At 61.2% G+C, this 55,942-nt stretch carries 55 protein-coding genes, 1 tRNA gene and 2 pseudogenes (2 of these 58 cut by a window edge); 26 read left to right on the top strand and 32 right to left on the bottom strand.

The features are described 5' to 3' along the window. A protein-coding gene (locus QMG80_RS13990) for an Nramp family divalent metal transporter (RefSeq protein WP_085773364.1) crosses the window boundary here: on the bottom strand, positions 1–677 show its 5' portion. Its footprint begins 637 nt before the window's first position; only the first 677 of its 1,314 coding nucleotides appear in the window; it begins with the start codon at positions 675–677; its stop codon lies off the left edge, out of view. A 215-nt stretch (positions 678–892) separates the two neighbouring features. Here QMG80_RS13990 and mntR point away from each other — a divergent pair, with 215 nt between their 5' ends. Next, the gene (gene mntR / locus QMG80_RS13995; protein ID WP_085773365.1) at positions 893–1,411 is read left to right on the top strand and encodes a manganese-binding transcriptional regulator MntR; all 519 of its coding nucleotides are present in this window, start codon (positions 893–895) and stop codon (positions 1,409–1,411) included. 40 nt (positions 1,412–1,451) lie between these two features. Here mntR and QMG80_RS14000 read toward each other — a convergent pair whose 3' ends face one another. Next, positions 1,452–1,682, bottom strand: coding sequence for a hypothetical protein (locus QMG80_RS14000; RefSeq protein ID WP_085773366.1), 231 nt, complete (start codon positions 1,680–1,682; stop codon positions 1,452–1,454). A 582-nt stretch (positions 1,683–2,264) separates the two neighbouring features. Between QMG80_RS14000 and QMG80_RS14005 the strand changes: the two genes are divergently transcribed. Beyond that, positions 2,265–4,034 (top strand): PQQ-dependent sugar dehydrogenase, encoded by a 1,770-nt coding sequence (locus QMG80_RS14005; RefSeq protein WP_085773368.1) that lies wholly within the window; start codon positions 2,265–2,267, stop codon positions 4,032–4,034. 57 nt (positions 4,035–4,091) lie between these two features. Here the strand turns inward: QMG80_RS14005 and QMG80_RS14010 are convergent, their stop codons facing one another. From QMG80_RS14010 to QMG80_RS14020, 3 genes are all read right to left on the bottom strand, one after another. Further along, positions 4,092–5,681: a Na+/H+ antiporter gene (locus QMG80_RS14010; RefSeq protein WP_085773895.1), complete on the bottom strand. Its 1,590-nt coding sequence runs from the start codon at positions 5,679–5,681 to the stop codon at positions 4,092–4,094. 139 nt (positions 5,682–5,820) lie between these two features. Next, a complete protein-coding gene (locus QMG80_RS14015) occupies positions 5,821–6,519 on the bottom strand; it encodes a nucleotidyltransferase family protein (RefSeq protein ID WP_085773369.1) in 699 nt (232 codons plus the stop codon). A gap of 12 nt (positions 6,520–6,531) precedes the next feature. Further along, positions 6,532–8,022: a PfkB family carbohydrate kinase gene (locus QMG80_RS14020; protein ID WP_085773370.1), complete on the bottom strand. Its 1,491-nt coding sequence runs from the start codon at positions 8,020–8,022 to the stop codon at positions 6,532–6,534. Between the two features lie 347 nt (positions 8,023–8,369). Here QMG80_RS14020 and QMG80_RS14025 point away from each other — a divergent pair, with 347 nt between their 5' ends. Genes QMG80_RS14025 through QMG80_RS14065 form a run of 9 tightly spaced genes read left to right on the top strand, consistent with a single transcriptional unit; the run spans position 8,370 to position 16,128 of the window. Next, the gene (locus tag QMG80_RS14025; protein ID WP_085773371.1) at positions 8,370–9,308 is read left to right on the top strand and encodes an NAD-dependent epimerase/dehydratase family protein; all 939 of its coding nucleotides are present in this window, start codon (positions 8,370–8,372) and stop codon (positions 9,306–9,308) included. After that, on the top strand, positions 9,305–9,895 hold the full coding sequence (locus tag QMG80_RS14030; RefSeq protein ID WP_085773372.1) for an SIS domain-containing protein: 591 nt from the start codon (positions 9,305–9,307) through the stop codon (positions 9,893–9,895). Before QMG80_RS14025 ends, QMG80_RS14030 begins: the two co-directional genes overlap by 4 nt. 5 nt (positions 9,896–9,900) lie before the next feature. Then, entirely contained in the window at positions 9,901–10,899 is a 999-nt protein-coding gene (locus tag QMG80_RS14035) for a GDP-mannose 4,6-dehydratase (RefSeq protein WP_085773373.1), read from the top strand. 31 nt (positions 10,900–10,930) lie between these two features. Continuing rightward, the gene (locus QMG80_RS14040) at positions 10,931–11,776 is read left to right on the top strand and encodes a transketolase (RefSeq protein ID WP_085773374.1); all 846 of its coding nucleotides are present in this window, start codon (positions 10,931–10,933) and stop codon (positions 11,774–11,776) included. Next, the gene (locus tag QMG80_RS14045) at positions 11,773–12,702 is read left to right on the top strand and encodes a transketolase family protein (protein ID WP_085773375.1); all 930 of its coding nucleotides are present in this window, start codon (positions 11,773–11,775) and stop codon (positions 12,700–12,702) included. Before QMG80_RS14040 ends, QMG80_RS14045 begins: the two co-directional genes overlap by 4 nt. After that, positions 12,699–13,739, top strand: a complete 1,041-nt coding sequence (locus QMG80_RS14050; RefSeq protein WP_085773376.1) for a zinc-binding dehydrogenase — start codon at positions 12,699–12,701, stop codon at positions 13,737–13,739. Before QMG80_RS14045 ends, QMG80_RS14050 begins: the two co-directional genes overlap by 4 nt. 8 nt (positions 13,740–13,747) lie before the next feature. Then, the gene (locus tag QMG80_RS14055; protein ID WP_085773377.1) at positions 13,748–14,368 is read left to right on the top strand and encodes an HAD family hydrolase; all 621 of its coding nucleotides are present in this window, start codon (positions 13,748–13,750) and stop codon (positions 14,366–14,368) included. Next, positions 14,365–15,417 carry an aminoglycoside phosphotransferase/kinase family protein gene (locus QMG80_RS14060; RefSeq protein WP_085773378.1) on the top strand — a complete coding sequence of 351 codons (1,053 nt, stop codon included), beginning with the start codon at positions 14,365–14,367 and terminating at the stop codon, positions 15,415–15,417. The genes QMG80_RS14055 and QMG80_RS14060 overlap by 4 nt, the downstream gene beginning before the upstream one ends. Before the next feature lie 48 nt (positions 15,418–15,465). Further along, entirely contained in the window at positions 15,466–16,128 is a 663-nt protein-coding gene (locus tag QMG80_RS14065; protein WP_085773379.1) for a class I SAM-dependent methyltransferase, read from the top strand. Between the two features lie 219 nt (positions 16,129–16,347). Here the strand turns inward: QMG80_RS14065 and QMG80_RS14070 are convergent, their stop codons facing one another. The 5 genes from QMG80_RS14070 to QMG80_RS14090 form a co-directional block, all read right to left on the bottom strand. Then, positions 16,348–17,598, bottom strand: a complete 1,251-nt coding sequence (locus QMG80_RS14070) for a class I SAM-dependent methyltransferase (protein WP_085773380.1) — start codon at positions 17,596–17,598, stop codon at positions 16,348–16,350. A 60-nt stretch (positions 17,599–17,658) separates the two neighbouring features. Further along, positions 17,659–18,354 carry an SDR family NAD(P)-dependent oxidoreductase gene (locus QMG80_RS14075; RefSeq protein WP_245300008.1) on the bottom strand — a complete coding sequence of 232 codons (696 nt, stop codon included), beginning with the start codon at positions 18,352–18,354 and terminating at the stop codon, positions 17,659–17,661. Between the two features lie 38 nt (positions 18,355–18,392). Next, positions 18,393–18,929: a WbuC family cupin fold metalloprotein gene (locus tag QMG80_RS14080; protein WP_085773382.1), complete on the bottom strand. Its 537-nt coding sequence runs from the start codon at positions 18,927–18,929 to the stop codon at positions 18,393–18,395. Next, positions 18,926–20,161 (bottom strand): class I SAM-dependent methyltransferase, encoded by a 1,236-nt coding sequence (locus QMG80_RS14085; RefSeq protein WP_085773383.1) that lies wholly within the window; start codon positions 20,159–20,161, stop codon positions 18,926–18,928. The genes QMG80_RS14080 and QMG80_RS14085 overlap by 4 nt, the downstream gene beginning before the upstream one ends. A 114-nt stretch (positions 20,162–20,275) precedes the next feature. Further along, positions 20,276–21,406, bottom strand: coding sequence for a class I SAM-dependent methyltransferase (locus QMG80_RS14090; RefSeq protein WP_085773384.1), 1,131 nt, complete (start codon positions 21,404–21,406; stop codon positions 20,276–20,278). Between the two features lie 248 nt (positions 21,407–21,654). On the opposite strand from QMG80_RS14090, the gene QMG80_RS14095 reads away from it, so the two are divergent. The 4 genes from QMG80_RS14095 (at position 21,655) to QMG80_RS14110 (ending at position 26,607) form a co-directional block, all read left to right on the top strand. Beyond that, on the top strand, positions 21,655–22,839 hold the full coding sequence (locus tag QMG80_RS14095; protein ID WP_085773385.1) for a glycosyltransferase family 2 protein: 1,185 nt from the start codon (positions 21,655–21,657) through the stop codon (positions 22,837–22,839). Between the two features lie 54 nt (positions 22,840–22,893). Then, positions 22,894–24,021 (top strand): acyltransferase family protein, encoded by a 1,128-nt coding sequence (locus QMG80_RS14100; protein ID WP_085773386.1) that lies wholly within the window; start codon positions 22,894–22,896, stop codon positions 24,019–24,021. Between the two features lie 97 nt (positions 24,022–24,118). Next, on the top strand, positions 24,119–25,285 hold the full coding sequence (locus QMG80_RS14105) for a glycosyltransferase (protein WP_085773387.1): 1,167 nt from the start codon (positions 24,119–24,121) through the stop codon (positions 25,283–25,285). Between the two features lie 47 nt (positions 25,286–25,332). Next, complete coding sequence (locus QMG80_RS14110) at positions 25,333–26,607, top strand: acyltransferase family protein (protein ID WP_085773388.1); 1,275 nt, start codon at positions 25,333–25,335, stop codon at positions 26,605–26,607. Here the strand turns inward: QMG80_RS14110 and QMG80_RS21745 are convergent. The 3 genes and pseudogenes from QMG80_RS21745 to QMG80_RS14120 all read right to left on the bottom strand — a co-directional run. Further along, positions 26,588–26,773: pseudogene (locus tag QMG80_RS21745) on the bottom strand (hypothetical protein); the annotation flags it as partial. The gene QMG80_RS14110 and the pseudogene QMG80_RS21745 overlap by 20 nt on opposite strands. Positions 26,774–26,825: 52 nt before the next feature. Next, the gene (locus tag QMG80_RS14115) at positions 26,826–28,403 is read right to left on the bottom strand and encodes an SGNH/GDSL hydrolase family protein (protein ID WP_085773389.1); all 1,578 of its coding nucleotides are present in this window, start codon (positions 28,401–28,403) and stop codon (positions 26,826–26,828) included. Between the two features lie 183 nt (positions 28,404–28,586). Next, a complete protein-coding gene (locus QMG80_RS14120) occupies positions 28,587–29,690 on the bottom strand; it encodes an NAD(P)/FAD-dependent oxidoreductase (RefSeq protein WP_245300009.1) in 1,104 nt (367 codons plus the stop codon). A 295-nt stretch (positions 29,691–29,985) separates the two neighbouring features. Here QMG80_RS14120 and QMG80_RS14125 point away from each other — a divergent pair, with 295 nt between their 5' ends. Then, the gene (locus QMG80_RS14125; RefSeq protein WP_158658909.1) at positions 29,986–30,261 is read left to right on the top strand and encodes a hypothetical protein; all 276 of its coding nucleotides are present in this window, start codon (positions 29,986–29,988) and stop codon (positions 30,259–30,261) included. A 44-nt stretch (positions 30,262–30,305) separates the two neighbouring features. Here QMG80_RS14125 and QMG80_RS14130 read toward each other — a convergent pair whose 3' ends face one another. Genes QMG80_RS14130 through coxB form a run of 4 tightly spaced genes read right to left on the bottom strand, consistent with a single transcriptional unit; the run spans position 30,306 to position 33,902 of the window. Further along, positions 30,306–30,659, bottom strand: a complete 354-nt coding sequence (locus QMG80_RS14130) for a cytochrome C oxidase subunit IV family protein (protein ID WP_085773392.1) — start codon at positions 30,657–30,659, stop codon at positions 30,306–30,308. Then, complete coding sequence (locus QMG80_RS14135; protein WP_085773393.1) at positions 30,656–31,288, bottom strand: cytochrome c oxidase subunit 3; 633 nt, start codon at positions 31,286–31,288, stop codon at positions 30,656–30,658. The genes QMG80_RS14130 and QMG80_RS14135 overlap by 4 nt, the downstream gene beginning before the upstream one ends. Then, on the bottom strand, positions 31,285–32,967 hold the full coding sequence (gene ctaD / locus QMG80_RS14140; RefSeq protein ID WP_085773394.1) for a cytochrome c oxidase subunit I: 1,683 nt from the start codon (positions 32,965–32,967) through the stop codon (positions 31,285–31,287). Before ctaD ends, QMG80_RS14135 begins: the two co-directional genes overlap by 4 nt. Then, complete coding sequence (gene coxB / locus QMG80_RS14145) at positions 32,964–33,902, bottom strand: cytochrome c oxidase subunit II (RefSeq protein WP_085773395.1); 939 nt, start codon at positions 33,900–33,902, stop codon at positions 32,964–32,966. The genes ctaD and coxB overlap by 4 nt, the downstream gene beginning before the upstream one ends. A 376-nt stretch (positions 33,903–34,278) precedes the next feature. Between coxB and QMG80_RS14150 the strand changes: the two genes are divergently transcribed. From QMG80_RS14150 to QMG80_RS14175, 6 genes are read left to right on the top strand one after another with little or no spacing between them, the layout of a single operon-like run. Next, a complete protein-coding gene (locus tag QMG80_RS14150) occupies positions 34,279–37,107 on the top strand; it encodes a 4Fe-4S dicluster domain-containing protein (protein WP_085773396.1) in 2,829 nt (942 codons plus the stop codon). Further along, positions 37,104–38,477, top strand: coding sequence for an NrfD/PsrC family molybdoenzyme membrane anchor subunit (gene nrfD / locus QMG80_RS14155; protein ID WP_085773397.1), 1,374 nt, complete (start codon positions 37,104–37,106; stop codon positions 38,475–38,477). Before QMG80_RS14150 ends, nrfD begins: the two co-directional genes overlap by 4 nt. Then, the gene (locus tag QMG80_RS14160) at positions 38,474–38,998 is read left to right on the top strand and encodes a DUF3341 domain-containing protein (protein ID WP_085773398.1); all 525 of its coding nucleotides are present in this window, start codon (positions 38,474–38,476) and stop codon (positions 38,996–38,998) included. The genes nrfD and QMG80_RS14160 overlap by 4 nt, the downstream gene beginning before the upstream one ends. A 59-nt stretch (positions 38,999–39,057) precedes the next feature. Continuing rightward, positions 39,058–39,504: a c-type cytochrome gene (locus tag QMG80_RS14165; RefSeq protein WP_432806971.1), complete on the top strand. Its 447-nt coding sequence runs from the start codon at positions 39,058–39,060 to the stop codon at positions 39,502–39,504. A gap of 14 nt (positions 39,505–39,518) precedes the next feature. Next, entirely contained in the window at positions 39,519–40,616 is a 1,098-nt protein-coding gene (locus QMG80_RS14170) for a hypothetical protein (protein ID WP_085769759.1), read from the top strand. Then, positions 40,606–41,019, top strand: coding sequence for a hypothetical protein (locus QMG80_RS14175; protein ID WP_085769760.1), 414 nt, complete (start codon positions 40,606–40,608; stop codon positions 41,017–41,019). Before QMG80_RS14170 ends, QMG80_RS14175 begins: the two co-directional genes overlap by 11 nt. 50 nt (positions 41,020–41,069) lie before the next feature. Here the strand turns inward: QMG80_RS14175 and QMG80_RS14180 are convergent, their stop codons facing one another. Beyond that, positions 41,070–41,726: a cytochrome c3 family protein gene (locus QMG80_RS14180; protein WP_085769761.1), complete on the bottom strand. Its 657-nt coding sequence runs from the start codon at positions 41,724–41,726 to the stop codon at positions 41,070–41,072. Between the two features lie 213 nt (positions 41,727–41,939). Between QMG80_RS14180 and QMG80_RS14185 the strand changes: the two are divergent. After that, positions 41,940–42,338: pseudogene (locus QMG80_RS14185) on the top strand (FdhF/YdeP family oxidoreductase); the annotation flags it as partial. Between the two features lie 68 nt (positions 42,339–42,406). Then, positions 42,407–42,706, top strand: a complete 300-nt coding sequence (locus tag QMG80_RS14190) for a hypothetical protein (protein ID WP_085769762.1) — start codon at positions 42,407–42,409, stop codon at positions 42,704–42,706. 60 nt (positions 42,707–42,766) lie between these two features. Here QMG80_RS14190 and QMG80_RS14195 read toward each other — a convergent pair whose 3' ends face one another. The 5 genes from QMG80_RS14195 to sppA form a co-directional block, all read right to left on the bottom strand. Further along, complete coding sequence (locus tag QMG80_RS14195; protein WP_085769763.1) at positions 42,767–42,970, bottom strand: hypothetical protein; 204 nt, start codon at positions 42,968–42,970, stop codon at positions 42,767–42,769. Between the two features lie 124 nt (positions 42,971–43,094). Continuing rightward, positions 43,095–43,170, bottom strand: a tRNA-Thr gene (locus tag QMG80_RS14200). Positions 43,171–43,277: 107 nt separating this feature from the next. After that, complete coding sequence (locus QMG80_RS14205) at positions 43,278–43,610, bottom strand: LapA family protein (RefSeq protein WP_085773399.1); 333 nt, start codon at positions 43,608–43,610, stop codon at positions 43,278–43,280. A 59-nt stretch (positions 43,611–43,669) separates the two neighbouring features. Next, a complete protein-coding gene (ihfB, locus tag QMG80_RS14210) occupies positions 43,670–43,990 on the bottom strand; it encodes an integration host factor subunit beta (RefSeq protein WP_085769764.1) in 321 nt (106 codons plus the stop codon). Between the two features lie 37 nt (positions 43,991–44,027). Then, entirely contained in the window at positions 44,028–44,993 is a 966-nt protein-coding gene (gene sppA, locus QMG80_RS14215) for a signal peptide peptidase SppA (protein ID WP_085769765.1), read from the bottom strand. 294 nt (positions 44,994–45,287) lie between these two features. Between sppA and QMG80_RS14220 the strand changes: the two genes are divergently transcribed. Both QMG80_RS14220 and QMG80_RS14225 read left to right on the top strand, forming a co-directional pair. After that, a complete protein-coding gene (locus tag QMG80_RS14220; RefSeq protein ID WP_085769766.1) occupies positions 45,288–46,331 on the top strand; it encodes an HpcH/HpaI aldolase/citrate lyase family protein in 1,044 nt (347 codons plus the stop codon). Between the two features lie 93 nt (positions 46,332–46,424). Beyond that, complete coding sequence (locus QMG80_RS14225; protein ID WP_210190835.1) at positions 46,425–46,925, top strand: BP74-related protein; 501 nt, start codon at positions 46,425–46,427, stop codon at positions 46,923–46,925. On the opposite strand, the gene QMG80_RS14230 is transcribed toward QMG80_RS14225, so the two are convergent. From QMG80_RS14230 to QMG80_RS14270, 9 genes are all read right to left on the bottom strand, one after another. Next, positions 46,900–48,024: an anhydro-N-acetylmuramic acid kinase gene (locus QMG80_RS14230; protein ID WP_085769768.1), complete on the bottom strand. Its 1,125-nt coding sequence runs from the start codon at positions 48,022–48,024 to the stop codon at positions 46,900–46,902. The genes QMG80_RS14225 and QMG80_RS14230 overlap by 26 nt on opposite strands. Positions 48,025–48,375: 351 nt before the next feature. Continuing rightward, positions 48,376–49,698 carry a peptidoglycan DD-metalloendopeptidase family protein gene (locus QMG80_RS14235; RefSeq protein WP_085769769.1) on the bottom strand — a complete coding sequence of 441 codons (1,323 nt, stop codon included), beginning with the start codon at positions 49,696–49,698 and terminating at the stop codon, positions 48,376–48,378. A gap of 144 nt (positions 49,699–49,842) precedes the next feature. Continuing rightward, positions 49,843–50,502, bottom strand: a complete 660-nt coding sequence (locus QMG80_RS14240; protein ID WP_085769770.1) for a protein-L-isoaspartate O-methyltransferase family protein — start codon at positions 50,500–50,502, stop codon at positions 49,843–49,845. Further along, positions 50,499–51,269, bottom strand: coding sequence for a 5'/3'-nucleotidase SurE (surE, locus tag QMG80_RS14245; protein WP_085769771.1), 771 nt, complete (start codon positions 51,267–51,269; stop codon positions 50,499–50,501). The genes QMG80_RS14240 and surE overlap by 4 nt, the downstream gene beginning before the upstream one ends. 345 nt (positions 51,270–51,614) lie before the next feature. Next, a complete protein-coding gene (gene serS, locus QMG80_RS14250) occupies positions 51,615–52,940 on the bottom strand; it encodes a serine--tRNA ligase (RefSeq protein WP_085769772.1) in 1,326 nt (441 codons plus the stop codon). Positions 52,941–53,138: 198 nt separating this feature from the next. Further along, entirely contained in the window at positions 53,139–53,753 is a 615-nt protein-coding gene (locus tag QMG80_RS14255) for a GNAT family N-acetyltransferase (RefSeq protein ID WP_085769773.1), read from the bottom strand. Between the two features lie 2 nt (positions 53,754–53,755). After that, complete coding sequence (gene thrC / locus QMG80_RS14260; RefSeq protein WP_085769774.1) at positions 53,756–55,171, bottom strand: threonine synthase; 1,416 nt, start codon at positions 55,169–55,171, stop codon at positions 53,756–53,758. 196 nt (positions 55,172–55,367) lie between these two features. Continuing rightward, positions 55,368–55,511, bottom strand: a complete 144-nt coding sequence (locus QMG80_RS14265) for a cytochrome c oxidase system small membrane protein (protein WP_199769009.1) — start codon at positions 55,509–55,511, stop codon at positions 55,368–55,370. Beyond that, positions 55,508–55,942, bottom strand: partial view of a heme o synthase gene (locus tag QMG80_RS14270; protein WP_085773400.1) — the 3' end only. It continues 507 nt past the right edge of the window; only the last 435 of its 942 coding nucleotides appear in the window; the start codon falls outside the window, past its right edge; it ends in the stop codon at positions 55,508–55,510. Before QMG80_RS14270 ends, QMG80_RS14265 begins: the two co-directional genes overlap by 4 nt.

Genomic DNA, 55,942 nt, shown 5'->3' on the forward strand with positions numbered 1-55,942 from the left:
GGCATCACGGTCGCGCCGACGACGCCGACGGCGATGAGCAGCGCGCCCGTATCAGCGATCCGCGGCGTCACCGCATGCGACGCCGCTTGAACCCAATCGACGGGAACGGTGAAGAGCTCGACGAGGTAGCAAAGCCCGATCAGCCCGACGAAAGCGCCGATCGCCAGCTCAAGCGGGCGAAACCCCAGCTTTTCGAACATCAATATGCCGTACGAAACGCCGGCCGTCGCCGTCATGCCGACGAGCAGCGGAACATGCAGAAACAGCGATAATCCGATCGCCCCGCCGAGCAGCTCGGCGAGATCGGTGGCCATGGCGGCGATTTCGCTGACGACCCACATCGACCAGACGACCGGAGGCGAAAACTGATCGCGGCAAACCTCCGCCAGGTTTTTCCCGGTCGCAATGCCCAGCTTGGCGGAGAGCGCCTGAAAGAGCATGGCGATGAGATTGGCGAGCAGCACGACCCAGAGAAGCCCGTAACCATATTTCGCGCCGGCTTGGATGTTGGTCGCGAAATTACCCGGATCCATGTAGGCGACCGAAGCCATCACGGCAGGGCCGGCGAAAACGAAGGAGACGCGCAGACCGCCGCTCTTGCCAGAGAGCGCGCGCTGCGCCGCGACAACGGTTTGAGCAGTCAGCGACGGAGGTTTCAAAACGGCTTCGGCGCGCATGGGCGGGTCAATCTCTGTAGCTTCGGCTACAAAAGAAGTAGTGAGCTTGAAATTGTTGGCAAGGCGGATATTCTGCTTCGAGCGAATTATGGCTCGAAGGTTTCCGCTTGAGCGGAAGGCGCGCTGGGCGTCGGCGCGCTAAATATGGGTTTGAGCGCGTGAGCCCGGCCGCGACAAACGCGCGGCGTGGGGACGCCGGGGTTCGTCGGATTAAGATGGCGAAGCAAGTCAAGAAGCATCGGGACCCAGCAGGCGGCGCCGCGCTTGCGCTTCCCGCCGAGCAGGTCCATGCGCGCCGCTTCACCAAGACGAGGGCGGCGCAGTCGGGCGCGCTGCACGAGGACTATGTCGAGCTTATCGCCGACTTGCTGGCGACGGCGGGCGAAGCCCGCCCCACCGACATTTCCCGTCGGCTAGGCGTCTCGCACGCGACCGCCATCAAAACCATCGCTCGATTGAAGCGCGAAGGACTCGCGACTGGCCTGCCCTATCGCGGGATCTTTCTGACCAAGGAAGGCCGTGAGCTGGCCGAACGCATCAAGGCGCGCCACAGGCTCGTCGTCGACATCCTCCTTGCGCTGGGCGTCCCGCGGGAGGCCGCCGAAGCCGACGCCGAAGGCATGGAGCATTTCGTCTCCGAGCCGACTCGAATGGCTTTTCTCGAATTTCTGAAATCGCAGCGCTCTCGTCCAGGCGCTGGCTCTGGAGAGGATCGTAGCGGCGACGTCGCGTGACGAATAGTGCCGGCGCAGCCTTCAACCCGGTCGCGCGCCCTCACCGTTGCGGCGCGACTCGCTCCTGCTCTCCGCTCGACCGGTAAATCCCCTCGATCCGGATGCGCGGAGCAAGAACGCGCAGGGGATAGGCGTGAGTTCCCGCCGCCCGATAGGCTTGCCAACCAAGGCCCGCGCCGAAAGGGGTCTCCAGGTTGATCGCGACGGCCGCAGCCGGCATGGTCAGCGCCAGGACGAAGGCTATGCTGGCCGCGAAGCGGATGGAGGTCATGCTCTTCCTCGAAGGCCAATCTTGCTCGAAGGCCAATCTTGCAGCATTAACTGGCGCGCGCGCCGGGGAGATCAAGTTTAAGTGGAATTATACAACTCATTGTCGAGACTATGCTGTTATCAGCACAATTAATACATAAGGGCTCACCCTAAGTAATACATAAGGGCTCACCCTAAGGCCCGGCCTGGCTTGAAAGGCTCGACGTGCTGACTTAATTGCCCGTGACACCGACGATGGCTTCGGCTGTCGCTAGAGCGCGATGCGAAAAAGTGGAAACCGGTTTTTCGCACAAATCGCGCTCTAAGCTTTTAGAATCGATCACGTTTTCTGCTTTCAGGCGATTCCGCCTGGAAGCCGCGTGATCCAGGAGCGCCCCGACCGCGGATGGACCGGCGGGGCGTTCTTCCTTGCGCGGCGAGGCCGCCAATGTGACTTTGGCGAGCTTGAAGTTCGCTCTAGGTCAATAAATGGCGGAAGGGGCGTCGCATTTGCTCGCTCTTCAAGCGGCTCCTCCCGCTTCAAGGGGCCCCTCCCGCGGCTTGACTCCTATCGTTTCGCGCGTTCGTCCTGATCGGAGGCTGCATGAAGAAGCTATTTTACGCCGGCCGCGTCCTATTGGGCTTGGCCACGGCGGTCGCGCTCTTCGCCCCAGGCGCGAAAGCTGCGAGCAAGGCTCCTGCTTGCGACAGCGATAACGGCGGACTTTCTCTCTCCCCGGGGTTTTGCGCGACGGTGTTCGCCGATAATCTCGGCCACGTCCGCCACATGGTCGTCGCCCCTGACAACACGCTCTACGCCAACAGTTGGAGTGGGCGATATTTTCCGCACGCCCCTCCTCCGCCCGGCGGCTTCCTGCTGGCTTTGAAGGATACGAAGGGCGCCGGCCGCGCAGACGTTGTCTCGAGGTTTGGCGTGACCGTCCAAGAGGGAGGAACCGGAGGCAGCGGGATTGCGCTGTTCAACGGCGCTCTCTACGCCGAAGAAAACGGCAGAATATTAAGATATCGCCTCGAGGAAGGCGCCTTGCCGCCGAAGGCGCCGCCGCAGGTCGTCGTTTCCGGCCTTCCCCTCACCGGCGACCATCCGATGCACCCCTTCGTCATCGACCGAGACGGCTCGCTTTTCGTTGACTTGGGATCGGCGACGAACGCCTGCCAGAGAGCGAACCGCATTCCGCTTTCCCCTGGCTTGACCCCTTGCGTCGAGAAGGAAACCCGCGCCGGCACATGGCGGTTTGACGCCAACAAGACCGATCAGGCTTTTTCGCCCGCCGAGCGCTATGCGAGCGGCAATCGCAACGGCGAGGGTTTCGCGTTTGACGAGCAGGGTCGTCTGTTCGTGACGCAGCATGGTCGCGATCAACTGTTCCAGAACTGGCCGGGTCTCTATACGCCGCAGCAGAGCGCGGAGCTTCCCGCCGAGGAGCTTCTCCTTCTCGAGAAAGGCGCCGACTATGGATGGCCCGAATGCTATTTCGATCAACAGCAAGGCAAGCTCGTGCTCGCGCCGGAATATGGGGGCGACGGCGGCAATAAAGTCGGCGACTGCGCGAACCGAACGCCGCCCGTCGCCGCGTTCCCCGGGCACTGGGCGCCGAATGATTTGTTGATCTACCGCGGGACGGCCTTCCCGGACGGGTATCGCGGCGGAGCCTTCATCGCCTTTCACGGCTCCTGGAACCGCGCCCCGCTGCCGCAGCAGGGCTACAACGTCGTGTTCCAGCCCCTTGCGGACGGGAAGCCGTCGGGCGCCTATGTGGTCTTCGCGGATGGCTTCGCCGGCGCGACCAAGGAGCCGGAAAAGGCGGCCTTCAGGCCAACGGGCTTAGCCGAAGGGCCTGATGGGGCGCTCTATATCGCCGACGACGTGCATGGCCGGATCTGGCGTATCGTCCATGTCGGCGGCGCCGCCGACCGCGTCGCCTCGGCGCCTCCGGTCCGCGCAGCGTCAACCTCCAGCTCCGCCCAGCCGCCGGAGGGCGTCGACCCCGAGGCGGGTCGGGCTCCGCCCTCACTCCCCGTCCCTCCTGGATCGAACGCCGATCTCATAGCTTTGGGAGACCGAGTGTTCCACGGTCAGGCGGCTGAGGGCTCCTGCAGCGGCTGTCACGGCTCCGACGGCGGCGGCACGCCCCAAGGACCGTCTTTGACGAAAGGGCGATGGCTTTGGAGCGACGGAAGCCTTGCGGGAATCGAAGCGACGATCGAGAAGGGCGTGCCCCATCCCAAGATATCTCTGGGCGTGATGCCGCCGCTCGGCGGCGCGCCGCTGACGAAGCGGGATCTCAAGGCGGTGTCGTCCTATGTCTGGGCGATCAGCCGAGCGGGCCAACAAAATCGGGATCAGAGATGATGGGGGTTTGTGGGGGCCTGCAAGCGAAGTAGGCGATCCGTCTGAACGCCGCGTGATCTAACGAAAAAGACGAGCTTCACGCATGTCGAGTTCTCGCTCGATGCGGCGTCGCGCCTCGTCATGCAACTCGCCGACGCGGTAAAGCGCGTTGATGCGCTCGCGCTCGGCCGCGATCAGCAGGCGCTCGACTTCATCGTGAAGCTCCGCAGGATGCGGCGCCGCCTGCGCGGCCTCCCCGTGCTCGTCAATGCGCTTCAATCGGTCCTGGTGCAGGAGACGAATGATGTCGAGCGCATCCGGCGAAGGATCGCGTTGGGTCGCTAGCTCTTCCAACGCGCTGACCGCCGCCCGCACCGCCTCGGCCCGCGCCCGGCGCTCCTCGACTCTCTCGGAGTCGCGTTCCTTACGCCCCGCATGGGCGAGGCCCAGCCTGCGGATGAGCCATGGCAGCATGAGGCCTTGGCCCACGAGGGTTATGAGGATCAACGCAAAAGTGAGAAGCAGAATCAGGTCGCGATAGGGGAACGGCAGCCCGGCGGCGGTCGCGATCGGAATGGAGAGCGCCGCAGCCAGCGAGACCATCCCGCGAACGCCGGTAAAGGCCAAAATGAAGGTCCATTGCCAGGGCGGCGAAGGGTCCCGCCGCCGGATCGCGGGAAACAGCCATCGCGGCAGATAGACGGCGGGAAACACCCAAATGAATCGCGCGAGGATCGTTACCGCCGCGATGACGGCAATCGAGAGGCCGAGCTGTGATAGCTGGAACTCGCCGATGCGGCTCGCGATGGCCCGCGCTTGCAAGCCGGTGATGAGGAAAACCATGCCTTCGATGACGTAGATGAATGACTGCCAGAAAAAAACGCCCTGCAGCCGCGTCGCGGCGCTGATCAGCCTCGGACCGTTCCAACTCGTGTAGAGGCCAGCCGCCACGGTCGCGAGCACGCCCGACCCGCCGAGCTGCGCTGGCGGCCAGAATGCAAAGAAGGGCGTCAAAGTCGATAAGACGATTTCGATCCGCGGCTCGTTCGCCCACCTCCTCAGCCTCAGCATCAGCCAGGCGACGCCGATCCCCCAGGTGATCTCGCCAGCGACAATGCCGGCGAATGCGCCGACGGCCTCGCCGAGGGAGAAGACGCCGACGCTGATGGCGGCAACTGCGAATCGGTAAAGGATCAGCGCAACGGCGTCATTGGCTAGGCCCTCGCCTTCGAGCACCACGAGGATCCGCCGCGGAATTTCCATTTTTCGCGCCACAGCGAGAGGCGCGACGGCGTCCGGAGGCGAAACGATGGCGCCGAGCAGCAGAGCGGCCGCCCAGTCCATGTGGAGAAGCCAATACACCGCGACCGCGACCGCGAAAGTGTTGAACAAGACGCCGCCGACGGACAGAAGCGCGATGGGGCGCAGATTGAAGCGGAACTCGCGCCAGCTCATGTTGAAGGCGGCGCTGTAAAGCACAGGCGGCAGGACGAGCAGCAAAACGACCTCCGGAGCGAGCTCCAAAGGGGGCAGACCGCCCAAGAACGAGAGCAGCAGCCCAATCAACACCAAGAGAATCGCCGACGGAACTTTCAGCCGCTCCGCAAGCATGGTCGCAGCCGCCAAGACGGCAAGCAGCAGGATGAGCATGCGGATGTTTTCGATCATTGAGAGGCCCCACTCCGGCTCGCCTCGGACGAGCGCAAGCCGGTCCGCCAATATATGGCCTCACCGATCCCAGCTATGCGTCGCCAATCCTGCGGCGCGTCGGGGGCGCTTTCTTCGGTTTTTCGAAGCGCGTTGGACTTCAGAAAGGAAAGTCCAGCTGCGCCTTCGCCAGCGCTTGCGGCGTCCCGATGTCCCTGTGATAGCGAGCGATGTCGAGCGCCTGGATGCGCCCCATCAGCAGCGGAATCACTTCCGTTGAAAAGTCTATGCTCTCTCGCCCGAAGCCCGCCATGAGCTCCATGACCTCCGGCTCAACCATGTAGACGGCGGCGTTAGCGAGATTTCCCGGGGGATTGGCGACCTTCTCATGAAAGGCCTGAACCAGTCCGGCCTCATTGACCTCCAATATGCCGCAGGAGCGCGGGTCGTCGGTGCGAAACGCGAGCATCGAGAGAAGGACGCCCGACGGTCGGCGCGCATGGCGCTCGAGAAAATCGCGCATGGGGAAGCTGGTCAAATTATCCGCATGGGCGACGAACAGCGGCTTGTGGCCTGCCCAGTGGCGATTGGCCAGGATCGTTCCGCCCGTGCCGAGCAGAATCTCCTCGTGAACGAGATCAACAGAATCTCGAAAGCGCGAATGCGCGACATGCGCCCTCACTTTTTCAGCAAGATGATGAGTGTTGATGAGAACGCGTTCGGCGCCCGCGGCGAACAGCGCATCAAACCAATAATCCAGGAGCGGGCGCCCCTTCACGTCGACGAGGCACTTGGGAGTGTTATCCGTCAGCGGCCGCAGCCTCGTTCCGAGGCCCGCCGCGAGAAGAAGCGCGCGCATGATCAGGCCTTCTCATTCCAGAGCAAAAATTTCGGCTTCCACATCCGCCAGCGTGAGCGGCGTGTTGCCAACCCGCGTCGTCTGGCAGGCGGAGGCGATCGACCCCAAATAGGCGGCGCGCCAAATGTCCGCGCCAGCGCATAGTGCAAGCGAGGAGCAAGCGAACAAAGAGTCTCCTGCGCCAGCCACATCCTTGGGAGCGGAGTTGAAAGCGGGCAACCGATCCGCAAGCTCTTCTCCCTCTTTCACGCCTCGAACGAACAATCCTTCCGCCCCGAGCGTGACAATGACGTTCTCGGCTCGCGACACGTTTCGGAGCCGCTCTGCGACATAGGCGAGGCCGCTGTCGAAATCGTGAAGAGCGAGACGCGCCTCACGCTCCGTCGGCGTGATCAGCGCCATGTCCTTGAATCGGGAGATGTCGGAAAATTGCGAGGAGGCCTGGCTGTCGGCCGCGACCATGACGTTCCTGCCCCGCGCGAGAGCGCAAATCGCGTCGACCAAGGACTGCGGCAGACAGCCGTAGTTGAAGTCAGACAGGACGAGAAGGTCTGTCCCTTCTATGCCCTGGCGCACCAGGTCCATGATCTGAGCGCAGATGCTCGGTGAAACCGCATGCTGCCTCAGATGGTTGACGCGCAAAAGCGTTTTTCCGTGCGCACGAAAGCGTTGCTTCAAGGTAGTCGGACGCGTGTCGTCGGTGATGAGCTCAGCCTGAACGGCGAAGCTGTCCAATCGCTCCCGCGCAAAGCCGGCGTCTGCGTCGGCGCCAACGACAGAGACGAATTGCACGAAGGCGCCAAGCCCGCGGGCGTGCGCCGCGACAATACCGGCGCCACCAAGAAATTTAGTGCTTTCAATCGGCGTGATGACGATCGTCGGATCTTCCTGAGACATCCCCAGCGGGTCGCACTGGATATATTCATCAACAATGAGATCGCCGATCACCATCACACGCAAGGCGCTGAACTTACGGAGCACTTCCGAAAGCTCAGCGAAGGCGAAGCCGTGACGCGCGGGGTAGTCAGTCGGCTTGCGAATGGTCGAAAGATTTGTCTCGAAATATTCTCTTCGAAGAAGCCCGAGCGAAACGAAACGCATCTCGCCGGAACCGAACACGAGCTTGCCGTTCCATTTATTGACGAGCGTTTCCTCATCGTTGTGACGTTGGGCGTATTCACTTCCCTTGACGACGACATCGGGCTGCAAAGCCTCGATGAACCCGACGGCGTCACGATCGAGACGGACGACGAAGTCCACAGAGGAAAGGGCGCAAACGCCGTCGACGCGCAAGTCGACTGGCATGCTGACGCCTGGATTGCTGTCAGGATAGATCCCCACGACGAGGAAGTCCGCCTGCTCGCGCGCGAATTTCAGCAGCCGAAGATGGCCGGGATGCACAATGTTGAAATTGCCAGAAACGTAGGCGATTCGCGCAGCGGGGCCGGCCGCTTTGCGGATCGACTCGACCGCTTCTCTATAATTTGTGGATTGACTGTTCATGACTCGCTCACGGAGGCCAAGATGAAGAAGACTCGCGCGCCCCTGGTAAACCGCCAAGAGCCTCCCCAAATGTCCTCTTCTTCTCTGACGGCGCAATTTTGCGATCAGAATCGCTACAGCGCATCGAGGCTGGCGCAATTCCTCCTCGCCCGAATGATTCTCTTCGAGCGAGCGCGCTAAAGCGCTTAATTTTGTCCATGCCGCGTCGAAGCCTCCTGCCATCGGGTCGGAAAATTGTCAATGAGAGTCGAATTCTTGCCGCACTCGTATGACTGAGCTAAGAGCCTCGGTTAGCGCCCTGCGCGATACCGAGCAGCGTCGATTGGGGCGGTCTTTTCGGAGGACGGATGCACATACTTGTCACGGGAGCTTGCGGCTTTAAGGGCTCCGTTCTTGTTCCAAAACTTGTTGAGCGAGGGCATCGCGTCCGCGCTTTCGACATCCAATGGTTCGGAAATTTTTTGCGGCCCCACCCGGCCCTCGACGTGGTCAAAGGGGACGTTCGCGACGCAGCGGCGATCGACCTTGCCGATATAGACGCAATCATTCATCTCTCGAGCGTCGCCAATGATCCTTGTGGAGATCTCGATCCGAAGCTGACTTGGGAGATCAGCTGCCTCGCGACGATGCAGCTCGCGGATCGCGCCAAACGGGCCGGCGTCCGTCGCTTCATCTACGCCTCCTCGGGTAGCGTCTATGGCGTCTCGGACGCCGAGCAAGTGACCGAGGATCTCGAGCTTTTTCCTTTGTCCGAATACAACAAGACCAAGATGTGCGCCGAGCGCATTCTGCTTTCCTACAAGGACGACATGGTCGTGCAAATCGTGAGGCCCGCGACGGTCTGCGGCTACTCGCCGCGCATGCGCCTCGACGTGTCGGTCAACATGCTCGCCATGCAGGCGCTCGATCGGGGTGAGATCACGGTTTTTGGAGGAGAACAGACGCGCCCCAACATTCACATCGACGACATCACCGACCTCTACATTTTTCTGCTAGAGCATCCGCAGCATGCGGGAGTATTCAACGCCGGCTTCGAGAATCTCGCGATCCGCGAGATCGCTGAGAAGGTCGCGGCGGCCGTGCCAGCCGAGATCAAGGTGACGCCCTCAAATGACCCGCGTTCTTATCGCATCAATTCGGACCGGCTCCTCGCCACGGGCTTCAGACCGAAGAAAACCGTAAACGACGCCATCAACGAGCTCGTCGGACTGTATCGCCAGGGGGTCCTTAAGAATGAGGACCACTTTTATAATCTTCGATGGATGCAAGCGGGCAAGACCTCATGAGCGTCGACGAGAACCAAGCCGCGCAGGAGCATTTTCGTCGCTACGGAATGCGGCTTGCGCGCGTCATTGAGAGTCTGGATTGCGCTTCGCTTGCCGAGCTGGCGGCGGAGCTCAAAGGATGCTGGCGCGACAGGCGCAGGGTCTTTATCGCCGGCAATGGCGGCAGCGCCGGCAACGCCGTGCATCTTGCCAACGACTTCCTTTATGCAATGTCGAAACGGCCGGGCTCGGGCTTATGCGTGGAAGCGCTGCCGGCCAATCCCGCCGTCCTCACTTGCCTAGCCAACGACGAAGGCTACGACAGCATTTTCTCGCTCCAGCTCGCCGTGCAGGCGCGCGCCGGCGACGTCCTCATCGTCTTTTCGGGATCGGGCAATTCCCCCAATATTCTGAAAGCGCTCACGGAAGCCAAGCGCATTGGCCTGAGAACTTACGCCCTTCTCGGCTTCTCCGGCGGCGCGGCGAAGGCCCTGGCCGACAAGACGATCCATTTCGTCATCGACGACATGCAGATCGCCGAAGACATGCAGCTCATCACGGGCCATATGCTTGTGCAATGGCTCATGAACTTTCGCGACGAAATCTAAAAGCAATGGCGAAAGCTACCCGTTTTCTCGTTCTGGGATCAAACTCCTTTTCGGGCGCGACTTTCTGCGATTTCCTGGCCGAGGCGGGTCACGAGGTTCTCGCGACAAGCCGCTCCGAGGAGGCCCATTCCGCTCTCCTCCCCTACAAATGGGAGCGGCGTGAGGGCGCGGTGCGATTTCGGCGCATCGACATCAATCAGGACCTCGATACGCTGGCGGAGCTCCTGAGTTCGGAGCGGCCGACGCATGTCGTGAATTTCGCCGCGCAGAGCATGGTCGCGGAGAGCTGGGCGCATCCAGACCATTGGATGATGACCAATGTCGTCTCCACGGTGCGCTTGCTCGAGCTTTTGCGCCGCAGCGAGTCCCTGGAGCGTTATGTTCACGTCACGACGCCGGAGGTTTACGGTTCGACCGACGGCTGGGTGCGGGAAAGCAGCCGGTTCAATCCCTCCACCCCCTATGCTGTCTCACGCGCGGCAGGAGACATGGCTCTGGCGGCCTATTTCCAGAACTACGGCTTTCCGGTGCTGTTCACGCGGGCTGCAAATGTTTACGGACCCGGTCAACCCCTCTACCGGATCGTGCCGCGCACGATTCTCGCGGCGCTTTCCGGCCAGAAGCTACGCTTGGACGGCGGCGGCGCGTCCACTCGCGTCTTTGTCCACATGCGCGACGTGTCGGACGCGACCCTCCGCATCGCCCTCGACGGGCGGCTCGGCGAGACCTATCACATTTCGGGCTATGAGCTCGTCTCGATCCGTGCTCTCGTGGAGGCCATTCTTTCCCGCCTCGGCAAATCCTTTGACAATTGTGTGGAGCTGGGGCCGGAGCGGCCGGGCAAAGACACGACCTACATGCTGGACTCCTTCAAGCTGCGCAGCGAGCTTGCCTGGCGGGATCGCATTTCTCTCGCGGAGGGAATTGACGACACGATCCGCTGGGCCGAGCGCTTCGCTTCAGTCTTGTCCGAGCTTCCCCTGCGATATATCCACAAGGCTTGAGGGCTCGGCCCTTCGCCCTCGCGAGGACTAGATGAAGCCATTGTCTCAGACGGCCGGCCATCCGGGCGCCGATGATTTGGAGAAAGTCGCCGCAAGACTCCGCGGGCAAGTCATCGAAATGTCGCATCAAGCCAAGAGCGCGCATCTCGGCTCGTCGCTGTCCTGCTGTGACGTTGTCGCAGCCGCCTATTGGGGCGTGCTGAGGATCGATCCCGCCGACCCGAAAGCCGCTGATCGCGACCGCTTCATTCTCTCCAAGGGTCATGCGGCGACGGCCCTCTACGCCGCTCTTGCGTTCAAGGGCTTCTTCGACTCCGCGTTGCTTGAGACCTATACGCGCGACGGCGCGCTGCTGGCCGAGCATCCGCCCGCCAATCTCCTGCCCGGCGTCGAGGCGGCGACCGGCTCGCTCGGCCACGGGCTGCCGCTGGGCGTCGGCATGGCGCTTGCCGCGAGGCTCTCAGGCCTTGGCTATCGCGTCTTCGCGCTGCTCTCCGACGGAGAGAACAACGAAGGCTCCGTGTGGGAGGCCGCCATGTTCGCCGCCGCGCAGAAGCTGACCCATCTCTGCGTGATCGTGGACTACAACAAGTGGCAAGCGACGGCGCGCTCCAATGAGACGCTGCAACTCGCCCCTTTGCGAGAAAAATGGGAGAGCTTCGGCTGGGACGCGCATGAGATCGACGGCCATGACGTGAACGCTCTCGCGCGCGCGATGGAAAACGTGCCCAACGGCTCGGGGCGGCCTGTCGCGCTCATCGCGCATACGGTCAAGGGCAAGGGCGTCTCCTTCATGGAGGACGACAACAACTGGCACTATCGCGCGCCCACCGCCGATGAAGTCCGGCTCGCGCGCGTGGAGCTCGGCCTCGCATGAGAAACGCCTTCGCAGACGAGTTGACCAGGCTCGGGGACGAGGACCCTCGCCTCGTCATGCTTTCCGGCGACATCGGGAACCGGCTCTTCGATAAGTTCCGCGCCGCGCATGGCGACCGCTTCTTCAATTGCGGGGTCGCCGAGCAGAACATGATGGGGCTTGCTGCCGGATTGGCGCTCTCCGGCTACCGGCCGATCGCCTACACGATCACGCCCTTCGTGACGACGCGTTGCCTCGAGCAGATCCGCACGGATGTCTGCTACCACGAGGCGCCGGTCATCATTGTGGGCGTGGGCTCGGGTCTCTCCTACGCAGGGCTGGGACCGACGCATCATTCCTGCGAGGATATCGCGCTCCTGCGCGCGCTGCCCGGTCTCGCGGTGGTGTGCCCCTGCGACGCCTTCGAGGTTCGAGCCGCCCTTCGCGCCGCGCTTCACGCCGATCATCCGACCTATCTGCGACTGGGCAAAAAGGGCGAGCCGAAAATTCACGGCGAGACGCCGACTGATTTTTCCATCGGTAAGGCGTTGACGATCCGCGAAGGGCGAGATGTCTGCCTGCTCGCAACGGGAACGATCCTGCCGGAGGCGCTCCACGCCGCAGACGCGCTTGCCGCTGCGGGCGTCTCGGCGCAGGTCGTGTCCTTCCATACGGTGAAGCCACTCGACACAGAAAGGCTGCGCGACGCCTTTGCGACCTTCCGTCTGGTCGCCACGATCGAGGAGCACAGCGTAGTCGGCGGCTTCGGTTCGGCCGTCGCCGAATGGGTCGTCGATAGCGTGATCGCGCCGCGCGCCTTCTTGCGCTTCGGGACGCCCGACGCCTTCTTCAAGCTTGCCGGCGAGCAGGAATTCGCTCGCGAGCGTCTGGGACTTACGGGGGAGCAGATCGCTCTCCGCATCAAGGAAAGGCTATCCGCCGCATGAAAACCGAAGCCGCCATCCTCGTCGAGCTGAACAAGCCGCTGGAAGTGGTCTCCTTAGGCCTTCCCGCCCTGCGCGCGGGCCAGGCGCTCGTCGAGATCGCCTATTCGGGCGTCTGCGGCACTCAGGTCAATGAGTGGCTGGGCAAGAAGGGAGAAGACAAATGGCTTCCCCACTGCATGGGTCACGAGGCGACGGGCAGCGTTCTCGAGGTCGGGCCGGGCGTGACGAAGGTCAAGGCCTCCGACAAGGTCGTCCTCTCCTGGCTGAAGGGAAGCGGCGCCGAGGCCGGCGGAGCCGTCTATGACTGGGAGGGACGCCGCGTGAACGCCGGCGGCGTGACGACCTTTCAGCGCCACGCCGTGGTCAGCGAGAACCGTCTCAGCCGGCTCCCGGAGGGGCTGCCGATGGACGTCGCGACAATGCTCGGCTGCGCTGCGCCGACGGGCATGGGCGCCGTGATCAACGTGCTGAGGGTCCGCCCTGGCGACGCCATCGCCGTCTTCGGCACGGGCGGCGTCGGGCTCAATTCGCTTATGGCTGCAGCCTTCTCGGGGGCGACGACGATCATCGGGATTGATCCGAGCCCCTTCCGGCGCACGCTGGCCAAGATGTACGGCGCGACGCACGTCGTCGATCCCGCGGCGGGCGACCCGCTGGAGCAGATCCGCGCCATCGTTCCGCAGGGCGTGGATGTCGCGGTCGAGGCCTCCGGCTTGGCCGAGGTCATGGCCGCGGCGATGCAAGCGACGCGGGCGCAGGGCGGACGCGCCGTCGTCGTCGGCAACGCCCGCGCCGGCGCGACCGTGTCCGTGGACGCCGCGATCTTCAACCAGGGAAAGTCGCTGCTCGGCACCTGGGGCGGCGACAGCGAGCCCGATCGGGACTTTCCGCGCTTCGGCCGCCTTTTGGGCGCGGGCCGCTTCCCCGTGCGCGACCTGCTGTCCAAGCCCTATAAGCTCAGCGAGGCGACCGACGCCCTCCAGGCGCTCGCCGACGGCGTGACGGGACGGCCGCTCCTCGACATGTCCTTGGCGTGACCCGCCGCATGCGGATCGGCGTCGACTTCGACAATACGCTGGCTTGCTACGACGGCGTGTTCCATCGCGCCGCGCTGGAGCGCGGGCTCATTCCACAGGATTTGCCTGCCGGCAAGAATGACGTCCGCGATTATCTCAACGGCTCGGGGCGCGGCGAGGAATTCACCGAGCTCCAGGGCTATGTCTATGGCGCGCGGATGGATCTTGCCGCGCTCTATCCCGGCGTTCTCGATTTCCTCGAGGCCGCGCGCGAGCAGGAACACGCGCTCTTTGTCGTGAGCCACAAGACGCGCCGCCCGCTGCGCGGCGCGCCTTACGACCTTCACGCCGCCGCCCGCGCCTTTCTCGAGGGGCAATGCGGCCGCTATCTCGCGCCGGACAGCGTATTCTTCGAGGAGACGAAGGAGTTAAAGATCGCGCGCATCGCCGCGCTCGATCTCGACGTCTTCATCGACGACCTGCCGGAAATTCTGACCATGCCCGGCTTTCCGACGCGCACGGCGCCCATTCTCTTCGACCCGGACGGACGATTTGCGGAAGGGGTTGCGACGGCGCCTCGCGTGACGCGCCACGGCAGCTGGTCCGCTCTCGCGGCGGCGCTGCTCACGCACCCCGCCCCGCGCCAATGACGCGCTCGACGGATCCGCTCGGCCTCGCCGCGAGCCTCGCGCAAAGCGCCGGCCTGGCGCCGGCGCGACGTGTTGAGCCGCTGCCGGGCGGCCGCAACAATCGGGTGTTTCGCGTTGAATTGGCGGATGGCGCAAGCGCGGCGCTCAAAATCTATTTCCGCCATCCCGACGATCCACGCGATCGGCTCGGCGCTGAATGGGACTTTCTCGAACATGCGCGCACCCGCGCGCCGGGCTGGACGACGGCGCCGCTCGCGCGCGACGCCGCGACCGGCGCCGCGCTGCATGGCTTCATCGAGGGGAAAAGGTTCACGCCCGAGCAGATCGATGCGGCGGCGGTCGAGAAGGCCGCGAATTTCATCCAGAAAGTGGCGTCTCCCGGCGTGGCGGGGAGACTGCGCATCGCATCGGAAGCCTGCTTTTCCATAAGCGAGCATGTCGCCGCGGTCGACCGGCGCGTCCGGCGCCTCGAGGCGATCGATCCGCAAGCGCCGCAGACGCGAGAGGCGGCGTCTTTCGTGAATGAGTCTCTGCGTCCCGCCTGGGAGCGCGTGAGGGACGAGATTTCGAAGAACTGCCGCGCCTTCGGACTTGATCCCGACGCCAGGATCGAAGACGCCGAGATCATCGCCTCCCCATCCGACTTCGGCTTCCACAACGCGCTGCAAACCGAGAAGGGATGCGTGTTTCTGGATTTCGAATATGCGGGCCGCGACGATCCGGCCAAGCTCGTCTGCGACTTCTTCTGCCAGCCGGCGCTTCCCGTTGCAGCGGCGCAGCAGGAGCTCTTTCTCGCCGCCGTCTTGGACGACCTCGGCCTCGCGCATCACCGCGAGCGCGTGAACGTTCTGCTCGACGCCTACCGCATCAAATGGATCGCCATCATCCTCAACGACTTTCTGTCCGTCGGGGAGCAGCGGCGCGCCTTTGCGATTACCGAGGATCAGGACACGCGTCGGCTGCGGCAACTCGACCTTGCGCGGGCGCGGCTTGACGCGCTCGTTCAAAATAACGGCGCGCTTCCCGCTCGAACCGAGTTCGGGCGATAAGAATTCGCGCCATATCAACGCGCTGAAACACCAGGGAGAACGGACAAAATGGCATATAAGGAATTCGTCGGCCTCATCCACAAGTCCACCACGCGGGACTATCTCGCGCGCGTCACGCAGCGCGACAAGGCGGAGGTCGCTGAGCTCGCGATTCAATATGATTACGATTACTGGGACGGCAGCCGAGAGACGGGCTATGGTGGCTATCGCTATGACGGTCGTTGGCTCAAGGTCGCCGAGGCGATGGTGAAGACCTATGGGATCAAGCCGGGCATGCGCATACTGGACGTTGGCTCGGGCAAGGGCTTTCTACTGCACGACTTCCTGACCGCGTGCCCCGGCGTCGAGGTCGCGGGGATCGACATCTCGCGCTATGCGATCGAGCACACGATGGATGACGTGAAGCCCTTCGTGCAGGTCGCCGACGCCGCCAAGCTCCCCTTCCCCGACAAGCATTTCGATCTGGTCGTCTCGATCAACACGCTGCACAATCTCTATAATTACGACCTCTGGTCGGCGTTCCGAGAGATCGAGCGCGTCTCGCGCGGCGCGAAATACATCTGCGTCGAGGCCTATCGCAACGAGCGCGAGAAGGTGAATCTCATGTATTGGCAGCTCACCTGCCGCGCCTTCCACACGCCCGAGGAATGGGCCTTCGTCATGAAATCCACAGGCTACACCGGCGACCACGAGTTCATCTTTTTTGAGTGAGGAAAGTGAGGCGCGATAAGTCCTCTAGCATGTCACGGGAAGCGCCAAGCCGCTTCGCGCTCAGGACATGCTCAAAGCTTTGAGCCGGAGCGTGGCCCTTTCGATCGCGTGATTCCACGCGATCGGGGTACGCGCCAAGGACTTGTTAATCTTCGCGGTCACATGTTTGCGATTGCACGCTTCCGCTCAATCGCAAGCATGACCGCGCCTGCTGCGCGTTCAATACGCGATGACCCTCGTCTCTGGGAGTGGCGCCAAAAACTGACCACCGCCAGAGAGAAAAGCCTGATTGCGTTCGATGATGGGCTTCGCATAGATCCAGGCGAGAATGACGGCGGCGTCGGCCTTCAGCTCTGTCAAAGCCGAGGGAGGGTAAACTGGTAGATGCGCCCCAGGACTGAACATCCCCTGCTTGAGCGGGTTGTCATCCACAATGAATTTCAGACGGCTCTCCAATTCGAAGTGATAGAGTAGAGTGGTCGTCGTCGTCGACGCGCCGTAGCCGGCGACCGTCTTGCCGGCGCGAATCATTCCGTCAACATAATCGAGAACGTCACGCTTTCGCTTTTCGATCAGCTTGAACCACTCGCGGTAGACCCCGGGCTTCACAATTTCCCGCCGCGCTTCCTCTGCTAGAAGCATTTTCAGTCGTTCCGAAATTGGCCGCGTCGGGGTAGACAATGGTTGTGCAAAGACGCGGATCGAGCCGCCCTTTGTGGGCATGCGGGCCACATCGAAGATCGTCATGTCATGGCGGTTGAGAAAACGCTCCAAGGGCGTGAGCGCGTGATGCGAAACGTGTTCGTGATAGATCGTGTCGAACACCATGTTGTCGATCATATCGACGATATACGAAACCTCGAAAATGAAGACACCCTGATCTGCAAGCAACTTGCGAATCCCGGCGGTGACCTCACTCATATCGTCCATGTGCGCGAATACGTTATTTGCGCATATCAGGGCCGCAGAACCGTGCGCGGCACGGATGTCGTTTGCGATGGTCGCGTTAAAAAATTCCGGCACTGTCGGCACGCCATTTTGGGTCGCTTGTTCTGCGATCTCGCGCGCAGGGTCGACGCCGATAACCCGCATGCCATGCGCCTGAAAGGCTCTAAGCAGAGACCCGTCGTTGCTGCCGATTTCGACCACGAGTCCGCCGGGTGCAATCTCCAGCTCCTTCAGCGCCGACTCGGCATATTGTCGAAAGTGCTCGACGAGCCCAAGCGAGACGGAGGTTCGATAGGTGTAATCACGAAACAAAATCTCAGGATTCACGACATCTAAGTTTTGTAGATGACCGCACTCCGCGCACAAATAACAGTCAAGGGGAAAAAGCTCCTGCTCTTCATGAAGACGCTCTTTCGGAACGAAGGCGTCTCCAATCGGCGATGGCCGAATGGGCAATACGAGTTCGAGAGAGGATGAGTCGCAGAGGCGACATGCGGTTCTGTGCTTGAAGCGTTCTGTCATTGGAGTTCCACTTGGATTTGTGCTGTCGACATTAGGCGATGACGTGAAGTTTCAGCGTCATTAGGCTGAAAATTTGCTCGCCGTTTCTTCTGGCCATACGATCGAGACCCCGCCGTCGACGAATAGGCTTTGGCCAGTGATGAACGCCGCCCGTTCGCTGCAGAGAAAGTCGACCACGTCAGCGTTGTCACCCGCTTCGCCCATCCGCTGAAGCGGAACGAGGCGTCGATAAAGATCGTTGATGGCCCCCTGTGACTGATAAAAGGCGCGGCTTTCATCTTTAATGTAGGTTAGGGGCATAACGGCGTTCATCCTGATGCCGCGCCCGCCAAGCGACCAAGCATAATAACGCGTCATCGCGTTGAGTCCTGCTTTCACGACATGATAGCCGACCGGCTGTGACCCTCCGACGAACTCCGCATAAACGGAGCTGACAGCAGCGATGGCGCGATCGCCCGTTTCGGCGAAGCGATCAACAAGGCCTTCAATCAAAACCCTCGTGGCCGTGAGGCCCACCTGGATTTCCCCTTGCCAAGGATCGCCTTGTCCGCGAAAGCGCTGTGCAAAGGCCAGATACCGAATGGGCCGACCACTCAAGTAATCCCCATCAACTTCGTCGAAATCCGAAAGTTTTTCGAGATCCACCGCGACGTGGCGAACCAATGGGTTCTCTCTATGCTTCTCGCAAGGCCGTCGTGAAAGGACCGTCACCGCAAAGCCTCGAGCCAGGAAACGTTCGACGATGACAAGGCCCAAGCCTCTGGTGCCTCCCACTACGACCGCATGCTCTCTAATCATGATGCTCGATTTCCATGAGCTGCGACACGTATCATCAGTTCGGCAGTATAGGCGGCGACATCGCCAGACTCTTCCTCAGCAGGCGCGAAGGGCGCGTAGACAGCCGCATTCGGCCTGAAAGGGCCGTTGGTGACCTCGTGCATGACGAGCAGCTCCGATCGCACGATGATCGTGTGAAACAAAGAGCGCGACATTCGGTAATAGAATGGCGCCTCCCCTCCGCGCGCGTCGAGAGAAACTATCTGCGTTATCGCGCCAGCATCGTCGAAAACGACGACGTCAACCGCGCCCTCGATGAGGTGAAAAGATTCGCTCTTGCCTGGATGTCGATGCGGCCGAATGTAGGAGTCGCGCGCAATCGCGATGATCATTTCGTGCAGGAGATCGTCGTCGTCAGAATGGAGGTTGATCCGAGCCCGTCGCCGCGGCGAGGTCCTTGCAGCCTCACGCAACATCGTGAGCTCCCGCTTCGTGATCTGCGATATTGCGGATTGCGCGACGAAGACGCTTTCGCTTCGCTTTTGCAAGTTCATTGCGGTTCTCCCGAGAAAATCGAACCCACGGCTCCCGCGAATATCGAATGGAGGCGTACTCCTCGGTCCGTAAGCTTTTGCAGTTGGCTGCGCACCTTTGGCTCAGCCCTTGGGGAGACTCCGAGCAAACATGCGCGAATCTGCGCGTCGTCGATGAGGTCGGCAGATCTGCGAATTTCTGACGAGAAGCCCGGGGCGATCATTCCCACCTTCTTAGGGTCGTCATCGACAACATAGCTGAGCAGCGGCGCCGCTTTGAGCGCATTGGCGAACATGATTGACTGGTGGCCGGCGCCAAAAAGGGCGACGTGACCTCCGTCGCCGCCATATCTGGAAAGCGCTCGTCGGACTTGTTCCTGGCGACCCGCGTAACGGTCTCGGTAAGACAGGAAGAACGAGAGGTCGGCTTTTGAGCAAGACGACCCGGGCTCGTCGGCCGGTCTCGCCAACGCCACGAGCACGTCTTCGAGATCGCCGTTATAGCGCAGCATTTCGATGACGACGAATCCCGCCCGGCGGCACAGGCCAACTAACGTTTCCGCCGTAAAGTAGCAAACGTGCTCTTCCCAGGGAAAGGCGTAATCGCCTGAGGCGAGAAACTTGCTGCTATCGGGGACTTCTATGACAACCAAGCCATCGCTCGTCGCGAGCTTACCCAAGGCGTGCAAGGCGTCGAGCGGCGCGTGGCAATGCTCCAAGAGAAAGCGGCAACTAACAACGTCCGCCTTACCACATTCGCCTTCGGAACCAGAGAAAGAGCCGCGAGAGAGTTCGGCCTGCCACGTTTCGAGATAGGGGAAGCTTCCATCCGTCGGCTGGAAATTGAGTCGGGGCGCATCGGCGACGACGTCCCTTAGCCTCAACTCTTCCAACAACGGCTGTTCAAAGGGACCTATTCCCAGCGCCGTTATTGGCCGACGCCCAATAGCCTCTAAGATACGATCCGCCACTCCGCCCAGATGCGCCGAGGGTTCGTTATAGCGAATCCAGGGGACGCGAGGCCTGACCATGTCGGGAGGCATGGGGTCGAGGAGCTGTATCAGGCCGCAATTTCCGCACGCTCCCATCGTAAGCTGATGGCTCGGGAGCGTTTCGGCGCTATCCACAAACCTGTTGCAGGGCGGCAATTTTCCGAATTCGATTCGCAGATCGCCATATCCGGCGCCGCAGAGGCGGCAGGTCTTTTGGGAAGGGTAAGTGGCGTATTCGACCACGTTCTCACTCTCTTGCATGTCTCGCTTGCCAACCTGGCTGCCCAACGACGTACGAGCCCGCGACAAGGAAGTCGTTGCGGCGAAGAACGCGCTGCTAGAGCCGTAAATCGTTTCTCCGCGACGAGAATGCGCCTAACATCCTGATTCCCACGGCGGCGCGACAAACGCGACCTCCGGCCGACGCTTTTTCAATTTCGTGCACATTTCTAGCGACGCTTCGGGATTATTGTACGGCACAAAGACTAGGGCGCCATCAGCAATCTCATCCACGCTAAGGATCGGGCAGCCTGCAAACCTCGAGCCCTGTTTGGAAGGATCATCATCGACGAAGAAGGACAACTTCCCCTTCAGGGCGGCCCCAAGCCACATCCCAGCGCCGTTCACGCCAAAAACGCCGAAGGCCTTGTCCTTTGCGAATGCGCGTATGAAATTCGGAAGGGCTTGAGCCCAACGAATAGCTTCAAGGGCGGCCGACTGGCTAGGTTTTTGTTCGGCCTGTCTCCCGACGAACCCGATCTCTGTGGGCGAGATCAGTCCCTCCAACGTGTTGATGATGCTAAGTCCGGCAAGAGATGCAACAATATTCAAGGTGCGGGCGGTGAAGTGTGAACAGTGCTCTAGGAAGAAAAAATCGCTGTATACTGTTTGAAAATTTGGAACAATTACAACAATGCTACCGCCAGGCTTAAGCAACCCAGCCGCAATTCGAATAGTTGTTACTGGCTCCGTCAAATGTTCTACAACATGATTGAACGTGATCAAATCAAAATATCCTGGAACGTCGCTCAGGACTCCAGAATAAAATTGTGCGGAGCCGCTTTTACAAATGATGCCTTTCTGATTGTCGCTCACGTCGTACCCTGCAATCTCCCATTCTGGAAGCTCGCTGGCAAAGGCTGTCAGAAGGTAGCCCGCGCCTGCGCCAACGTCCAGAAAACGTCCAAATTGCTCTAAGTCAAGCAACTTAATCAAATTCTTAGCGACCATAGTCTCCCTATTAATAACCTCACCATCGACTATAGTAACCTTACGCCCAGGCAGTTCATAGTTTTCTTTGTATATTTTGTCCATGATTTCATGATACTGACGACCAATTTTCTTCTGAATGTGTCCACACCTCTCGCAGCTGCAAATATAGAACGGGTATAAAGTGTCGCCACGTGAAGTGCTACCGAATAACTCACCCGTATTAAGCTCGCTTATTCTTCCATTACAGATGACACAACGGGGGAATGACGTAGTATAAGCCAGTTCATATGCCATTTATATACATTCCTATAAAGCTTCAAACGCGCCCAGCCTACCTGCGACCCGGGCTTCCCAGAAGAGCGTCATAGCTATCATGCGCCTGGGTTGCAAGAAATCTGGCCAAAGGATATTCGAGATGGGAGTTGGCAGGTCGCCTTGCCGGCGCGGTTGTGGGAAATACTTAGGGGGTGGCTCGAGGGCCGTCGGAAACCCGCACTATGCGGATCGACAACTGGGCGCTCCGGGCAACGACCTTCTGAGGCATGGACCGGATCCGCCGCGCGGCCGATCAGCTTGTTGAGGAGCACGGCATGAAAATCTCGGTAATCCTCCCGAATTTTAATCATGGAGCCTTTATTGCGCAGGCATTTGAGGGCATCCTCGCCCAAACCTATCAAAATTGGGAGTTATGCGTCGTCGACGACGGTTCGACGGATGATAGCTGGGCGATCATCGAGCGTTATCGTGACCGCGATCCGCGCATTTTTGCTGATCGATTTACCAGCAATCGCGGCGCTCACGCCGCCTTTCGGCGATGCCTCGAGCTTTGTAGCGGAGAATTGCTCTACTCCACTGGGGCCGACGACTATCTTTCAAATTCTCGCTTCTTCGAGCTTGGTGTGAGGGCCTTGCAACGTTTCCCGCAGGCGGCTCTAACCTATGCTCGCGCCGTGCTCATCGACGGCAACGACGGCCGACAGTTGGGGGAGACGGGTTCATACATCCCGAGGCGGCAAGCACATGGCGTGGCCAGATATACCGACACGGGAACCTCTATGCAGTTCATTCCGCCGCAGGAGGCTCTGGCGGGATTCGTCTCTCGTCATATGATTATCACATTCTGCGCCCTCATTGCGCGACGCGGTGTTATGGCCAAACTTGGATATTACGATGAGGCGCTCGGCCCTCAAAGCGACGGTTTCTTGAACAATGCGATGGCCGCTTTATACGGGGCTGTTTTTATCGATGCAACGGTCGCCGCCGGGCGCATATCGGATAAAACCTATAGTGGTTCCGCCGGTGATGACGACTATTTTCGATGTCATGCCCTGCTCGAAAAGAAATTCCGTGCGCTCCAACTGCCTTACAAGGCGGACGAACGAGTGTTCGCACAATTCCGTGCGGCGACGATCGCCGACCGTCTCTCCGAACCATTTCAGCGCCATCTGTTCGATACGGTGCGACGCTTCTGCGACTCTGTTCCCCCCGACGCTTTTGTCACAAAGACTCGAAGGGAATGCGAGCGACTGGAAGCTGCGCTCAACGAGCGAATTGAAAAAGCTCGAGCCATTTTCGACGAGCTGGCGGGGCCAGTGGTGCCTCTGACGCCGGATCCGGATTCCAGACCTCGTCCTTGGCTGAAGCCGGTCGCGGAATTTTTCCTAACGCTCGGTAGGGTCTTGGGGAGAAGCCTGTCTGGCTTTGGCAAAAGGCTCTGGGAGTTCTGAAACGGGCCTGAGGAACCAGCGCGTCAAGCTCAACCCAACATCACGAGTATTATCATGAGATCAAGCAGCGGAGAACATTTTCTTGCGCTGGATCACGTCCGAGCGCTTGCCGCATTTATGGTATTCTCCTGGCATTTCTGTCACCAGAGCGAAGGACTTCCTGTCTCGTTCGCGAGCGCTCCAGCGATCTTTCCACTAGCACTTCTAGATGAGGGTCATACGGGCGTCGCCTTATTCATGACTCTCAGCGGTTATCTCTTTGCTAAATTACTGCACAGAAACGATTTTACTTTTTCGCTATTCTTATGGAATAGATTCGTTCGGCTCGCCCCACTCATGATTCTGATCCTCATAATCGTAGGGGTTAAAGAGATATACCGTGGGGCAGCGACAATAGAATTAATAAGACGATATATAATTTCTATTTTTTCTATAGGATCACCTAGCGGCCCACTGCCTAATGGACTCTGGTCGATAATGGTTGAGTGGCACTTCTATTTGATTTTGCCGCTATTGCTAGCCGCATTTCAAAGATTTGGCCTTGCTACCGCTGTAGTAATAATTGTTGTATCGACTTCCATGCGCAGTATATTTTATATAGAATTTGGCGAAGTCCAAAGCTTGGCTTACTGGACGCTTATTGGACGAATTGATCAGTTCGTGTTAGGGATTGCAGCTTTCCGATACTCAGGCATGATTAAAGATAAACACATGATTGCGGCCGCAACAACGATTGGATTTACGGCATATTATTGGCTATTTGACCGCTCAGGAGGGTTTTATATGATGCCCCGCTATCCTTCATCTAGCTTGGTATGGATTATCATGCCAGCGGTAGAAGGTCTCGCTTATGGCCTGCTCATATCCTATTATGATCGCACTTTTGTACCCAGGAACACTGGCATATCATGGGTTGTCGGACTCATCGGGGCTTACAGTTACTCAATATATGTATTACACTTCTTTTTTATTTCGCCAGCAGCCGAGTTTATATACTATCATATTATGGATATCACGAATATTTACGTAGCAGAGGCCTGGTCTTTGCTCTGCTTTCTGCTTATGCTTCCGGTCGGCCACCTGAGCTTCCGGTTTATTGAATCGCCTTTTCTAAGGTTCAGAAAAAGATACATGCAGACATCAGCGGAAATTACCGTTTGTTCACCTCAAAAAATCGTATAGTTGTCCCCCTTGCACCCTAAAATGAAGCGCTCTCACTTGCAGGGAGCTAGCAGCTCTGTGTAGAATACGGCAGACGGAAACAGCGAGAGGGCAAGGCATGAAAATCTCGATCTACCTCCCGAATTTCAATCACGCAGCTTTTCTTCCTCAGGCCCTCGAAGGCATCCTCTCACAAACTTACCAGAACTGGGAGCTATTCATCATCGACGATGGCTCGACGGATGACAGCTGGTCGATCATCGAGCGCTATCGCGACCGAGACCCGCGTATCAGCGCCGAGAAGGCTCCCCGCAATCGGGGGGTCATCGCTACCCTTCGGCGCGGCTTGGAACTTTCTACTGGCGAATTGCTGTACCCCGCCGCTGCCGACGACTATCTGACCAATCCCCGCTTCTTCGAACTCGGCGTGGCCGCGCTGCAGCGTTTCCCGCAGGCGGCCATTGTTTATGGTCTCGCCACTATCATTGACGCCAGCGAAAGTCGGCCAATCGGTCCGATGGGTTCATACATTTCGAGCCCTGGCGGCCGTGGCGCGGCAAAATACGACGACGCGGGGACCTCTGTGCAATTCATTCCGCCACAAGAGGCGCTGGAGACGTTTGTATCCCATCACATGTTCATTCCGGGATGCTCGGTGATTTTGCGGCGCGCCTTGATGGCGGAACTGGGCGATTACGACGAGACGCTCGGCCCCCAAAGCGACTATTTTCTAAATCACGGATTGGCCGCTCTGCACGGAGCCGTGTTCGTCGACGCGCCAGTCGCTGTCGCACGCGTATCCGCAACGACCTACAGCGGTTCCGCCAGCGACGACGACTGTTTTCGCCGGCACGCATTGGTCGAAAAAAGGCTCCGCGCGCTCCCCCTGCCCTATGAAAAGAACGAGCGGCTTTTCGCGCAATTTCGAACATCCACGATCGCCAGCCGTCTCGCCGAAGCCTACCAAAGGCGACTTTTTGAGGCCCTGCGGGGATCTTGTGAGGCTATCCCCCCCGACGCTTTGCAAATGTTCCCGCCAGAACCTGCCGCTTTTGTCACGAGCTTGAAAAAAGACTGCGGGCGCCTCGAGGCTGCGCTCAACGACCAAATCGAGCGCGCGCGAAGCATCTTCGACGAGGTAGCCGGCCCGCTCCAGCCCCTTCCGCCCGTCCCGCCGTCCGGTCCACGTCCCTGGCTGAAACCGGCGGCGGAATTCTTTTTAACGCTCGGCAAGACCTCGGGCAAGACCTTCACGCGTTTCGGCAACTGGCTTTGGCAGGTTTGATCCTCGCTCATGGAAGGCGGCGGGGAAGAAGTCTATTAGGAGATCGAATGCGTGGATCACATACCTCGACCGACCGTACTTCGGCAGGAGAGGGTCAAGCTTTCTGGCTACCGGGACTGGACGGCATACGTGCGCTGGCAGCGCTTGCGGTTGTTATCCACCATGAAGAGCAAGCGCGTGAGTTCATGGGGCTCCCGAGCACGTGGAGCACGAACATCCCCCTGGAGCGCTTAGGAGGTCTCGGCGTCTCTCTTTTTTTCGTGCTGAGTGGTTTTTTGATAACCCTCCTCCTTTTACGCGAGTCCAATCTCTTCGGAAGCATTTCTGTAAAACACTTTTATATACGCCGTATTTTGCGTATATGGCCGCTATACTATTTTGTCGTGCTACTTGGATTTTTCGTCCTCCCCCAATTCGGAGCCTACGCCATCGGTGAGTTCCCTCAACTAACTTCCGAGCATTTTTGGCAGAAACTATTTCTTTACGTGATTTTCGCGCCACAGGTAGCGGGAGCGATTATTGGTCACTCTGGCTATGCCGGCGTATTATGGTCCGTTGGCGTGGAGGAATGGTTTTATTTGATCTGGCCCTGGGTAGTCGTGATGATGCGGCGGTGGCTGATTCCGATTTTGCTGGTGACGATCTATATATTTGGCTATTATCGTTGGCATGTGCCGGCTGTCTGGCTACACAAGCTCCTCCTGCAATTGCGTTTCGATTGTCTGGCTGTAGGCGCTTTGGGCGGAATTCTCTGCTCGTCCGTACGCTGGCGCCCGATAGTCCTGAGGTCTTTCCTGTTCTCACGGCCAGCGCAGCTCATCGTTTTGGCAACGCTGTCCTACTGCTTGTGGTTTGGAGTGGATTTCTTCGATAAAGATGAATGGATTTATAGCATGAAGATAGGAAAATATTTCTTTAATCCTGATGAACTCATTTATAGTATGATGTTTCTTTGGCTGATTATCAACGTCTCTCATAATAAGGCCTCGATCCTGAACCTAGATATCCAGCCCTTGAAGTTCATTGGCAAGGTTTCATACGGGGTATATTGCTATAACTGGATCGCGATCGTAACAGGCCTTGCGTTCCTGCGATCCCTGGGAGTTAACCTGGATCATGGGCCCGCGCGCTATTTCTCATATGTATTTGGGCTTGCGCTCTCGGTGGCTTTCGCCGCGCTTTCCTATCGGCTCATCGAGAAGCCGTTCCTCGCGCTGAAGGATCGTTCCTTCACGCCACATTTTCCTCTCACTAGACCAGAACGGCGCGGCGAAGACGTTGACGCGAATCCCGAGAATTGCGCTATTCAACGAAGCGAGTGAGCGCTTCACAGCATCCCCGCACCCGATCGCGCACCAGCTCGCCAATCGCGAGCGACGCCGTCAACCCGGGGCTCTCGACCCCGAAGAGATTGATGACGCCGGGGGCGTCGTGCTCTTGCGGGCCGTCGATGCGGGAATCCGCCGCCGGCTCGCCCCGGGCCGCTAGATCTAGAGCCCGACTCGCGCGAAAATCGGTTTCTACTTTTTCGCATCGCGCCTTAGGGCAGACATTTTTTGAGCTTATCATTGGCCCTCGTCTGATAATATTCATACAAGAATGGCGCCGTCTGCTGCTTGACACTGATAAAAAACTCAAGCCAATGTAAGTTTGCTTGCGCCGAATCCTTAATCTTTTCCAAGGGAGCTTCTATTGAAACTTGTTTTCCTCCCCATACCACTGCGTATTTATCACACTCGTCTGATTGAGATAGTTTGACTCCTTGATCTGGGAACAGAGTATCAAGAATTTGTGATGCAATAAGCATATGCGCCAAAGCTGACGGATGCTGGAAGTCAACAAAGAGACTAAGATAGTTCGTTTGATCTTTTTGAGATCTCAAAACTGCCTCTGGGTCGATCACCAACAAATTGCCCTGCGCGCCGCGCAATGACCGTATAAACGCGTTCACTTCGGGCAGGACCCTCGCGGGAAAAGCGTCCTTGCCTCTTGCCAGCTGGGCGAGGTCAAGACATTTCGCGTCGAGCCTCCCGCTCGCGGGCTGGGGTTTGATTCCATCGAAGCAAACAACGCTTTCCAGGTAATTGCGATGGGCGCCGTCAGGAAGCGACGAAACGTCCTTTGCAACGAGATCGAGCTCTTGTTTCTTGGATGCGTCGTAGAGAGACGCCGCTTCTTTTTCAACCTCGTCCAGGACGCCATCTTGCGCGTCGAAGCTATCCAACAGCGGAGGAAACAAGTCATTTGCGATCTGTGTGGAGACGATCAACTTCTGCGTCGGTTTCAACCGGGAGCTGATCTCCTTTATCGTAGCGCTGAAATTGGCCAACATCTCACGCTTGCCCTCCGCGTCGATGAACGCCTGCTTGGCATAATAATGCAGAGGCGTTACGCCGGGTTCACTCGACGACGCCGCTCTTGACGCCGGGGAGATGGCGAGTTTCAACAAATGCAGGATGCGAGAGTCCAATGAGGCGCGATAAGCATAATCGAGAAGCCAATTTTTTAGCTTCTCTGCGGGCGGCTGGTCGTTTTCCAATATATTCCGCAGCTCGATCATCTTCAAATCATGTTTTAAAAATGCTCCCTTTGAATTCACTCGCTTGCCCCATGGCAGCAGGATCACATCGTTCGCATCCTTACTTTTGGCATAAGTCTGAGCCCAGATCTCGTTATGCCCCGCATAGATGATGATGACATCATAATGACCCATTACCATCTTCAGCAATTCTGCCTGAAATCCCACAAAAGGAGCTCCGGCTTCGGCGTAATTATGAACGATCAATCTGCCTTTCCCTGCCTCTTCTACGAATTTTCCAAATCCGAATGGGGCAGCGAAGCCTGTTGCGCTGCTTCCCCCAAATATTGCGATCTTGGTTTTCGGCGACTTCAATTCTTCCCTATATAAATCTGGATTACTTATAAAGGCGTCCAATATAATATCGTTCCTTCGCAGGACTTCTTTCTCATTTTCAAAATAGGCTGAGCCCGTTTTCGTATGCAGAAACGCAAGAAACACTTCGAGCAGGCTGAGCACCACAAAAGGTAAGATCAACAAAGTAATTACGCCGGCGATCTTTACCGCGAGTCGTGGCTCGGCTTCGTGTTTCAGCCCCAAATTTCGCCCCTTCGTCTGTCGGCTGGGACCACTTGCCCCGCCCCTGACCGCCCCGCTCGAGCTTATGCCTCGCGTGACGAAAAATTGAAAGCGGCGTTCCGCGCTCAGAAGACAGACAGTAATTCCGTCGCACGCGATATTTGGGTTTGGACTGCAACGTGGGCCGAGCTGCGCCCTGGCGCCTCACAGCATCCCGCGCACCCGATCCCGAACCAGCTCGCCAATCGCGAGCGACGCCGTCAATCCTGGGCTCTCGATCCCGAAGAGATTGATGACGCTGGCGGCGCCATGCTCTTGCGGGCCGTCGATGCGGAAATCCGCCGCCGGCTCGCCCGGGCCGCTAATCTTCGGGCGAATTCCAGCATAGGCGGGCAGGAGCGCGCCCTCAGCGAGATCCGGCCAGTAACGGCGGATCTCCGCATAAAAGGCGTCGGCGCGCCGCGGATCGACTTCGTAGCTTTCTTGCTCGATCCACTCCACGTCCGGCCCGAATCGGGCCTGCCCCGCAAGGTCGAGCGTGAGATGAACGCCGAGGCCTCCGGCGACCGGAATCGGGTAAATCAGCCTGCGGAAAGGCGCTCTCCCCGGCAATGCGAAATAGCATCCGCGCGCGAGATGAAACGGCGGAACCGCGTCGCTCGGAAAACCCTCGATCGCCCGCGCGATCGCGGTCGCGCCGAGCCCGGCTGCGTTGACGAAGGTCTTCGCTCGCAGCGAAAGACTTTCCCCGCTCGCGCGATCGCGAATGTGAAGGACGACCCTCCCCTTTTCCAGCGCGCCGCCCTCGATCCTGGCGTTGAACGCGAAGCTGACGCCCTGCGCCTCGGCGTCGCCTTGCAGCGCCAGCATCAGCCCATGGCTATCGATGATGCCGGTGGAGGGCGAAAGGATCGCGCAATGACACCGCAGATCCGGCTCCAGCTGGCGCGCCTCGGCCCCATCGAGAGCGACGAGATCCCGAACGCCGCTGCCTCGCGCATTGCGCGCGATGGCGTCGAGTTTTGCCTCCTGGGAGGGATCGGCAGCGACGACGAGCTTGCCGAGACGCTTGCACTCGACCCCACGCGCTTCGCAATAGCGATAGAGCATTTCCGCGCCCTGCCGGCATAATTCCGCCTTGAGTGACGCGGGCGGGTAGTAGAGGCCGGCGTGGATGACCTCGGAGTTCCGCGAGCTGATCCCTGTGCCGATCCCCGCAGCGGATTCGATCGCCAAGACCGACAAGCCCGCGCCGCCAAGCGCGCGCGCGGCGGCGAGGCCGACGACGCCGGCACCGGCGATGATCACGTCAAACTCCGCAGTATTCACGTTTTCTTTCCCGTCTCGAGGAGACGCCGCGTTAGCAGACAATCTTGCGAGCAAGGAGAAAAAAGCGGGTTCCAGAGACGCCGGGTCGTCGTCAGAAGGCGTCGGCGATATTCATAATTCGCAATTTGCAATGCAAAAGGGTAGAGACTGCCGCAGGAAACGGCCGCCGCTCGTGCAGGATCAGACCATTCGTCGTAAACTCAAGCACATCTGACCGGCCCGTCCCATGGTACGCGGCGTGCCTGCCAGCCGGGAAGCGATCGGAGGAATCCTCATGGCTACGACTATGCAAGCGCTGGCGCCGCTCTCCTGTTGTGCCCAAATCTGCGGTCTCGCATCGAGCGAGATGATCGTCGGCGCGGCGCCGCGGCCCGAGCACGCTTTCCTGGCGGCGAGCTACGTCCAGGGCTCTAGAGCGGTCAAAGCGACGATGCGCAGCGCCATGGTCACAGCTATCAGGGCCGCTTTGAAGGCCTATCAGATGCGCTCGGCCGCGGAGCTTCTGGTCGCTCTGCGCGTGATGATCGCGTCGAACGGCGCCTCGGCTTAAAGCGCGGCCCCGGCGTTTCTGCGGGCTCGCGGACCGCCTGAGCCTTACCTCATCCCGACATTTGCGGCTCCTTCGGAAAAGGGCGTGAGCGCGCCATTCCAGTCCCGCGTGAGGTAATCTGAAAAGGTCAGCGAAAACATAAAGATCAGCCATAACAAACCGGTGGAGGCACAGAGCCGAACCGGCGGGCTGGACCCACGCAGATTCATGAACAGCAGCCAGATCAGGAGCGCCTGAAAGGCTGCGATCCCCAGTTGCAAAGCCGGCGCGAAACGGCCGAGGCGCAGATAGGCGATCCCCAGATTCGCGCCGAGCAACAGCATCAGCAACAGCCACACGCCGGCATAGCCGAGGAAAACCCCTGTCATGCCGCGTTTGGAGACAGGGCGTGTGCTCATGATCGCCCCGGCAGATAGATCAGGGCGAACAGCACGACCCAGATGCTGTCGACCAAATGCCAGTACAAGGACGTCGCCTCGACGCCCGGGCTTTCGGGCGGAACGACATCTCTGGCGACGAGAACCCCAACATAGATGACGATCGCCACGCCAACAGCCAAATGAATGGCGTGGACCCCTGTCATAACCCAATAAAATGCGAAAAAGAGCCTCGTCGCAGGCGGCTCCAAGCTAAAACTTGGACCCGGCATCAAATGCTTGTCGAGATCATCCTTATATTCAAGGCCTTTTACGGCCAGGAACGCCAAACCAAATGCGGCCGTCAGCAACAGGCATAGGATCAAGATATGCCTTTTCCCTCTCTCAGAGGCGTGAAGCGCGAGCGTCATCACAAAGCTGCTCGTGAGCAAGAGCGCCGTGTTGACGCTTCCATAGAAGATATTGGTCTCGCCTGAGGCGACATGGAACGCCTGCGGATACATGTTTCGATAAACGGCGTAGCCGAGGAAGAGAGCGGAGAAAAACAGGATCTCGCTGGCCAGGAAGGTCCACACGCCGAAAGCAACGCCCTCTCTTTCGCGGGCCGCGCTCGGCCATGGTTCATGCAAGGGCTTCGGCGCGCCGCTCATGGCTTCCTCGCTTGCGTTTCCTGCCGTCCGGCGCGCTCAGCTTCGGGCGATGCGCCTTCGGCGTGGTAATGATAGGGGCCGACATCAACGACAGGGGTTTCTAGGAAGTTTTCCTTTGGCGGCGGCGAGGTCGTCTGCCACTCGAGGCCGGTCGCCATCCAAGGGTTGTCGCCTGCGCGCGCCCCATGAAAAATGGACCAGCCCAGGTAGAACAGCGGCAGAATATAAGCCGCGAGCAAGATCAGCGCGCCGACTGATGAAATGACGTGATACACCTCAAATTCCGGTGGATATACGTGGTATCGGCGGGGCATGCCGGCGTAGCCCATGATAAACTGCGGGAAGAACGTCGTATTGAAGCCAATAAACATGATAATGGCGGCAAACCTGGCCCAACCTTCAGAATACATCTTACCTGTTATTTTAGGCCACCAGAAGTGCAGGCCAGCGAAGAACGCGGACACGCTACCGCCTACCATGATGTAGTGAAAATGCGCGACGATGAAATAGGTGTCTGTGACGTGCACATCGATGGGCACGGAGGCGAGAAACAGGCCCGTCAGCCCGCCCACCGTGAAGAGGCCGAGAAAGCCGAGCGCATAGAGCATGGGCGCTTCAAATGAAATCTGGCCACGAAAGAGCGTCGCAGTCCAGTTGAACACCTTGATAGCGGAGGGAACTGCCACCACAAAAGACAGAAAAGAGAACACAATATTTGCGTATTGAGACTGCCCGGACACGAACATATGGTGTCCCCAAACGAAAAATCCGACAATCGCGATGGCCAAAATAGCGTAAACCATGAATATATACCCAAAGATACGTCGGCGCGCAAAGCAAGCAAAAACTTCGGATACGACGCCCATCGCCGGAAGCACCATGATATAGACAGCCGGATGGCTGTAAAACCAAAAGAGATGCTGGAACAGCAGCGGATCTCCCCCCTCGTTCGGATTGAACACGGGAAGGCCGAACATGCGCTCCGCGATGATGAGCAGCAATGACATCGCCAGGACCGGCGTTGCGAGCACCATCACAATGCTCGTCGCATAGAGCCCCCAGACCATCAGCGGCAGACGAAACCAGGTCATCCCCGGCGCGCGCAACATATGCGTCGTCGTGATGAAATTCACGCCTGTCGCGATGGAGGAAAACCCGACCACGAAGACGCCGAAGGCCGCAGCCAGCACATTGCTATTGGAATAGAGGGAGGAGAAAGGCGTGTAAAAGGTCCAGCCCGTATCCACGCCGCCAGCGACAAGCGCGTAGCAGGTGAACGCCGCCCCGAGCACATAAATATACCAGGAAAAGAGATTGAGACGCGGGAAGGCCACATCATGCGCGCCGATCATCAAAGGCAACAGAAAATTTCCAAACGTCGCGGGAATGGAAGGGACGAGAAAGAACCAAACCATCACCACGCCATGCAGCGTGAACAGTCTGTTGTAGCCTTCGTCGCTAAAGAGCGCCCCATTCGGATTCATGAGCTCCAGCCGCGCAAGGCCGATCGCAATGCCCCCGATGAAAAAGAAAACTGTTATGGCAAGCGCATAGAGAATGCCGATGCGCTTGTGATCGGTGGTGGTCAGCCAGGACTTCAACGTGTGGCCGGCCTCTAAATAGCTGACGGCTCGAGTTTCCTGCTCGTCGCAGACGCGTTCGAAGATCACCTCGCTCATTCGGATTGCTCCTCGCCGGACAGTGATTTGATGAAGGCGATGAGCTTGATGATCTGCGCTTCGCTGGCGATCCCTCGAAAGCTCGGCATGATCGGCTCGTAACCCGCGACGACATCCTTGTCGGGCAAGAGGATCGAATCCCGCAGATAGGCTTCGTCCGCCGTGACGACGCGGCCATCGGAAAGCTGCACCGGATGGCTGTAGACGCCGCGCAAATTCGGCGCATGCACACTGGACGTCTGCGCATGACAGCCGGAACAGCCCAAGGAGCTGAACAGAAGCTCGCCTTCTTTGGCGAGATCCTCGGCCCCGGGTTGCGAGGAGCTCCATCGCGAATAATCTTCCGGAGTCATGAGCACGAGGCGCCCGACCATTCGCGAGTGTCCCGTGCCGCAGTATTCCGCGCACATAAGATGATAGACCCCCGGCTTGTCGGCCGTGAACCACAGATAGGTGTATCGCCCCGGCAGAACGTCCTGCTTTAGCCGCAAGGCGGGAAGAAACAGGCTGTGGATGACGTCTTCCGACGTCATGATCAGCTGGACAGGCTGACCAATCGGAACGTGGAGCTCGTTGATTTCTCTGACGCCGTTCGGGTGTTGCGATTTCCACATCCACTGCTTGGCGAGCACGTGGATCTCGAAGGCCTTCCGAGGCGGCACGATGTGATGCAACTGCGTTGATGCGGCAAACCAAAAAATAAACAGGAAGGCGAAGGCGGTCGCTGTCGTCCAGCCGATTTCGATCTCGTCGCGAAACCTCTCAGGAAGGGGATCGCGCACCGCATCCGATCCCTTTCTGAAGTGAAAGGAGAAGCCGACGATGACGGCAAAAATCCCGACCACGACGATGGCGGAGATCATGACGAGCGCGAAAAAAAACCCGTCCCACTGTCCCGCGTACTCCGATGCCTTTGGAGCAAATCCTTCAGTCATATTCGTCAAAGGATAATCGGCGCTCGTTGTTCAACATGTCGAGCCAACCTTTGCAGACCAGACGGGCTCTGCCCCGCGTCAAGACGACTAACGCAACACGCCTTGCAGGAACTATCGCCGCATCAAAAGGTTGCTAAGTACGTGTACCGACTTTATGGCTTCGATTACGCTACGATATTTGAAATATAACGACTTATTTAGCCAGAGAAGCTGGATCTACGCCCTATTTTTGACAACAAAGCTCAACGGAACCTTTTCATGGATGCCGAGTTACTGAGGCGACATCCTTTAGCGCCCGACGCGGCGTTACCCGGCGAGCCGAGCAAGCGCCTCCTCGTCTGCAGGTTTTGCACTGCGGTCTTTTCATGGGGGTAGGATGCTCGACAATCCAGACGCCCATCCCGATCGACGCCTCCTATTGAAATGGCTTGCCTCCGGAGGAATGGCTCTTTCGGCGGCCGGCTGCGGCCCTCCGGAAGAAGAGATCGTGCCCTATGTCGAGCTGCCGGATGGGTTGACCCCCGGCGTTCCGCTCCATTTCGCGACGGCCCTCAGTCTTTCTGGATATGCGCGCGGCGCGCTCGTCACCGCTTACGAAGGCCGTCCCACAAAAATAGAGGGCAATCCGCGCCATCCCGAGAGCTTAGGCGCGACAGACATCTTCGCCCAGGCCGAAGTGATGTCGCTTTACCAGCCGGATCGCGCCAAGGCCGTGAACAACAACGAGCGCCTCTCTTCCTGGAACGCTTTCTCGACCGCCTTGTTCGCGCAGATGCAGGGCGAGAAAGCCCGAAACGGGTCGGGGCTGCGCATCCTCACCGGCCGGGTCACGTCGCCGACATTTCTACGCCAGATGCAAAGCCTCCTGAAGGCGTTTCCCGAGGCGCGCTGGCTTCGCTACGAGCCCATCCACGATGACGCGGCTTTAGCTGGGGCGGTTCAGGCGTTCGGGCGCCCGCTGACGCCCTTGCCGCGACTGGCCGAGGCCTCGGCCCTCGTCTGCCTCGGCGCCGATCCGCTCGGCGCAGGACCCGATCAGATCCGGCTCGCGGCGGAATACGCTAAGGCGCGTCAGCCATCTTTGCCGCAGGATCGCGTTCTGCGCGTCTACGCCGTCGAATCGAGCTGGTCATTGACGGGAATGAACGCGGACGAGCGCTTGGCCCTCGCCCCCGCCTTGATTCACAATCTCGCCATCGAAATCTCGAGAGGCTTCGGCTCCGGCATCGCAAGCGGGGAGCTGCCGGAAAAGGCGCAGCGTTTCGCCCGCGCCGTCACAACCGGTCTCCGGGCGAATGTCGGTCGCGCGATCATTCTCGCAGGGCGGGAACAGGCGCCGGAAATCCACGCGCTTTGCCATTGGATGAACGCGCAGCTTCAGGCGCCGGTGGATTACATCGCGCCGGTCGATCCGATAACGGCGAGCCATGCGCAATGCTTGAGAGAACTCACAGACGACCTCGCGCAGAAGCGTGTGGAGACACTCATCGTCATCGACAGCAATCCCGCCTACGCCGCTCCCGGCGAGCTGCGCCTTGCCGAGTTGATCGCCACTGCGCCTTTTAGCACCCATCTTGGGCTCTATGAGGATGAAACAGCGGCGCTCTGCAAATGGCGTCTTCCCCTCGCCCACCCCCTCGAGAGCTGGTCCGACTTGAGGGCGTTCGAGGGAACCGCGAGCATCGTTCAGCCGCTCATTCGACCGCTTTACGACACGCGCACGGCGCATGAGCTTCTTGCTTACCTCGGCGGCAGCCTGTCGGCCTCCTCTTATGAGATCGTGCGCGAAACCTGGCGCAATCGCTCCCGGCCTACTGAATTTGATGGATCCTGGCGGCAATGGCTCCACGACGGCGCCATCCCGAACACGCGCGAGGCTCCAGTTTCCGCGCCCCAGGCGAAACAGCCCAACATAAAGCCAGCGCCCGCGCCGAAAGCGCTGGCGCTGGCGCTGGCGCCGGACCCATCGATATGGGACGGGAGCTTCTGCAATAATCCCTGGCTACAGGAATGCCCCAAGCCCTTCACGAAGGAAGTATGGGGTAACGCGCTCCATGTCTCCCCGCAAGACGCCGGGAAGCAGGGTCTGGAGGACGGCCAAATCGTGGCCCTGACGCGCAATGGGGTCACCGTCGAAGCTGCTGTTCAAGTCGTGAAAGGACAGGCCGAAGGCGTGCTCGGCGCCACGATCGGTTACGGGCGCTCGCGGGCGGGCGCCATCGGTAATGGCGTAGGCTTCAGCGCCTATGCCCTGCAGTCCCTCGATTCTCCTTGGCTCTTGGCCGACGTCGACGTCTCGAAAACGGGAAAGCGCAAAGATCTCCTGACCACCCAGCATCACTTCGCGCTCGAAGCTGAAGACAAGGATATTCTCCCGACGCTGACCTTTGCGGCGCTCGACAAGGGCGAAGCCGACGTTCCCCATGCGGACGGCCTGCCCACGCTCCTGCCCGACTGGCGCTACGACTCCTACAAATGGGCGATGGTCATCGACACCGCGGCGTGCATCGGCTGCAACGCCTGTCTCGTGGCGTGCCAATCTGAAAACAACGTTCCGGTCGTCGGCCCTGACGAGGTCGCGATGGGTCGCATCATGCATTGGCTGCGGGTCGACACTTATTTCCCGGACGATGAGGCGAACCCCATCGGGTTCCAGCCTGTGCCCTGCATGCATTGCGAGGACGCGCCTTGCGAGCCGGTCTGTCCGGTCGCGGCTTCGGTTCACGACAGTGAGGGACTGAACGTTCAGGTCTATAATCGATGCGTCGGCACCCGCTTCTGTCAGTCGAATTGCCCTTACAAGGTGCGCCGCTTCAATTTCTTCGGCTATGCGGACTCTGAGACATACGCAAATCTCGGGGACGATCCCGTGAAAGCGCATTTCAATCCGGACGTGTCGGTGCGCGCCCGCGGGGTCATGGAGAAGTGCACCTATTGCGTGCAACGCATCAGCGGAGCGCGCAGACAGGCCGAGAAAGACAAAAGCCGGATAGCCGTGGGGGGCGTTGTCACCGCCTGTCAGGCGGCATGTCCGACGCGAGCGATCACATTTGGCGATTTGAGCGACCCTGCGTCTCCCCTGCATGACCTACGCAAGCAGCCGCGCCACTATGCTCTGCTCGGTCATCTCGGGACGAAGCCACGCACGACCTATCTGGCGCGACTGAGAAATCCCGATCCGAGCCTGAGGACGGAAAGCCCATGACGGCGCCGCCCAACATTCCCACGGCGAATGAGCGCTGGGTGCTGCCGCAAGCGCGCTCTTACGAGGCGATGACGGAACTCGTCAGCGCGCCCCTGCTCGAATGCGACGAATGGAGCTGGCGCGGCTGGTGGATTGCATTCGCTATTAGCCTCGCGCTTACGGCGATGATGCTCTTGTCGGCGTCATGGCTGCTGGAGCGCGGCGTCGGCGTGTGGGGCGTCAACACGACGATCGTCTGGGGCTTCGCCATCGCCAACTACGTCTGGTGGATTGGCATCGGCAACGCCGGCACGCTGATCTCCGCCATGCTGCTGCTGATGCGCCAGCATTGGCGGGCGTCCATCAACCGATTCGCCGAGGCGATGACGCTCTTTGCGGCGGGCATCGCCGGCCTGTTCCCGATCCTGCATCTCGGGCGGCCGCTGTACTTCTATTGGCTTGCGCCCTATCCGAACACAATGGCGATTTGGCCGCAGTGGCGCAGCGCCTTGATCTGGGATTTCTGGGCGATCCTCAGCTACATCCTGTTCTCGATCTTGTTTTGGTACGTCGGGCTCATCCCAGACCTCGCCTGCCTGCGCGACCGAGCGACAAACCCGAAATTCAGAGCTCGGTTTGGGGCCTTCGCCCTCGGCTGGAGGGGGTCAGCCCGTCATTGGCGTTTGTATCATATCTATCACACGACGATGGCTTGCCTCGGCGTTCCTCTCGTTGTCTCCCTTCACAGCGTCGTCGGCCTCGACTTCGCGGCGAGCCTGATGCCCGGATGGTCGGAAACGATCTTCCCGCCCTATTTCGTCGTCGGCGCCATGTATTCGGGATTCGCCATGGTGGTGATCCTCGCCGCGGCGGTGCGATGGGGTTTTGGCCTGCAATCCCTCATCACGATCAATCACTTTGACGTCATGGCGAAAATTCTCCTCGCCGCCTCCATGATCATGACGGTCTCCTATCTCACGGAGTGGTTCGCAGCCTGGTATGGAGGCGACCATAGCGAGCGCCGCCTCGTTCTCTATGAATTCCTCGGCGACTACCGCATCCTTTATTACGCGATGCTGCTCTGCAATTGCGTTGTCGCGCATGCATTCTGGTTCAAACCCATCCGCAGAAGCATCGCTCTCGTCGTGACCGTCGCCATCCTCATCAACATCGGAATGTGGCTCGAACGCATCACGATCGTTTGGAACACGCTCTCGCACGGATACGCCGTCAGCATGTGGCGCGTCTTTCACCCCACGATCTGGGATTATTCGCTGATGTTCGGCTCGCTTGGCCTGTTTTCCCTCCTCTTTTTGCTCCTTTGTCGCGTGGCGCCCGTCGTGTCGATGCATGAGACGCGCCGGCTGTTGATTTCGGAGACGGAGCCATGAGCCGCGTGTTCATCCTGGAGTTCGCGCAACCCGACGCCCTGCTCGCGGCGGCACGCAGCTTGCGGGAGAAGCGGTACGAGCTCCTGGACGCCTATTCGCCCTTTCCGGTCGAGGGTGTGGCGGAGCTGCTCGACTCGGCCTCGGCGCCGCTGCGAGTCCATATGTTTCTCGGGGGAATGGCTTTCGCGGCGACCGCCTATGGACTCGAAGTCTGGAGCGCCGTTTTCGACTACCCGATCAACAGCGGAGGCCGCCCGCTGAACTCCTGGCCTGCATTCATGCTGTTTCCCTTCGCGATCGGCATTTTCGGGGCTGCGCTCACGGGCTTCGTCAGCCTGCTGACGCAGGCCGGGCTGCCTCGGCTTCATCATTCGCTTTTCGAACTCGACGGTTTCGAGCGCGCGACGCAGGACCGCTTCCTGCTCGCCGTGAAAGAGCCTGTCGACCAAGAGGACGCGTCGCTATCGGGGCAATTCTTGGCTCAAACGGGCGCCGAGAAGATTCGGGGCATGGAGACGTGATCGGCAAGATCGTCCTGATGATTTGCCTGGCACTCCCGCTCTGTAGCTGCGGCTTGAGCATGACCCAACAACGCAAATACACGACGTACCAGTCCTCCGATTTTTGGGCCGACGGAGCCTCCGCCAGACCGCTGCCTCGGGGCGCATCCGCGCAGCATGATCTCGCGCGGGACGCGAGCGCGAAAGCGCCGCCTGCGATGACTGCCGCGCTTCTCAAACGCGGCAAAGATCAATTCACGGTGTTTTGCTCGCCGTGTCACGGCGCTTCAGGCGACGGCGACGGCGTCATCGTGCAACGGGGTTTCCCGCATCCGCCGTCCTACCATTCCGACGACCTCCGCTCGGCTCCCGCTCAACACTTCTTCGAGGTGATCACAAATGGCTATGGGGTCATGTACTCTTACGCTTCGCGGATCGAACCCGCGGATCGCTGGGCGATCGTAGCCTATATTCGCGCGCTGCAGTTGTCGCGACAGCCGGCGCTGGCTTCTCGAAAGGCGCAATAAATCGCGAGGTCGCAATGTTGGAAAGCATGGAGCGTCGGGATCGCGAGCATGGGCGGATCGCCTCGCTGCAAGTCTCCCTCGTCCCTGCCCTCATCGTCGCCGTTCTGGCGCTCGCCGGCATGGCCGTCATTTTTCTATATGACGCAAGAATCGCCGCCGGAGGCTGGCTCACGGCCCTGGTGCTCTGGAGCGGCATCGCGATTGGCTGCCTCTTCGCCCTCATGATTCACACTCTAACCGGCGGTCGATGGGGTACGCGATTTGCCCCAGCGCTCTTCCCCGCCGCAATGGCCCTGCCGCTGATTGCGGCGCTCTTCGCTCCAATCCTTGTGGAGCTGAAGATCATCTATCCTTGGGCCTATGACCCGGCGTCCACGCCAAGCGACGTCTCGCAGCTCTATCTCAACATCCCCTTTTACATCGCTCGAAGCCTAGGCGCGCTCTTCTTCTGGACCATCATGGGTCTCCTCTTGACGCGCGTGTCGGGTGGGGCCGCCGTCCTCGTCGCAGCCATCGGCTTGGGTATCCACGGCCTCATCATCGGCTTGATTGGCCTTGACTGGATTCTCTCGCTCGAACCCGCTTTCATCTCGACTTCTTTCGGCGCAACCCTGGCGTTCACGCAATTCGCCGCAGCGCTTGCCTGGGCCGCGATCATCTCTCCTACCGACAGCAAGGATCCCGCGCTCGCAGATATCGGAGGACTTCTCCTCGCCACCCTTCTTGGGATCACCTACTTGAATTTCATCGCCGTGCTGGTGATCTGGTACGGCAACCTGCCGCAGAAAGCGCTGTTTCTCGTGCGACGCGACGAAGGGCCCTGGATGTTGATCGGCGTTCTCGCCTTCGCGCTTGGCTCCGTCTTCCCGATATTCTCGCTCTTCCTGGAACGCGTTCGTAGCAGCGCGTTGGGATTGCGCTGCATAGGCGCGGTCGCGCTCGTCGGGATCGCGCTCTACGACGCCTATCTGATCGCCCCCTCCTTCGGCGTGCTGTCGCTTGCCTCGGCGCTTGTCGCGAGTACCGCGGTCGGAGCCCTGTTCGTCGCCTTTCTCAGCCTGTCCTGGGCGAAAGACGCGCATAAGAAATGGAGCGCCGCGCGTGCCCGATGAACCCGACGATCTGGCGTCTCCCGACGTTGACGTCGGGCGCGTGCTCTATGTCGCGCTGGGCGTGCTGTTCATTCTTGGAGCGGGCATCGCCATCTCGCTCGGACTTTACGCCTGGAAGGCGCCGAGCCGCACTTTCGTCTCGCCAAGCGCCTTTCCGCAACCGAGCGTGCTGGAGACTCCAAAGCAGGAGCAGCGGCAACCCTGGATCACCAGCCCCCATCCGGTCGACACCGATAGCGAGGCAAGGTCGGTCATTCCGATCGAGCAAGCGATGGACATGATCGCCAAACGCGGAGCCGATGGCTATGCGCCCATCGAGCAAAGCCCGCCCGCCGCGAAGGCGCCGCCGCCTGCCCGGCCGCGCGCGCCCATCCGGAACAGAAAGATTCTGCACAAAGGGTGAAGCTACTGAGGCGCAAGCTCTGCTTGTGAGGAGCGCAGGCCCGAAGCTCTTCAACGATGACAGGTGGAACAATCCGTCAGATGTCCGGTGTCGATACGATGCTCCTGAAGAAGCTCACGGCCCTTGCGCTCCTGATCCTCTGGCGGCCTCCAACCGGTCTTGAAAATGTCGGCCAACGGTCGAAGGTTTGGCGCCGGATTGCGATGGCAGTCCAAGCACCATGACATCGTAAGCGGCTGCGTTTGCCGCATGAGCGGCATCGTCTCGACGGCGCCATGACAGGTCGAGCAACCCACGCCATTCGCTATGTGTACGGAATGATCGAAATAAACATAGGCCGGCAGATGGTGCACGCGCTTCCAGCGTATGGGCTTGCCCTCCGCGAGGCTCTCGCGCACAGGAGCCAGCATCGGCGCATTGGTGAAGATCTGGGAGTGGCAGGTCATGCATGTATGCGTAGGCGGAACCCCGGCGACGGGCGACTTCTCGACCGAGCTATGACAATAGCGGCAGTCGAGCTTGAGTCCTCCCACATGATGTTCGTGGCTGAAAGGGACCGGTTGCTCCAACGTTATGTTTTCTCCCGTGATGAAGGGCGACCTCATGACGCCATATGCGACGCCGATCGCGGCTAGGGGAACAAGGATGATCGCAATCAGAACAATCCGAGCGATCGTGTCCGCAAAGGGTCGAAAAATCTGCGGCATCGTGGTTCTCGCGGATCGCGTGCGTCACCGCTGATCGCGGGAACGCTCGCTGCTAAAGTCCCGTCTGTTCGAAAATGTTCCCAATTTCCTGCTTAATGCAGGCGCTACGGCAGATTTTGGCGGGCGCCCGCATTGGCGCCGGAACATTTGTTTTGCAGCAGGCGTTACTTCCGCCAGGGGCTTCGCGGGGTCTTAGCCCTGGCCGAGGGTTCCATGGCTCTTCCCGGACTGTCCGAGCGTCACGTTACGGTGGAGTACAACGGCCCCGCTGGCGGTTGGGGTTCGTTGCGCGGCGTGGTTGAGGTTGCCGGCACGGAGTTGGATTCCCCCGCCGTGCTCGACACGCTTCTGCACCAGAACAAGCCGCATGGTTTCATGTGCGTTTCCTGTTCTTGGGCCAAGCCCGCAGACCCTCATCTTTTTGAGTTCCGCGAGAACGGCGCCAAGGCGACGCTCTGGGAGGCGACAAGCCTGCGATGCACGCCCGAGTTCTTTGCGCGCCACACTGTGACGGAGCTCAGAGAATGGAAGGATTTCGATCTCGAGCAGCTGGGCCGCCTCACTCATCCCCTGCGCTACGATCCGCAAAGCGATCGCTACATGCCCTGCTCCTGCGGCCTGAGTGATCGTCTGCGCGGCGTCGAGGGAACGAACGCGCGACGTGCTGCTGATGAACCCCGATGAGATCGCGCGCCGGCTTGAGCGAAGGACAGATGGTTTCGCTCGAGAGCGACGCCGAGGATGGCGTCGCACGCAATGTGGGACCGCTGAGAGTGATGAGCTTCAGCCTGCCGGACGGATGTCTCGGCGCCTATTACCCTGAAATGAACGCGCTCGTCAGCCTCGCGCACCACGAGAGGCTGTCGAAGACCCCGGCCTCGAAATGCCGTGCCGGTCCGCATCCGGGCCTGACGCATGGCGCTGGCCCCTTAGGGCATGTCACGGATAAGTGCGAAGCGGTTCTCCATGACATGCTCTGAGTTCTTAATTGGGAGCCTAGTCCCTATCGATCGCGTGTTTCCGCGCGATTGGGACGCGCGCTAAAGGCCCAAAAAGCTGAGGAACCCAGTCTTAGCCGCCTTACGGTCCAGCGCCGCAAGTTCTTCGTAGGCTCGCTGAGCGGCCGCTCGCAGTTCCAAAACTTTCTCGTCAGGGACGGTGAAGTCGGTGGCGGCGTCTCGAAGCGCGCGGCGCGCCTCGTCGAGCTGAGCTTGGGCGAATGCGATGAGTGAACGACTTGTCATTTGTCCCTCGTGACTGGGGCGCGAGATATCGGCCCTGCCTGGGCGAAACCCCGGCGCCGCATGGCGCAAGATTTTCGATAGCGTCGCCGAGGCGGGCGAGAGTTGATTGTCTCTTTGATTTGATTGGTGCCGCAAGAGGGATTCGAACCCCCGACCCCATCATTACGAATGATGTGCTCTACCAACTGAGCTATTGCGGCCCTTGCGGGCCTCGCGACCACTGCGCCGAGACCAGGCTGCCATCGGCGCAGGACCTTCTATCGGGCGAGCGCCGTCTTTTCAAGCCGCAAGCCCGGTCGAATGACGCCTATTTCTTCACGCCGTCCCCAGTGAGGCCAGCCAAGGACTGCTGGCGAAGGCCTTCGACTTCGCTGCGGGTCTTGGCGAGCTCGGATTGTGCCGTGCGCGCGCGGCGACGGATGTCCACATGCCCCAGCCAGGAGACGGCGGCGCCGAGCACCACGCCGAGGGCGACCGCCGCGAAGATCACGAGAAAAAGCGGAGCCTTGAAGCTGAACTCCGACGCATCGCCTCCCGGGAAAGGATCGAGCGAGATCGTCACCGGCGCCCGATTGGCCTCCGCCAGATAGAGGGCGGCCAGCGCCACCACGACTAAGAATAAGAGGCGCAGAAAGCGCATCGTTTCCGTTCCCTTCGGCCCGAAAGCCAAGTCCTCGACATGCTGAAGGATGAACGGTCCTAAGACCGGGCGTCGGGGCCGCTGAGGCCCTCAGTCTCGTAGTTCTCGTTCAAGCGCTCGCGCATTTCCTTGCCCGTCTTGAAGAAGGGCACGCTCTTCTCCTGCACGGACACGCGTTCCCCTGTCCTCGGATTGCGGCCGGTGCGCGCCTCGCGCTTCTTGACCGAAAAGGCGCCGAAGCCGCGCAACTCGACACGATCGCCCCGCGCCAGCGCCGCGCTGATCTCGCCGAGAATCGTGCTGACGATCGCCTCGACGTCGCGCTGGTAGAGATGATCATTACGATCCGCGATCCGCTGGATCAGCTCGGACTTGATCATTTCTTCAACCTCCGTCCATTCTGCAAGCCCTTCAAACTCAATATCCGCGCGGACCTTGCCAAATGGCCAGCACGCCGTCAAGCGAGGCGCGCGGCTCCAGAACGCTCTCAAGCGCCGCGGCAAGCTGCGCGAAGCCCGTCGCACGCAGCGCGCTGGAGGCTATTCCGAGAATCCCGAGCTGATCGAGCTTGCTCTTCTTCTTCCAGTCGCGAATCGGGAGCTTCTTGGCGACGCCCTTCGTTTGCTCGAGCCAGAGAACCGCTTCGCTCTCTCCGCCGAAGGCGTCCGCGAGCTTTAAGGGAACCGCCTGCCGGCCGGTGAAGACGCGCCCGTCGGCGATCTTGGCGAGCTCCTCGTCGGTGAGGCCCCGACGCTCCTTCACCAGCCCCTTGAACCAAGCATAATTGTCCTCGATCAGCGCCATGATCGCGGCGCGCGCGGCGTCGCTGGTCGGCTCGAATCCGTTCGGCGCGTTCTTGAGCGGCGAGGATTTAAACTCGTCGACCTTCACGCCGATCATGTCGAGCCCCTTGTAAAGGCTCTGCACCTCCGCCAGCACGCCGATCGAGCCGACGAGCGAGTTTCCGCGCACGAAGATCCGATCCGCGCCAAGCGCGGCGATATAAGCGCCCGAGGCTCCGATATTGCTGACCACGGCGACGACTGGCTTTTTTTCGGCGAGCTTGCGAAAGGCGAGATAGACCGCCTCCGCGCCCGTCGTCGTGCCGCCGGGGCTGTCGATCGCGAGCAGCACCCCGGTCGCCTTCGATTCCTCGAGTTCTTTTATGAGATCGAGCGTGTCACGGTCGCCCGTGATCATGCCCTCGACAATGAACCGGGCAATATGCGGCGAACCCTTGTCCAACGACTCGACTCCCGAGAATTTGGAGACGGCGATCAGCGCGGCGAGCAGCCCGGCTCCGATCGCAGCCAGCCGCCAGTAGCCGAGCTTGCGGCGCATGCGGCGGCGGTCCAGGAGATAATCGCTAGAGGGCGACGTCATTGCGGATCTCCTCGGGCGGTCGGCGGGCTAGAAAGGGAAGTTATTTTAAGCCTATAGCGCTATTCTTGCGCCGAGGCTATCGGGTGTTGGTGCGAGTGATCCCGGACGCGAGCGCCGCCATGCCCCACGCTCGCGCGCCCCCAGGCCGCGGAAACCCTCATCCTTCGTGACACGCCCTGCGCGCGCTCCTTTGGATGAGGGCGACTCGTCCCCTTCAACGATTGGCTCAACCAGCCCCCCGCCTTGCATCCCTCCCTGCCCTTTGCTAGCTCCGCCCCAACCTTTGGAGCCCTCATGAAACTTCCCAACCAATTCTATCGCCCGCTCGCCATCGGCGCCCCTGCGCCCTTGCGGGAGCTCCCCGTCAAGGTCGAGCGGATGATCCATTTTGTGCCGCCGCATTTGGAAAAAATGCGCGCCAAGGTCCCGGAGATCGCCAAGCAAGTGGACGTCGTGCTCGGCAATCTCGAGGACGCCATCCCTTCCGACGCCAAGGAAGCCGCGCGCAAAGGCTTCATCGAAATGGCGAAATCCACCGACTTCGGCTCGACGGGCCTCTGGACGCGCATGAACGCGCTGAACTCCCCCTGGGCCCTGGACGATATGATCGAGATCGTCGGCGCGGTCGGAAACAAGCTCGACGTCGTGATGCTGCCCAAGGTCGAAGGCCCCTGGGATATCGCCTATCTCGACCAGCTCCTCGCGCAGCTCGAAGCGCGCAACGGCGTTAAAAAGCCTATCCTGATCCACGCGATTCTCGAGACCGCCGAGGGCGTCAAGAACGTCGACGCCATCGCCTCCTGCTCGCCGCGCATGCACGGCATCAGCCTCGGGCCGGCGGATCTCGCGGCGTCACGCGCCATGAAGACGACGCGTGTCGGCGGCGGCCATCCCGACTATCGCGTGCTCGCCGACGCCGCCGAGACCGGCGCCGCCCGATCGGCCTATCAGCAGGACCTCTGGCATTACACCATCGCCAAGATGGTCGACGCCTGCGCCTCGGCCGGGATCAAGGCTTTCTACGGCCCGTTCGGCGACTTCTCCGACGCAGCCGCCTGCGAGGCGCAGTTCCGCAACGCGTTTCTGCTCGGCTGCGCCGGCGCCTGGTCGCTGCACCCGTCTCAAATCGCCATCGCCAAAAAGGTCTTCTCGCCCGACCCGGCCGAGGTCGCCTTCGCCAAGCGCGTGCTCGACGCCATGCCCGACGGCGCCGGGGCGGTGATGATCGACGGCCGCATGCAGGACGACGCGACCTGGAAACAGGCCAAGGTCATCGTGGACCTCGCCCGTCAGGTCGCGGCGGCCGATCCGGAGTTCGCAAAGATTTACGGGTTTTGAACTCGAACCCCGCCTTTGATCTCTTGGCGGGGCATTCTCCACGCGCGCTCCGAAGCCCGCGCAGCCTTGTCCAGGAGGCAAAATCGGGGCAAAATGCATCTCAACTGGGAACTACCCGGCGAAATTTCGGATCAATTAACGGTTTTTCGCCGCAGATCGCGTTGGGAGATTGCCATGAAACATTCGCTCCGGGCCTCGCTTGTCGTGCTCTTATCATTGACGGCCGCTGCTGTCGCAGCACAAGAGCCGCGATATTTTCTGATGTCGGACGGCAAACCAGAAAATGATTTTGTCTTCGAGCTGCGCGACCCTGAACAGATCGCAAACGCGCTACGCATCATTCACGACCACCCCGAACCGCCGCCTCACGTCAGCGGAATTATCGTGCTCACGCCGGCGCCTTACAACAGGCCTTGGGGCTTCCACTACGAGCCGCGCACAATCTCCTTTCCGGAGATAAGCACTGAGGTGTGCGACGCCGAAACCTCTTACGTGCAAAAGCATCTCGACGAGGTTGGCGGTCATTTCCTACCGGGAAACCGCTGGTGCCCATGGAGCCAGCATGTGATCAAAGAGATGCCGTCGCCGCGCTAGCGCGTGCGATGACGCCGCCAGGGGTCGGCTCAGGCACGCCAGTCGTTGTCGGATAGGTCAGCGGCAAGCCCTCCAGCATCCGCGCCGCCAGATAGGCGAAGGCCTGCGCCTCGAGGAAGTCGGGCGACCAGCCCACGACATCGGCCGTCGTGACCTTGCAGGGAAGGCGCAGCACCAGCTCGCGCACGAGGATAGGATTGCGCGCGCCGCCGCCGCAAACGATGAGGAGCTCCGGCTCCCTAGGCAGATGCGGGAAGAGGCGCAGCACCGAACCCGCCGTGAAAGCCGTCAGCGTGGCGGCGGCGTCCTCAGTTGAGAGATGACTTATCGCCTTAGGAGAAAAAGCATTGCGATCTAGCGATTTAGGTGGCGTATCCTCAAAGAATGGATGAGATAACAAGCGCAGCAAGGCGGCCTCATTGACGCGCCCGCGCGCCGCCGTTCGGCCATGCCGGTCGATGGGCGCGCCGGTGCGCTGGAGCATGAGATCGTCGATCAGCGCATTACCCGGCCCCGTGTCGCAAGCGATCGGTTCAAGGCCGTCCTCGACATAGGTGACGTTGGCGACTCCCCCAATGTTGAGCAGCGCCACCGGCCCGCGGAAGCCCGCAGCGGCGACAAGCGCGCGGTGGAACACAGGGACGATCGGCGCGCCCTCCCCTCCGGCGGCAAGGTCCGCAGCGCGAAAGTCGTGGACCACGTCGAGCCCCAGCCTCCCCGCAAGCGCGGCGCCGTCGCCGAGCTGGACGCTCAGACGCTCCTTGGGGCGGTGCAGCACCGTCTGCCCGTGAAACCCGACGACCGAAATCGACGCCGGGTCAATCGCGTAATCGGCGAGAAAGGCCTCGACGGCTTCCGCGTGGCGGTCCGTCACCATTTTTTCCGCGACCGCCAAGACGCCAGGACGCGCCGTCCGGTCCTGTAGCGTCGCCGCTTCCGCGAGCGCGCCGCGCAAGAGCCCCCGGTCGGCGTCGGAATAGGGAAAGCTCCCCGTCGGGCCAAAGACGAGCTGTTCATCGCCGTCGGTCTCGAGGAGCGCCACGTCGACGCCGTCCATCGACGTGCCGGACATGAGGCCGATCCCGCGATAAGTCGGCATCAGAGCGCGCCTTCAAAGTGCGAGACCATAGAGGCGCCCACCGCGAGACCCCTCCCCAACCCTCCCCCACTCCGCGGGAGAGGGAGCGGACTCTGGGCCGCATCAGCACATCGCGCAATTCTGATCGTTGGGGTCCCCTCTCCCGCTTGCGGGGGAGGAACAGGGAGGGGGCGCGACGCGCCGATCGATTCCCGCATAGCCTGCACGTTCTTGACCATCATTGCTCGCACGCCGACAGTCTAGTTGAAGTCGTCAGGAAACGCGAAGGGGCGGCGGGCCTTTCCTGGGACCCGCCGCCCTTTTCTCCGGCGCGGTGTGTCTCGCATGCGCCGGAGCGTCCTGCCCCGCGCGCTAGAGCGACGCGAGATAACCCATCGGATCGACCGGGGTCTTGCCCTTGCGCAGCTCGAAGTGGAGCTGCGGGGTCGGCACATCGCCGCTTTGCCCGGATTTGGCGATCGTCTGCCCGCGGGTGACCTGATCGCCGGCCTTCACATTCAGCTCCCCATTGTGGGCGTAAGCCGAGACGAAGCCGTTCGGATGCTTGATCAGCACGAGATTGCCGTAGCCCTTCAGGCCGTTCCCCGCATAGGCCACGACGCCGCTCTCAGCCGCCTTGACCTGCGTGCCCTCGGGCAGCGCGATGTTGATCCCGTCATTGCCGCCGGAGGTGAAGCTCTGGATGACCCGACCCCGCGCCGGCCAACGGAACTCGGGATGCGCGCCCGATCCGACCTTCTCCGTGGGCTCCTCGTCGCTGGCCGCTGGCGCAGCCGCTGCGACCTTGGGCGCGGCGGAAGGGGCCGGCGCCGCAGGCGTGGGCGGCGGGGACGCGGCGGCGACGGCTGCGGGCGCCGCGGGCGGAGCCTTGGCAGCGTGCGCGGCCTGGGCGGGCGCCGGCTTCTGCGCTAACGCCGCCGGCTTCGCCACGGCGACCGGCTGCGGCTTCGCGGCGGCGAGCTGCGGTTTCGTCTGCGCAACGGCGGGTTTCGCTTGGGCAATCGCGGGCTTCGCTGGCGCCGCCGGCTGCGGCTTGGCTTGCGCGACCGGCTGCGGCTTTGCGGCGGGCGCGGCGGCGACCTGGGCGACATGGCCGGGCTTTGCCGGAGCGGGCGCAGCCGCAACCTTAGCGGGAGGCGGAGCCGCGGGCGTCGGCGCGGGCTTGGGGGCTTCGGCGACCTGGCGCGGCGCGGAGCTGGCCGGCTTCGGCGTCGCCGCGACCCTGCCGCTATAGACCGGGATCACGAGACGGCTTCCCGGCGACACTTCAGAGGCGCTGGAAAAGCCGTTGACCCGGACCAGAACGTCCGTCGGGACGCCGTAGCGATTGGCGACAATCTCGGGGGTTTCTCCCTCCGCGAGGGTGACCGGCGTGCCGCCCTGAGCGGTCCAGTGATCGTATCCGTTCGCCGCGGCGCCGGCGGCCGCGACGGGAGGGTTGAGCGGCTGAGAGCGAACCGGGCCGGGAGCGGAGCCGCCGGAGATCGAGCCTGTCGCCACATTGTCGACCGGACGTCCGGGGCGCGAAGCCACCTTCGTTCCGAAAGGATCGGAGAAGGGATCGGACGCAAAACGACTGGCGTCCGAGCAGCCCGAAATTGTAGCCGCCGCGCCGGCCGCGAGGGCGAAACGCAGCGCGACCCGAGAAAGAAGGAACTGACGCATTGTAGCCATGACGCGACCCACCCGAACGCAAATCTGATCAGTCTCTTCTACGCCGCCCCGGTTAAGGGACGGTTTAAGATGAACATAGATCGGGCAAAATCTCGAAACTGCGCACGTCTCCTGTATCGGCCTGGAGTCGCGACGCAGCGTGATCTAGAGCCGCGCGGCCAGGCCCGCCGCCGCCAAGGGCAGCCGACAGGGGCCGAGATCGGTCTCCCTGACGCCTTCTCCCGTCCGTTCAAGGCGGATGCTGCGAGTCTGGCCTTGGCCCACCCGAGCGAAAACCAGAACGCCGCCGAGAGCGAGCCGCTCGACCAGCCCGGCCGGGGTGTCCCGCGTCGCGACATGGAGGATGATCCGCTCGAAAGCGCCAAGCTCCGCGGGCGGCTCGAGACCGTCGGCATGGATCACGCGTGCGTTCATGACGCCCGCGCTCGCGAGCCGCGCCGAGGCCTCCGCCGCGAGAGACGCGTAGCGCTCGAGCGAGATCACCTCGCGCGCAAGCTGCGCGAGCACCGCCGCGGCGTAGCCCGAGCCCGATCCGACCTCGAGCACGCGATGCTCGGGCGTGACGCGAAGCGCCTCGATGCGCCGTCCGAGATCGGCGGCGGAGGGCATCGACTGGCCGCAGTCGATCGGCAGCGCCATGTCGCGATCGGCCAGATCTCGAAAGCGATGCGGCGCGAAGAGCAGCCGCGGGGCGCGCTCGATGGCGCGCATGATCGCAACGTTCCGCACGCCCGCGCGGCGCAGCTGCAAGAGCAGCGCAGCGCGCTGCTCGACCTCCGCCCCAGCCGTGAGCTCCGCGCTCATGTCTCGACCTCGAAGATCGAGGCCAGCGTCGTCACGGTCGGATGATCGGTCAGGTCGAGCTTGAGCGGCGTGATTGAGATCAGACGCTTCTCGAGCGCCTCGAGATCGGTGCCCGCTTCCGGGGTGAAGTCGGCCCGGCGGAAGGCGATCCAATGATAGGGATTGCCGCGGCCGTCGCGGCGGTCCTCGACATACATGAGATCGGCGCTTCGGCGACCCTGCACGGTGATCGCCACGCCCTTGACGTCCTCGGCCGGACAGGGCGGAAAATTCACATTCATCAGGACGTTCTGCGGAACGCCCGCCGCGATGAGCCGGCGCAGCACGGAAGCGGCATGGGCCTCAACGCAATCCCAGTGCCCCTCGCGCCGGCCGGAAAAGAAATCATAGGCCTGCGAGAGCGCGATCGAGGGAATGCCGAGCAAGGCGCCCTCCATCGCCGCCGCGATGGTGCCCGAATAGGTCACGTCCTCGGCGACGTTTTGGCCGTTGTTCACCCCCGAGAGCACGAGGTCGGGCGGCCGGTCCATGAGCTTCCTGACCGCGACGATCACGCAGTCGGTGGGCGTGCCCCTCACCGCGAAGTGACGCGGCGAGATCTCCCTTATGCGGAGCGGATCAGTCAGCGATAGCGAATGGGCGACGCCGGACTGATCGGATTCCGGCGCGACGACGAAGATGTCGTCCGAGAATTGGCGCGCTATTTTTTCGAGGAGAGCGAGGCCCGGCGCGTGCACCCCGTCGTCATTACTGAGAAGAATGCGCATGCCGCTCGCTTTGCTTCTGTAGCCCGTGTCTCTCCCCTCCCCCCTTGTGGGGGAGGGCTAGGGAGGGGGCGGTGGATCGATTCCCAAAAAAGCGCGCCGCCCCTGAGACCTTCGCCGACAGCGGCGGCAGTTCGTCATTGATTGTATGAAGGCGATTATGCGTGGAAGCGAGATGGACTCAAGGACGGCGCTACGCGCCGCCGCCGAAGGCGGTTGCGAAGCAATCCTTGACTTCATATCGCTCCCACGCGACGCTCCACCATGCAATTCAATGATAAATCTGCTCTCCCGGGTCAGTCTTGCGTCCGGTGAGCCGCGCCCAACCTTGCCGGCGACACCGCCATCTCACCTCTCGCGCCCGATGCGCTCTATTCCGCCCATATAAGGCCGCAAAACCTTGGGCACGGTGATCGAGCCGTCGGCCTCCTGATAGTTCTCCAGCACCGCGACGAGCGCGCGCCCGACCGCGACGCCGGAGCCGTTGAGCGTGTGCACGAAGCTCAAGCTCCCGCCCTCGCTCGCGCGATAGCGCGCATTCATGCGCCGCGCCTGGAAATCGCCGCAGACCGAGCAGGAGGAAATCTCGCGATATTTCCCCTGCCCCGGCAGCCAGACCTCGAGATCATAGGTCTTTTGCGACGCGAAGCCCATGTCCCCCGTGCAGAGCACGACCTTGCGATAGGGAAGCTCCAGAAGCTGCAGCACCTTCTCGGCGCAGCCGGTCATGCGTTCATGCTCTTCGAGCGACTGCTCGGGCGTCGTGATCGAGACGAGCTCGACTTTATAGAACTGATGCTGGCGAATCATGCCCCGCGTGTCGCGCCCCGCGGCCCCCGCCTCGGCGCGAAAGCAATAGGTGCCGGCGGTCATACGCAGTGGCAGCTGCGATTCATCGAGGATGAGCCCGCTGGCGAGATTGGTCAGCGGGACCTCGGCGGTGGGGATGAGCCAGTAGCTTGCCGTCGCTTCATCCTGGCCTGTCCCCGAGGCCGGACGCCCCGCCGTCACAGAGAACTGATCCTCGCGAAACTTCGGCAGCTGCGCCGTGCCAAACATGGCCGCATCGCGCACGAGCAGTGGCGGCGCCACTTCCGTATAGCCATGCTGGTCTGTGTGCAGATCGAGCATGAATTGCGCGAGCGCGCGCTCGAGCCGCGCGAGCTTGCCCTTGTTGACGACGAAGCGTGCGCCGGAAATCTTCGCCGCCGCCTCGAAGTCCATGAGGCCGAGGCCCTCGCCGAGTTCGAAATGCTCCTTCGGCGTGAAGTCGAAGTTCCTCAGTTTGCCCCAGCGGACGACCTCGACATTGTCGTTCTCGTCCCTGCCGCCGGGAGCGCTTTGCAGGGGAGAGTTGGGGATCTCGCCAAGCGCATCCTCAAGCGTCTTGATCGCTTCGCGCTCGGCGGCCTCGAGCTTCGGCCAGTCCTCCTTGATCTTCGCGACCTCGGCCTTCAGCGCCTCGGCTTTTGCCTGATCCTTCTCCTTGAGCGCGACGCCGATCTCCTTAGAGGCCGCGTTACGGCGCTCCTGCGCGCGCTGCAGCGCCGAGATCGCCATCTTGCGCGCGTCGTCGAGGGACACCAGCCGGTCGGCAATGGGCTCCAGGCCGCGCCGCGCGCGCGCCGCGTCAAAGGCTTGTGGGTCGTCGCGAATAAGCTTGATGTCGTGCATGAAGGAAGCCGCCGGGGAAAGAGGAAGGCCGCCTTGTCCCGCAAGGCCGCGAGAGCGTCAAGGAGCCGAAGCGCCCCCTCCCCAACCCTCCCCCGCTTCGCGGGAGAGGGAGCACGGTTGCGCCCGTCATCGAGAGTTCGCGTAACGCTGGCCGCCCCCTCTCCCGCGAAGCGGGGGAGGGTACGGGAGGGGGGTTCCTCACCCCGCCTTCGGCAATTGCGGCTGCGGATGCGAGGGAATGTCGCCCTCGAGAATCGCAAAGAGCAGATGATCGCGCCACTGCCCGTTGATGCTGAGATAGGAGCGCGCATAGCCTTCCTGCGTGAAGCCGACACGCAGCAGCAGGCGCTTAGACGGCTCGTTCGTCGGCAGGCAGGCCGCCTCGATCCGATGCAGCCCCTGGAACTCGAAAGCGTAGTCGATCGTCGCGCGCACCGCGCGGGTCATGATGCCCTGCCCCGCGTAAGGCTGACCCATCCAATAGCCGAGCGTCGCCGCCTGCGAGACCCCGCGCCGCACATGGCCGAGCGACAATCCGCCGACGAGCGCGTGGTCCTCTTCGCGGAAGACAAAATAGCTGTAAGCCTCGTCGCGCGCGGCTTCCTCCGCGTGGCGCTTGACGCGGAAGCGGAAGGCCATGCGCGTCAGATCGTCATGCGGCCACACCGGCTCCCAGGGAGTCAGAAAAGCGCGACTCTTCTCTCGCAGCGAGGCCCACTCGGCATAGTCGCGCATCTGACAGGGACGCAGATAGATCCCCTCGCCTCGAATCGTGACCTCGCGCCTCGGAAAGCTTACGCCGAAAAGCGCCATGGTCACGCCCCTGCGCCGACGCGCGCCGCTCGCGCATGCTCCAGGATGAAGCGTTTCACGGTCTCGGAGTCCCTCTTCATGCGCGCAATTCTTTCCTTTCCTTCTAGAACCGGGGCCAGCCGCGGCGGCGGCTCGATGCGCAGGCCGATCGCGCGCTCGATCGCGTCAGGAAATTTCGCCGGATGGGCGGTCGACAGCGCGACGACCGGCGTTCCTGGGCTTTTCTCGAGTTGCGCCCGCGCCGCGCGGACGCCCGTCGCCGTATGCGGATCAATCACATATCCGCTGTCGCGATAGGTCCGGGCGATCTCGGCCTGGGTCTCGGCCTCATTAACGGCCAGCGCGTCGAAATCCTCGCGAACCGCTCTTAGCGCCCCCGGCGGGATTTCAAAAGCCCCGTCGCGGTCGAGGGCCTCGAAGGCCTGAACCACGCTACCCGAATCGCGGCCGATCGCGTCGAAAAGCAGCCGCTCGAAATTCGAGGAGAGCTGAATATCCATCGACGGCGATTGCGTCGGCGTCACGCCGCGAGGCTCGTAGCGTCCCGTCGCCAGAGCCCGCGCCAGAATATCGTTCTCATTCGTCGCGACGATGAGCCGCTCGACCGGAAGCCCCATGCGCTTCGCGACATAGCCCGCGAGCACGTCCCCGAAATTTCCCGTGGGCACGGCGAAGGAAATCTTGCGATGGGGAGAGCCGAGCGTCACGGCGCTCGTAAAGTAGTAGACCATTTGCGCGACGACGCGCGCCCAGTTGATCGAATTGACCCCGGCGAGACCTACGCCGCGGCGGAAGGACTCGTCGCGGAAGAGGCCCTTGAGCAGCGTCTGCGCATCGTCGAAGGAGCCGTCGAGCGCGATCGCGTGAACGTTTGCGTCGGCGACGGTCGTCATCTGACGTCGCTGCACGTCGGAGACCCGCCCGTCCGGATAGAGGATGAAGACGTCGACGTTGGCGCGCCCACGGAACGCTTCAATCGCTGCCGCGCCCGTGTCGCCCGAAGTCGCCCCGACAATCGTCGCGCGCAAGCCGCGCGTCTCCAGGAGGGCGTCCATGAGCCGCCCCAGGAGCTGCATAGCCAGATCCTTGAACGCGAGCGTCGGCCCGTGAAAAAGCTCCAGGACGAAAAGATTATCGCCGATCTGCGTGAGCGGCGCGACCGCCGCATGCGAGAATGTGGCGTAGGCGCCTCGGGCCGCCTGATGCAGGAGGTCCCGCGGCAATCCTTCGGTGAAGGGCGCGATCAGGGTTTCCGCCGTCTCGGCGTAAGGACGGCCGGCGAAGGCTGCGATCTCCTTATGGTCGACGGTCGGATAGCGGCGTGGGACGTAAAGTCCGCCGTCGGCGGCCAGTCCCGTCAGCACCACCTCGTCGAAGGGAAGCTCGGGCGCGCGCCCTCGCGTGGAAATATAGTCCAAGGCTCGACTTTCATTGCCCGACGGCGGAGGCCGAAACGGGCGAGAATCTTAGCACGGAGAAAGCCGCAAGGCGAAGGCGCCCTCGGCGTTGCTCCAAAGGATCGCGCTCCGCAGGGGCCGTCTGGAAGGACCCGCCTCCCCGCGGCTTCGAGGCTTGCGCCTTCGCGCGCGTGACCGCGCCGCGCAGGATAGGGATTCAGCCCGCGGGGTGATGAGAGGCGATGCCGAGCTTCACGATCGTGACGACGTAGATGAGCGCCATGAAGAGGCCCACGCCCACCGCGATCGCCAGATTACGCTTGCGCTTCGCGGCCTCCCGCGGATCCTCGGGCTTGCTCACAGAACAACCCCCGAGAGAGACAAAAGCCGTTCGATCACAAGGATGGAGAACAAAAGAAAGAGATAGGCGATCGAGAAGCCGAAGAGCCGCCAAGCGGCCTTGCTCGCCGCGGCGCCCTCGCGCAGCGCATAGACTCGCCAGGAGCACCACAGAAACGCCGCGCCCAGCACGACCGCCGCGACGCCATAAGCGGCCGAGGCGAAGCCGAGGAGGCAGGGCGCGAGTCCCAGCGGTACCAACACCAGGGTGTAGAGCAGAATTTCGAGGCGCGTGCGGTCCGGACCGGCCACCACCGGCAGCATAGGCACGCCCGCGCGGGTGTAATCCTCGTTCTTGACGAGCGCCAGCGCCCAGAAATGCGGCGGCGTCCAGACGAAGATGATCGCGAAGAGCACGATGCTCGCCAGGCCCATCTCGCCGGTCGCCGCGGC

The organism is Methylocystis bryophila, from assembly GCF_027925445.1.
Taxonomy (GTDB): Bacteria; Pseudomonadota; Alphaproteobacteria; order Rhizobiales; family Beijerinckiaceae; genus Methylocystis; species Methylocystis bryophila.

Bases quoted from the DNA above. Each gene is read 5' to 3' on its own strand.
- mntR (WP_085773365.1), top strand. From the start codon at position 893: ATGGCGAAGCAAGTCAAGAAGCATCGGGACCCAGCAGGCGGCGCCGCG.
- QMG80_RS14000 (WP_085773366.1), bottom strand. From the start codon at position 1,682: ATGACCTCCATCCGCTTCGCGGCCAGCATAGCCTTCGTCCTGGCGCTG.
- QMG80_RS14005 (WP_085773368.1), top strand. From the start codon at position 2,265: ATGAAGAAGCTATTTTACGCCGGCCGCGTCCTATTGGGCTTGGCCACG.
- QMG80_RS14010 (WP_085773895.1), bottom strand. From the start codon at position 5,681: ATGATCGAAAACATCCGCATGCTCATCCTGCTGCTTGCCGTCTTGGCG.
- QMG80_RS14015 (WP_085773369.1), bottom strand. From the start codon at position 6,519: ATGCGCGCGCTTCTTCTCGCGGCGGGCCTCGGAACGAGGCTGCGGCCG.
- QMG80_RS14020 (WP_085773370.1), bottom strand. From the start codon at position 8,022: ATGAACAGTCAATCCACAAATTATAGAGAAGCGGTCGAGTCGATCCGC.
- QMG80_RS14025 (WP_085773371.1), top strand. From the start codon at position 8,370: ATGCACATACTTGTCACGGGAGCTTGCGGCTTTAAGGGCTCCGTTCTT.
- QMG80_RS14030 (WP_085773372.1), top strand. From the start codon at position 9,305: ATGAGCGTCGACGAGAACCAAGCCGCGCAGGAGCATTTTCGTCGCTAC.
- QMG80_RS14035 (WP_085773373.1), top strand. From the start codon at position 9,901: ATGGCGAAAGCTACCCGTTTTCTCGTTCTGGGATCAAACTCCTTTTCG.
- QMG80_RS14040 (WP_085773374.1), top strand. From the start codon at position 10,931: ATGAAGCCATTGTCTCAGACGGCCGGCCATCCGGGCGCCGATGATTTG.
- QMG80_RS14045 (WP_085773375.1), top strand. From the start codon at position 11,773: ATGAGAAACGCCTTCGCAGACGAGTTGACCAGGCTCGGGGACGAGGAC.
- QMG80_RS14050 (WP_085773376.1), top strand. From the start codon at position 12,699: ATGAAAACCGAAGCCGCCATCCTCGTCGAGCTGAACAAGCCGCTGGAA.
- QMG80_RS14055 (WP_085773377.1), top strand. From the start codon at position 13,748: ATGCGGATCGGCGTCGACTTCGACAATACGCTGGCTTGCTACGACGGC.
- QMG80_RS14060 (WP_085773378.1), top strand. From the start codon at position 14,365: ATGACGCGCTCGACGGATCCGCTCGGCCTCGCCGCGAGCCTCGCGCAA.
- QMG80_RS14065 (WP_085773379.1), top strand. From the start codon at position 15,466: ATGGCATATAAGGAATTCGTCGGCCTCATCCACAAGTCCACCACGCGG.
- QMG80_RS14070 (WP_085773380.1), bottom strand. From the start codon at position 17,598: ATGACAGAACGCTTCAAGCACAGAACCGCATGTCGCCTCTGCGACTCA.
- QMG80_RS14080 (WP_085773382.1), bottom strand. From the start codon at position 18,929: ATGAACTTGCAAAAGCGAAGCGAAAGCGTCTTCGTCGCGCAATCCGCA.
- QMG80_RS14085 (WP_085773383.1), bottom strand. From the start codon at position 20,161: ATGCAAGAGAGTGAGAACGTGGTCGAATACGCCACTTACCCTTCCCAA.
- QMG80_RS14090 (WP_085773384.1), bottom strand. From the start codon at position 21,406: ATGGCATATGAACTGGCTTATACTACGTCATTCCCCCGTTGTGTCATC.
- QMG80_RS14095 (WP_085773385.1), top strand. From the start codon at position 21,655: ATGGACCGGATCCGCCGCGCGGCCGATCAGCTTGTTGAGGAGCACGGC.
- QMG80_RS14100 (WP_085773386.1), top strand. From the start codon at position 22,894: ATGAGATCAAGCAGCGGAGAACATTTTCTTGCGCTGGATCACGTCCGA.
- QMG80_RS14105 (WP_085773387.1), top strand. From the start codon at position 24,119: ATGAAAATCTCGATCTACCTCCCGAATTTCAATCACGCAGCTTTTCTT.
- QMG80_RS14110 (WP_085773388.1), top strand. From the start codon at position 25,333: ATGCGTGGATCACATACCTCGACCGACCGTACTTCGGCAGGAGAGGGT.
- QMG80_RS14125 (WP_158658909.1), top strand. From the start codon at position 29,986: ATGGCTACGACTATGCAAGCGCTGGCGCCGCTCTCCTGTTGTGCCCAA.
- QMG80_RS14130 (WP_085773392.1), bottom strand. From the start codon at position 30,659: ATGAGCACACGCCCTGTCTCCAAACGCGGCATGACAGGGGTTTTCCTC.
- QMG80_RS14135 (WP_085773393.1), bottom strand. From the start codon at position 31,288: ATGAGCGGCGCGCCGAAGCCCTTGCATGAACCATGGCCGAGCGCGGCC.
- ctaD (WP_085773394.1), bottom strand. From the start codon at position 32,967: ATGAGCGAGGTGATCTTCGAACGCGTCTGCGACGAGCAGGAAACTCGA.
- coxB (WP_085773395.1), bottom strand. From the start codon at position 33,902: ATGACTGAAGGATTTGCTCCAAAGGCATCGGAGTACGCGGGACAGTGG.
- QMG80_RS14150 (WP_085773396.1), top strand. From the start codon at position 34,279: ATGCTCGACAATCCAGACGCCCATCCCGATCGACGCCTCCTATTGAAA.
- nrfD (WP_085773397.1), top strand. From the start codon at position 37,104: ATGACGGCGCCGCCCAACATTCCCACGGCGAATGAGCGCTGGGTGCTG.
- QMG80_RS14160 (WP_085773398.1), top strand. From the start codon at position 38,474: ATGAGCCGCGTGTTCATCCTGGAGTTCGCGCAACCCGACGCCCTGCTC.
- QMG80_RS14165 (WP_432806971.1), top strand. From the start codon at position 39,058: ATGACCCAACAACGCAAATACACGACGTACCAGTCCTCCGATTTTTGG.
- QMG80_RS14170 (WP_085769759.1), top strand. From the start codon at position 39,519: ATGTTGGAAAGCATGGAGCGTCGGGATCGCGAGCATGGGCGGATCGCC.
- QMG80_RS14180 (WP_085769761.1), bottom strand. From the start codon at position 41,726: ATGCCGCAGATTTTTCGACCCTTTGCGGACACGATCGCTCGGATTGTT.
- QMG80_RS14190 (WP_085769762.1), top strand. From the start codon at position 42,407: ATGAGATCGCGCGCCGGCTTGAGCGAAGGACAGATGGTTTCGCTCGAG.
- QMG80_RS14195 (WP_085769763.1), bottom strand. From the start codon at position 42,970: ATGACAAGTCGTTCACTCATCGCATTCGCCCAAGCTCAGCTCGACGAG.
- QMG80_RS14205 (WP_085773399.1), bottom strand. From the start codon at position 43,610: ATGCGCTTTCTGCGCCTCTTATTCTTAGTCGTGGTGGCGCTGGCCGCC.
- ihfB (WP_085769764.1), bottom strand. From the start codon at position 43,990: ATGATCAAGTCCGAGCTGATCCAGCGGATCGCGGATCGTAATGATCAT.
- sppA (WP_085769765.1), bottom strand. From the start codon at position 44,993: ATGACGTCGCCCTCTAGCGATTATCTCCTGGACCGCCGCCGCATGCGC.
- QMG80_RS14220 (WP_085769766.1), top strand. From the start codon at position 45,288: ATGAAACTTCCCAACCAATTCTATCGCCCGCTCGCCATCGGCGCCCCT.
- QMG80_RS14225 (WP_210190835.1), top strand. From the start codon at position 46,425: ATGCATCTCAACTGGGAACTACCCGGCGAAATTTCGGATCAATTAACG.
- QMG80_RS14230 (WP_085769768.1), bottom strand. From the start codon at position 48,024: ATGCCGACTTATCGCGGGATCGGCCTCATGTCCGGCACGTCGATGGAC.
- QMG80_RS14235 (WP_085769769.1), bottom strand. From the start codon at position 49,698: ATGGCTACAATGCGTCAGTTCCTTCTTTCTCGGGTCGCGCTGCGTTTC.
- QMG80_RS14240 (WP_085769770.1), bottom strand. From the start codon at position 50,502: ATGAGCGCGGAGCTCACGGCTGGGGCGGAGGTCGAGCAGCGCGCTGCG.
- surE (WP_085769771.1), bottom strand. From the start codon at position 51,269: ATGCGCATTCTTCTCAGTAATGACGACGGGGTGCACGCGCCGGGCCTC.
- serS (WP_085769772.1), bottom strand. From the start codon at position 52,940: ATGCACGACATCAAGCTTATTCGCGACGACCCACAAGCCTTTGACGCG.
- QMG80_RS14255 (WP_085769773.1), bottom strand. From the start codon at position 53,753: ATGGCGCTTTTCGGCGTAAGCTTTCCGAGGCGCGAGGTCACGATTCGA.